Raw genomic sequence first — 55,056 nt, forward strand, 5'->3', positions numbered from 1 at the left:
CGCCCCGACAGAGCTCGTGCAGCGGGCATCGGCCATCGCCGAGGTCTGCGAGGCCCACGGCACCACCCTGCCCGCCGCCGCCATCGCCTTCCCCTCCACACACCTCTCCGTCGTCAACGTCACCCTCGGCATGCGCACCGCGGAACAGGTCCGGCGCAACGTCCAACTGCACGCCCAGCACGTCCCCGACGGCCTCTGGGACGAACTGCGTGCGCAGGGCCTGATCAGGCCTGATGTGCCCACCCCGAGCGACGAGCGGCGCCCCCTCTTTCCGTCCTCATGAAGGTGGTGACACTGCGGCTCGACGAGCCGCCGACCGTGGCGGCCGTGGGCATCGGGGTACACGGTGTCGCCACCGATCACGAAGTCTTCCGGCTGCCCGGTCTGTGGCAGCTGCACCTCTACAACTACGAGGGCACGCTGTCCCTCGGGCAGTCCGTCCACCCCATCAGGCCCGGTCATGTCAGCCTCGTGCCCCCGGACACGGAGGTTCACTTCGGCTACCGGGGCAGGTCCGAGCACCTCTACGTCCATCTGCGGCTGAGCGACACGGGAGTTGCGCGATCGGTCCCGGTGATGCAGGACGCCGGGGCCGAGAGCACGCGCCTCGCCGAGCTGCTCCGGCACGCGGTCGCGGCCATGCCGTCCTCTTCCCCGCGTGCCACCGCCGAGGTCTGGACCGCTCTGTGGCGCGTCGCCGAGTTGCCGAGGGACGAGGGAGCCGGGCGCAGCCACCCCTTCGTGGCAGCGGCGCAGGCCTACATCGAAGTGCACCTGGCGGGCCCGCTGTCCGTACCGGACGTGGCCCAGGCCGTCGGGGTCTCCCACACCCACCTGACGCGGGTGTTCCGTGCCGAGACCGGCCACACGGTGGTTTCGTACATCCGGCACCGGCGCCTTCAACGCGCCCGCCATCTCCTGCTGTCGTCCACCCTGTCCGTCACCGCCATCGCCGCGGCCGTGGGCATCGCCGACCTCCAGGCCTTCAACAAGGCCTGCCGCCGTGAACTCGGGGCGAGCCCGCGGGCCATACGCCGGTCCGGTTCCACGCCCGCGGTCGAGGGTCCGTACGGCCCCGCGGTTCCCTCACCGCAGCCGCAACCGGCCGTTGGACGCACTGACTTCGACGGCTCGCGGTAGTCGTGACCGTTGCTCGCGCCCGCCGTTCACCGCTTCGACGGCGGTGCGGGCGGGATCGTCACCTGCGCCGGGTCGGGGTCTCCGAGGGCTCCTGGCCCGAGGCACGCACCGAGGTGTGGTCCGGCTTCTTGAGGTGCCGGGGCACGACGTCCTGGGGGAAGGTCAGCTGCTGGTTCATCCACTTCAGGGTGGCCGGCATCTCCCGTACCCAGGTCGGGAAGTTGTGGCTGCCGTGGTCGGGCAGGATCGACACCACCCGCATGGGCGCCTTGACCGCCTTGATGAAGGCCAGCGTCTCGGGGTAGCCCCGCTCGCCCTGCTTGCTGTCGGCGACCAGGACGGAGACCTGCGGCACGGGAAGGTGCTTGAGCCGCCACATCAGGTCGTGCCCGTTGATCCGGTTGACGCGGCCCAGTCCGCTGCCGAAGAGGTTGCCGGTCGTGGGGTCGTCCTTGATCTTGTAGTCGGGCGAAAGGGCGCCTGCCGTCGTGTACACGTGCGGGTTGCGCATCGTCAGCTGCAGGGCGCAGGTGCCGCCGGAGGAGTAACCCATGACGCCCCAGGCGGTGGCGTCGTGGCCCACCCGGTAGGTGGACTTCAGGGCGTCCGGCAGGTCCTTCGCCAGGAAGGTCTCGGTCTGCGGTCCGCCAGGAACGTTCACGCACTCGGTGTCGCGGGGCGGGGCGATCGTCGGCCGGATCATCACCATGATGGTCGGCTGCATCTGACCGGTCTTCTGCAGCTCTCCGGCGGTCTGCGACACCCGCAGGTACTGCGCGAGGTTGAAGATGCTGCCGGGGTAGCCGCTGAGCGCGACGATCACCGGGAAGCGCTGCCGGTGGTACGCCTTCTGGAAGTACTGCGGCGGCAGGTACACGAAGGCGGGGTCGACGACGCCGGTGCGGCGGCCGATGACCTTCACGGACTCGACTCGCCCGTTCACCGCTGCGGGACCGGTGGGCAGTCCGCTGACCCGGTTCAACTGCTCGTTGCCGTTGGGCTGTATGAGGGCGCCCTTCACGGAGACACCGGTGATGGCCCCGCCGTCGTTGTTTCCCCCCGCCTGGGTGACACCCACGGGAGCGGTGTCGACGTTGCCGAAGAGCTCGCCCCACGATCCGAAGAACTGGTACGACGAGTTCAGCCAGCACGCGAAAGCCGCGAGGATCGTCACCTGGGCCACTCCGACGGCCGCCAGCCGCCCGAGTACCTGCCACACGCCCTGCTTGGCGAGCCGTGGCCACAGCCAGACCAACAGCGCCACACAAATGGCGGCCACGGCCGCCATCACGTACACAGTCGTCTCGCTGGTCAAACCCATGCCACTCAGTCCCCGGTTTCCTTGCCCGTGGTTTTTCCGTCACCCAGGAGGAGGGTTGCGGACCCTTCCGCGTTCCCCAAGAAACGCTAATGGGACAAAGCCCATACCTCTTTCTTGTTTTCCCGGAAAGGGCGTCAACGGAGGTCAGGAGCCGTCAGCCGTTCGGAGGGACCTGCGGTATGTGACGCAGTCCTCATACGCCGGGAGCAGACCCTGCGCCTCCGCCTCGGCGAGGGTCGGCGCCTGCTCGTCCTTCGGGGACAACAGCGGCTCCACACCGGCCGGCCACGCTATGGCGAGATCCGGGTCGAGCGGATGGATACCGTGCTCACGCTCGGGGGCGTAACCCTCGGAACAGAGATAAACCACGGTCGCTTCGTCCGTCAGAGCGAAGAAGGCGTGGCCGAGGCCCTCGGACAGATAGACGGCGTGATGGGTCTCGTCGTCGAGCCGGACGGCTTCCCACTGCTTGTACGTCGGCGATCCGACACGGATGTCGACGATGACGTCGAGGACCGCGCCGCGTACGCACTTGACGTACTTGGCCTGGCTCGGCGGAACGTCGGCGAAGTGGATGCCGCGCAGGGTGCCCCGTCTGGAGACGGAGCAGTTGGCCTGCGCCAGGTGGAGGTCCTGGCCGGTCGCCTCGCGGAACTCGGCGCCGCGGAACCATTCGTGGAAGCTGCCGCGGTCGTCGGGGAAGACCTTGGGCTCCAGTACCCAAGCGCCGTCAATGCCCAGTGGTCGCACGTATCGATCCTAGTTCGCGTGGTTCGGTTCGGTTACTTCTTCAGAGCCCGACGGAGCCTGCCCGCCGCGCGGCGCAGGAACGTCGGCCTCCCCGGGCGAGCGGCGGACTTGCGCCGCCCGGGCTCCCTGGCCGGGTCGGCGGCCGTGAGGGGTATGACCTCGGCTCCACCGCTCGCGGAGACCTCGAGTGCCAGCGGGAGCGCCACCGGCTTGCCGGCGCCGGCCGACGGCAGGATCAGCTCAAGCCGCCACTGGCCGCCCGCCAGCTCATCGAGCGGGAGCCCGGCGCTCAGCTCGGCCTCCCCGGTCGCACGGGCGGCCAGGGTGGCGGGGAGGTCGGCCGAACGGCTGGTCGCGCCGTCCGTCAGCTTCAGGGTCACCCCGCTCTCGCCCCGGACGTGGAGGGGCAGGGCAACGGTGAGGCGGTCGGGGCCCGTTGTCACGGTGGCGTCGGCGGCGCTGAGACCGGCGAACTCGTACGAGATCCGGTTGGTCTTCCCGCCGACGTCGAGCGAGAGGTTACCGTGCGGGTCGGTCCAGTACGGCAGGACCAGGTGGGCCGGGGAGCCGACGACGGCGCCGGCGCGTCCGCGCCCGGCCGCCTCGCTGCGTACGGAACCCAGTCGGGTCTCCTTGGTCCACCCGCAGGAATTGATGCGGATGAGGACGTCCCAGATGCCCGCATCCAGTGCGGCGCCGTTGGCAGCCGACAGCGGGTCGACCCACGAGGTGGCGTGCAGCACCTGCCGGAAATAGCCGTCCCTGCCCGCCACGGCGACCTTCTCCCGGGTGAACTCGACGGGCTGGAAGAACTCCGCGGCCGTCGCGCGCTCCCGCACGACGAGGTCCGCCTTCGACGCGCCCAGCGGGGCGGAGGTGTCGGCGCCGAGCAGGGCCAGGGCGTCCAGGGCGGCCTGAGGCAGCGGCGGAACGAGCAGATCCTTCTCGCCGTCGGCACGGAAGGCGATGGGCTCACCGCCCGACTTGTACTCGGCGGTGAAACCGATCGTCAGCCTGCCGTTCTCCCAGCCGAGGTTCTCCAGGACGCCGGAGGGCTTGATCTCCGCCTCCCACCGGGCGAACTCCTCGAGGTCGGGGAACCGGTCGGCCGCGATCAGTCCGGCCACGATCTGATGCGTGGGCGGCAGACCGGCCGCGACCGAGGGTCCGAAGCGTTCGACGACCACCTTGTGGATCTCGTCGAACAGCTCCCGGCGGTAGTCGGCGGGCAGCTTGAGCAGCCGCCGACCGCGCATCCGCTCGACCATCTCGTTGCGCAGCCAGCGGCGGAAGAGCCGGTCGCGCAGCGGACCCGGCTCGGTGAGTTCCTCGACGACGTCGAGGGCCTCACGGAGGTTCTTGAAATAGCCGACCGGGTCGAATCGCTGGAAGCCCGCGTTGGAGGCGTCCTCGCGCTTGACGTGGTAGTAGCACAGGTAGTCGCTGAGAACGGCGACGTTCTCGGCCCGCAGATAGGCCTCGGTGACGAAGACGTGGTCCTCCAGACGGCGGCGCCCCTCCAGGTAGCGGAGGTTGTGCTTGTCCAGGAACGCCTTCCGGAACATCTTGTGCGGGGTGAGACTGTCGATCAGCGGCGCATTCGCGACGTTCGCCTGCGGCAGGTTCTTGCGGAACAGCTCCCGCGGGACCGGGCGGCCCTTGCCGGCCATCTTCCCCACGATCACGTCGGCGCCGTTCTCCACGCCGTAGTTGTACATGCGCTCGAGCGCTTCGTCGCCCAGCCAGTCGTCGTTGTCCACGAACTGGATGAACTCGCCCTTGGCGGCGGCGATACCGGTGTTGCGCGGCTTGCCCGACCAGCCCGAGGGCTCCTGGTGAATGACGTGCATGTGCGGGTACTCGGCGGCGAGCCGGTCCAGGCGTTCGGGGGTGTCATCGGTGGAACCGTCGTTGACGAAGATCGCTTCGTACTCGTCGTCCGGCAGGCTCTGACGCAGAAGAGAGGCTATGCAGTCCTCGATGTAGTGGCCCGGGTTGTATACCGGGATGACCACGCTCACCTTGATGGGCATGCGCCTTCTTTCCGCCTCGGTTGCTGGGGAGTCACCGCGCCACCTCCGGCGCGCGACGCCGCCCGGTAAGCGCTCGGCGAAGAGTAGAGGTATCAGGTAAGCCTCGGTTATGAAAACTGAAAGTCCATGGTGTAAATCGATCAAAAAGGCTCCCAGAATGGCCTGAAGAACGAGGTCGGAACGTCGGTATGTCGCTTAACAGGACCCCGGCTAGAATCCCGCCCATGAAGGCTCTCGTACTCTCCGGTGGCTCGGGCACCCGCCTGCGTCCGATAACCCACACATCGGCGAAGCAGCTGGTACCCGTCGCCAACAAGCCCGTGCTCTTCTACGGGCTCGAGGCGATCGCCGACGCCGGTATCACGGATGTCGGAATCATCGTCGGCGACACCGCCGAGGAGATCCGGGAAGCCGTGGGTGACGGCTCCAAGCTGGGGATCGACGTCACCTATATTCCGCAGGAAAAGCCGCTCGGTCTCGCGCACGCGGTGCTCATCGCGCGCGACTTCCTGGGCGACGACGACTTCGTCATGTACCTCGGTGACAATTTCATCGTCGGCGGCATCACCGGCCTCGTCGACGAGTTCCGTACGGAACACCCCGACGCCCAGATCCTGCTGACCCGGGTGCCCAACCCCACGTCGTTCGGTGTCGCCGAGCTCGACGAGAGCGGCCGGGTCAAGGGACTGGAGGAGAAGCCGAAGCAGCCCAAGAGCGACCTCGCGCTGGTCGGCGTGTATCTCTTCACCCCCGCGGTCCACGAGGCCGTCCGCAGCATCGAGCCCTCCTGGCGCGGCGAGCTGGAGATCACCCACGCCATCCAGTGGCTGATCGACCAGCGCAAGGACGTCCGCTCGACGACCATCTCCGGCTACTGGAAGGACACCGGGAACGTCGCCGACATGCTGGAGGTCAACCGCTCCGTCCTGGAGACGCTCGAGCCCCGCGTCCACGGCGACGTCGACGACTCCAGCGAGATCATCGGCCGCGTGCAGATCGACGCCGGTGCCGAGGTCCGCGGATCGCGCATCGTCGGCCCCGCCGTCATCGGCCCCGGTTCGGTGATCAGCGACTCGTACATCGGCCCCTTCACCTCCATCTCCGAGGACTGCCGGATCGACGACAGCGAGATCGAGTACTCCATCGTCCTGCGCGACTCGTCCATCACCGGCGTACGGCGGATCGAGACCTCGCTCATCGGCCGGAACGTCCAGGTCACCCCCGCGCCCCGCAATCCCGCAGCCCACCGACTCGTCCTCGGCGACCACAGCAAGGTACAGATTTCCTCATGACTACGAGAATCCTGGTGACCGGCGGCGCCGGTTTCATCGGCTCCCACTACGTCCGTACGCTGCTCGGCCCCGCGGGGCCGGGGGACGTGGCGATAACCGTCCTGGACAAGCTCACCTACGCGGGAAACCCGGCCAATCTCGACGAGGTGCGCGCCCACCCCGGCTTCACCTTCGTGCAGGGCGACATCTGCGACCCGGACCTGGTCGGCAAACTGATGGCCGAACACGACCAGGTGGTGCACTTCGCCGCCGAGTCGCACGTGGACCGCTCCATCGACGGCGGCGCGGAGTTCGTCCGCACCAACGTCGTCGGCACGCACACCCTGATCGACGCCGCGCACCGGGCCGGCATCAAGACCTTCGTGCACATCTCCACCGACGAGGTCTACGGCTCCATCGACGAGGGCTCCTGGCCCGAGACCCACCCGCTGCAGCCCAACTCGCCGTATTCCTCGGCCAAGGCGTCCAGCGACCTGATCGCCCTGTCGTACCACCGCACCCACGGCCTCGACGTCCGCGTCACCCGCTGCTCCAACAACTACGGGCACCACCACTTCCCCGAGAAGGTCATCCCGCTCTTCATCACCAACCTCCTCGACGGCAAGAAGGTCCCGCTGTACGGCGACGGCGGCAACGTCCGCGACTGGCTGCACATCGACGACCATGTCCAGGGCATCGAGCTGGTGCGCACCAAGGGCCGCCCGGGCGAGGTCTACAACATCGGCGGTGGCACCGAACTCTCCAACAAGGAGCTCACCGGGCTGCTGCTGGAGGCCTGCGGCGCCGGCTGGGACACCAGCGTCGAGTACGTCGCCGACCGCAAGGGCCACGACCGCCGCTACTCCGTCGACTGCACGAAGATCCGCGAGGAGCTCGGCTACGAACCCCGCAAGGACTTCGCCACCGGCCTCGCGGAGACCGTCGCCTGGTACCGCGACAACCGCGCCTGGTGGGAGCCCCTGAAGGAGCGGGCGGCGCTGTGACCTCCACCTGGCTGATCACCGGCGCGGGCGGAATGCTCGGCAAGGACCTGCTGGCCCGCCTCGCGGCCGACGGCGTGCGGAGCGTCGGCCTGGCCCGGGGGGACCTCGACATCACGGACCCGGAGGCGGTGCACGGCGCCGTCGCCGAACACCAGCCCGACGTGGTGGTCAACTGCGCCGCCTGGACGGCCGTCGACGACGCGGAGACCCGGGAGGCCGAGGCGCTGCGGATCAACGGCGACGGTCCCCGCAACCTGGCCGCGGCCTGCGCCAAGACCGGCGCCAGGCTGCTCCAGGTCTCCACGGACTACGTCTTCGCGGGCGACGGCGCCTCTCCGTACGCGGAGGACGCCCCGACGGCCCCGCGCAGCGCCTACGGCCGCACCAAGCTGGCCGGTGAGCAGGCGGTGCTGACCGCACTCCCGGACGCGGGCTACGTGGTGCGCACGGCATGGCTGTACGGGGCGGGCGGCGGCAATTTCGTCCGCACGATGATCAAGCTGGAGGGCGTCAAGGACACCCTCGACGTGGTCGACGACCAGCGCGGCCAGCCCACTTGGACCGTCGACCTCGCCGACCGGCTGGTCCGCCTCGGGCACTCGGCGCTGGCGGGTACCGCTCCGGCGGGTATCTACCACGGCACCAGCGGCGGCGAGACCACCTGGTTCGGCCTCACCCGGGAGATCTTCCGGCTGCTCGGCGCGGACCCCGAGCGGGTCCGCCCCACCACCAGCGCCGCCTACGTCCGCCCGGCCCCCCGACCGGCCTACAGCGTCCTCGGTCACGACCGCTGGGCAGCCGCCGGGATCGAGCCGATCCGCGAGTGGCGCGAGGCCCTGCAGGAGGCGTTTCCTGCGCTGCTGGCGGCCGAGCGGCCGTAAGCCGACGTCCCACTCCCCTTGAACGAGCGGGGTGGCCGGATCCTTCGCTGATCCCGGCCACCCCGCTCGTGTGCAGCTCCACGGCGGCGGGTTGCCGTCCGTTCTCACCGTGAATTTCGCTGATTCTCACGAAGTAAGAGATTTCTGATCAATGGAACCCGGCGTCCGGTCGCTCCCTCATGCAGGGCAGCGAAGGAGGTCGAAAAATGGGCGACAGCCCCATGCGGACGAGCACCACGCTCATGCGGCGGTTCGCGCCGAGACTCGATCCACCCCCTCAGCAGCAGCCGTGGCGTGTGGAGTTGGGAAGGGCACTGCCGGCACTGACGTTGTTCGTCTCCGTGCGGCTGGCCGGGGTGATCATGGCAACCTTGTGGTCGCTCCACCTCGGCAGACACCCGCGAAGCGTGGCCGGCCTGGAGTGGGACGGCCACTGGTACTGGCACATCTCCCAGTACGGCTACGGCCTGATCGTCCACCCCAAGGGCGGCCACGCCGTCTGGAACGACCTGGCGTTCTTCCCGCTCTTCCCGGGTCTGATCCGCGCAGTGGACACAGTGCTGCCGATCGGCCCGGTCAACGTGGCGCTGCTCATCGCATGGACCGCCGCCCTGGCGGCGGCCTGGGGCGTGTACGCGGTCGGTGAGCTGCTGCACGGACGACGCGTCGGGATCCTCCTCGTGGCGCTGTGGGCGCTGCTGCCGCACGCGATCATCCTGACGATGGCGTACACCGAGCCCGTCATGACCGCCTTCGCGGCCTGGGCGCTCTACGCGGTGCTGACCCGCCGCTGGCTGACCGCGGGCACGCTGGCGGTGCTGGCCGGACTGTGCCGTCCCAACGGCCTTGCCGTGGCGGCCGCCGTGGTCACCGGCGCCGTCGTGCATCTCTGGCAGCTGCGCCGCACCGGTGCGCCCACCGCGCCACGCGCCTGGGCGGCCGCCGCCGTGGCTCCCCTCGGATGGCTGGGCTACATCGGCTGGGTGGGGCTGCGGACCCACGACCCCGTCGGCTACTTCCACGTACAGAGCCTGTGGGGTTCGCGGTTCGACTACGGTCTCTACACCGCCCGCACGTTCAAGCACCTGATAGTCGGGCACGACGTCCTCGCCGTCTATGCCACCGCCGCGATCGTCCTCGGGTTTCTGCTGCTGTTCGTCTTCTGCGTCCTGAACAGGATGCCCCTGGCCCTGGTCGCATACTGCGCGGTCCTCATCGTGATGGCGGTCGGCGGCACCCACTTCTTCAGCAGCAAGCCGAGGTTCCTGCTGCCGGCCTTCCCGCTGCTGCTCCCGCTCGCCCGGCATCTGGCGCGCAGCAGCCTGCGCACCCTGGTCATCCTGCTCTCCGCCCTGGCCGTCGTCTCCCTCTTCTACGGCACCTACCTGCTCACCGTCTCCCATCGGGCTCTGTGACGGGAGGACCGTTACCTCAGAGGTCGTTCGGGGTGCCCAAACCCGTGAGGGCACCCACCGGGTCGAGGTCCGGGGTGCCGCGGGGCCACCAGTCGTCGTGGCCCGGCTCCGACTCGTAGGCGTACCACAGGCCGTCGCGGCCGAGGCGGAGCTGGACGTGGCCGCGGGGGTGGGTGAGGTGGTTGCGCCAGGGTCTGAAGGCGGGGAGGTCGGCGGCGAGGAGGAGGGGGCGGGCGCGGTCGAATCGTCCGGCGGGCGGGTCCCAGGGTTCGTCCAGGACGGCGAGGCCTTCGAGGCCGCCCTGCCGCCAGGCGGCGACCGCTCGGGCCAGCTCGGCGGGGGTGCGGCCGGCGGCCGAGGCGAGCGAGGCGTAGAGGGCGCGGGTGCCGGCGGTGAGGCCGGAGCCGGGGCGGGCGGCGGCGAGCCGGACGGCGTCCTGCCACAGCGTCAGCTCCGCCACCGGGTCGCGGCCGGTGCTGAGCAGTGCGTGGGCACGGGCGGCGGCGTCGGTCGCCAGCTGGTCCAGCGCGAAGGGGTCGGGGCCGCCCGGGGCCGCCGGGTAGACCGGCGGCTGCTCGGGGTGCGGTGGGACGGGCAACGGGGCCGGGAGCGGCGGTAGTCGGCGGGGCGTGAGGGCTTCCGTCGCGCGGACGCCGGGAAGCGGGGCCGGTTCCTGCTCCTGGGCGGCGCGGGCCGCGCGCGTGGCGCTCAGTCGGGAGAGCGCGTCGAGCAGCTCGCGTTCCCCGCGACCGCGCAGCAGGAGCAGTACGAAGGGGTCGGCGTCGAGGAGGCGTGCCGTCTGGTAGCAGAGGGCGGCGGCGTGTTTGCAGGGGTGGCCGCGATCGGGGCAGCTGCAGTGCGGGTCGAGGTCGCGCGGGCCCGGCAGCAACGGCACTCCGCAGTCGGCGAGCCCCTGGGGCAGCTCCTTGTCGAGCAGCGCCGCGATGTGCCCGGGCCGCTCGGCGGCGGCGTCCAGGAACCGCGCCCAGTCGGCGTCCTCCAGCGTCCGCAGCCGCACTTGGACGCGGTACGGGCGCGGGCGGCTGCCCTGCACATACGCGAGCACGAGTCCGGGCGTCACCGTGATGGCGTCCACATGGCCCTGCTCGGCGTAACTCCGGCCACGCGCCAGCCGCTTGGCGTCCAGCGCACCCTCCTCCAAGGCCGTGACCCAGGCATTGCCCCACCATGTTTCGGCGAAGGAGGCGTCGGCCGGGGAGCGGGAGGTACGGGACCGGAACGCGGGGAAGGTGCGGCGCAGCTCGCCGTCGCGGGAGGGGGCGGCCATGGAGTGTGGGGGGAGGGAGGCCGGGGTGGGGGTGGAGGGCGCGGTGCCGGTCGGGGGCCGGTCGGCGCGCGGCTGATCCATGCGGGTATCTGTCTGTACGGCTGCCTCCGGGTCGGACTCCGGCGTGGCTGCGCGCGGCCCCGAACTCCCCTTCTTCGTGGCCTCGTTGTCGTCGAGCACCGTTTCCGGCTCGTTCGCCGAGCCGGGCATGCGGAAGCTGTCGGCGAGCAGGTCTCTCAAGTCTCGCGCCCGCACGCCGGCGGCACGGCGGGGCGCATCGCCGCGGGTGCGGTCGCTCGGCGGCGCGGGGCGGCGCGACCGCCGACCGGCTTCGGCTTCCGTCCGCTCGGCGACCGTCCGTGCCTGCCGGGACTCCGCTCTGGCAGCGCGCAAGGCCTCACGGGCGACATCAGCGGGGCGAGTCGCTGAGGTGTCCGGTACCGCCGGGGGGCCGACTGGCCCCTCACCGGAGTCGTGCGTGTCCTCCGCCGCATCGCGGTCGCTCCCCGACGTCGGGGACGCGGCACTGTCGGAACCGTCGTCCGGTCCAGGAACCGAGGGCATCGCGTCGGTGTGCGGGTCGCCAACGCCCACACCGCCGCCGCGCCTGGCCGAAACAGCCCGGCGCAACGCCGCACGGGCGGCATCACCTGGCCTGGCTGCGGCATCGCCGGGTCCCTCGGGCCCCTGCGTCGATGCCTGGGGCTCCTCGGCGTCCGGCTGCTGCGCAACCCCCGCTCCCGGGGGCTCTCTCCGCACCGCGCCGGCAGGTTCTTCCGCTGCCGACCCCCGCGCCTGCCGCAGCGCCCGGCGGGCCTCGTCGGCCGGGCCCGGGGTCATGTCGGCCTCCGGAGCGTGACCAGGTCGGTGAGTTCGCGGTCGGTCAGTTCGGTGAGGGCCGACTCGCCGGAGCCGAGGATGGCGTCGGCCAACGCCCGCTTGGACTCCAGCATTTCGGCGATGCGGTCCTCGACCGTGCCCTCGGTGATGAGGCGGTGGACCTGGACCGGCTGGGTCTGCCCGATGCGATAGGCGCGGTCGGTGGCCTGTTCCTCGACCGCCGGGTTCCACCAGCGGTCGAAGTGGATGACATGGCCCGCGCGGGTCAGGTTCAGGCCAGTGCCGGCCGCCTTCAACGACAGCACCAGTACGGGGGTCGCGCCGCTCTGGAAGCGGTCCACCATCCGTTCGCGCTCCGGTACCGGTGTGCCGCCGTGGAGCAGGTCCACCGGGACCGCCCGGGAGGCCAGATGCGCGGTGATCAGGCGGGCCATCCCCACGTACTGGGTGAAGACGAGTGCCGAGCCGTCCTCCGCCAACAGGGTGTCCAACAGCTCGTCCAGGAGGGCGAGTTTGCCGGAACGCGCGAGCAGCCGTTCGTCCTGGGCGGCCTCCTCCTTGAGATACAGCGCGGGGTGGTCGCAGATCTGCTTCAGCGCGCCGAGCAGCTTGAGCACCAGGCCCCGGCGTGCGATGCCGTCCGAGGTCTCGATGGCCAGCATGGACTCCCGCACCACCGCCTCGTAAAGGGCCGCCTGTTCGCGGGTGAGCGGCACCGGATGGTCCGTCTCCGTCTTGGGCGGCAGCTCCGGGACGATGCCGGGGTCGGACTTCTTGCGGCGCAGGAGGAAGGGGCGGACCAGACGGGCCAGGCGGGTCACCGCCTCCTCGTCCTCGCCGTTCTCCACGGCGCGGGCGTGCCGGGCGCGGAAGGCCTTCAGGGGGCCGAGGAGTCCCGGTGTCGTCCAGTCGAGCAGGGCCCAGAGTTCGGAGAGGTTGTTCTCCACGGGGGTGCCGGTGAGGGCCACGCGCGCCGGGGACGGGATGGTGCGCAGGGCCTTCGCCGTCGCCGAGTACGGGTTCTTGACGTGCTGCGCCTCGTCCGCGACGACCATGCCCCAGCGCTGCTCGGCGAGGCGCGGTGCCGTCGTCCGCATCGTGCCGTAGGTGGTGAGGACGAAGCCGTCGGTCAGGTCGTCCAGGGTGCGGTCCGGGCCGTGGAAGCGGCGGACGGGGACGCCGGGCGCGAACCGGGTGATCTCCCGCTGCCAGTTGCCGAGCAGGGAGGCCGGGCAGACGACCAGGGTCGGCTCGCTGCGGGCGCGCTTGAGGTGCAGCGCGATGAGCGTGATCGTCTTGCCGAGTCCCATGTCGTCGGCGAGACAGCCGCCGAGGCCGAGGGAGGTCATGAGGTCCAGCCAGGCCAGGCCCCGGAGTTGGTAGTCGCGGAGGGTGGCGTGCAGCTCCGGGGGCGGTTCGGCGGGACGTACCCCGGCCGTCAGACGGTCACGCAGGGCCGCCAGGGCGCCGACCGGTACCGCCTCGACCGTCTCGCCGTCCACCTCCGCACTGCCGCTGAGCGCGACCGAGAGTGCGTCCACCGGGTCGAGCAGGCCCAGTTCGCGCTTGCGGGCCTTGCGGACCAGGGCGGGGTCGACCAGGACCCAGCGGTCCCGCAGCCGCACCACCGGACGGTGGGCCTCGGCCAGCGCGTCCATCTCGGCCTCGCTGAGCGGGTCGCCGCCGAGCGCCAGCTGCCAGCGGAACTGGAGGAGTTCCTCGCTCTCGAAGAAGCCGGTGCCGTCGGTCGCGGAGCCCGGTGCGGGCCGGACCACCGCGGCCGCGCTCAGGTCCTGGGCCAGGTCCCGGGGCCAGTGCACGGCGACCCCGGCGGCCGCGAGCCGGGTCGCCGCCACGCCGAGCAGTTCGCCCAGCTCCTCGTCGTACAGCGGCAGGACGTCGGGCACGTCCTGCTCGGAGAGCCGGTCCAGCGGCGGCCAGATCCTCGCGGCGCGCCGCACGGCGAGGGCCGCGTCCACGCGGGCGCGCGGGCCGAACGCCGCGTCCGCCTCGCCCGCCCACAGGGCCGCCGCGTCGGTGATCAGCGTGGGGTCGGCGAGGCTGTGCACCTGGACGATCGCGGCGCCCGCGGTGCGCACCGCCTCGTCCCGGTCGAACAGCTCGTACGCCGACAGGTCGAGGCGGAGCGAGATCCGTACGCCCGCGTCCATGCCGGCGGCCACCTCGGCGGCCCAGTCGTGGGCGTCGGGCAGGCGCTGCGGGCGGCGGTCGGCGAAGGGCCTGCCGGAAGCGTGCGGTGCGGCGGGGGTGCGCGGGAGGGTGTCGGCGACCGCGTCCAGGAAGGAGCGCAGCAGCGCCTCCGGCTCGGGCAGCCTGAGCGGGCCCGGGCCGGGCAGCGGGACCGCGTGGCCCTCGTACGGCAGGGCCGCGGCGACCGACCGGATGTGCGCGATGTCCTCCGGGTCCAGGGGGCCGGCCCGCCAGGCGTCGTGACCGGCGGCCGTCAGGCCGGGCAGCAGGCGTCCGCGGGCGATCAGCCGCAGCGCGTGCAGTGCGGCCGCGCCCCAGCAGGCGGTGGCGGGGTGGGCGGCCGGGTCGCGGCGGGCACGGACGAGGTGGGGCAGCGCCTCGCCGACCGGGAGGGAGAGCGCGGGGGCGGTCCTGCGCCGTACTCCCGCGCCATGCGGCCGTACGACCGTGAGCTCGGTGTCCCCGGCGGTCAGTGGGCCGCCCTCGGGATCCCAGAAGGCGATCCGGCCGTCCCTGGGCAGCGGGGCGGGCAGGAAGACGGCCGCGAGCCGGACGGGCACGGACTCCCCCGCGCCCTGCTCCCCCGCACGCGCGGCCACCGCAGCGGTGTCGCTCATACGACCTGTCACCTCCCGTCCCGTGAGTCGGATCAGACGTCTTCGACTCTACGGGCGGGGTCTGACAATCGGCTCCGGCGGCCGTGCCGAGGCCGGCCGCGTCAGGGAACCGTACGGGAGACGACGTAGAAGAACGGGTTGTTCCTGTTCCCCAGGCTCATCATGACGTACTGGGTGGGCTTGGGTGCCTTCTGGTGGTGGACCAGGCCGTACCAGGGGCCCGGGCTGGTGAAGTCCCAGCCGGTGATCTTCTGGTCGCGTGCGCTGATCGTGATGTCGCCCCGCTTCAGATCGGCGCGGGTGACGCCCATGTCGTGCAGGAAGACGTCGAGGTTGCGCAGGGGGGTCTGGAACTGGACGTAGAGACGGCTGGTCTTCCAGTTGTTCGTCTCGTAGCTCGCGACCTTGCCCGAGGGGTGCGGCATCGGCACCTGGTAGAGGCGGCGCTGCACCTTCGACGGCCAGCCCTTGGTCAGACCGGTCGCCGCGTACTTGGCCTCCTTGTCCTTGCCGCTGTCGCGGCTCTGGTTGGCGGAGATCACCAGGTAGCCGGCCGGGACGCCGATGAGCAGCACGATGATGAGCAGGGTGAGCGCCCTGCGGCGGATCTTGTGCCGGCGGTCCTCGGCCGGCTTCTGCGGCTCGTCCGGGGGCAGGGCCTGGCGCGGCAGCGAGGCGGTCATGCGGTGTCCCGGGTGGAGCGGCGGGTCTCCAGGTACCGCCCGTAGCGCTCGTGCCGCTCGACCCGGCGCCGGTTGGCGCGGCGGAAGCGGCGGGCGACCAGGCGGGCGAGGTCGGCGGCGCCGACCATGCCGGCCTCGGGGCCGAGCTGGGCGCGCGCGATACGGGCCTCGGGGCGGTAGCCGCGGCCGGTGAGCTGACGCTTGAAGGCGTCCCGCGCGGGGCCGATCAGCAGGTCGTCGGCGGCCGAGACGCCGCCGCCGATCACGAAGCAGGACGGGTCCAGCGCGGCCGCCAGGTTCGCGATGCCGACGCCGAGCCACTGCCCGATGTCCTGGAGCAGCTCGATGCACATCGCGTCGCCCTCGCGGGCCAGCTCGGTGATCATCGGGCCGGTGATGTCGGCGATGTTGCCCTTGACGTGCTCGATGATCCCGTACGCCACCGGGGAGTCGGCAGCGGCCAGTTCCTTGGCCTCGCGGACCAGCGCGTTGCCGGAGCTGTACTGCTCCCAGCAGCCGCGGTTGCCGCACGGGCAGCGGTGGCCGCCGGGCACGACCTGCATATGGCCGAACTCACCCGCGACGCCGTACTTGCCCCGCTTGACCTGGCCGTCCTCCAGAATCGCGCCGCCGATGCCGGTACCGAGCGTGATCATGACGAGGTGGTCCTCGCCGCGGCCGGCGCCGAAGCGCCACTCGGCCCAGGCGGCGGTGTTGGCGTCGTTGTCCACCAGGACCGGGACCGCGAGGCGGCCCGCGATCCGGTCCCGCAGGGGCTCGTTGCGCCAGGACAGGTGGGGGGCGAACAGGACGCGGTTGCGGTCGGCGTCGACCCAGCCGGCCGCGCCGATGCCGACCGCGTGCACGTCGTGCCGGTCGGAGAGGTCCAGGACCAGTTCGACGATGGTGTCCTCGACGACCTTGGGGCTCTTGGACTTGTCCGGGGTCTCCGTGCGGAGCTTCTCCAGGATGTTGCCGTCGGCGTCGACGACGCCCGCCATCACTTTTGTGCCGCCGATGTCGATGCCGACCGTGGGCACGCGGGGTGCGGTCAGGTGCGAGCGGCGCTCCCGGGTGCCGACGGTACGGAGCGCGGGGGCACGCCTGGACCCTATGGGGGCGGTGAAGTTGCCGTAGGTGCTCATCAAGGCCCGATTCTGCCTCACCGTGGGTAAGGGTGCTGTGCGGGGGAGCACAGGGGGGCGCGATGTGTGGCGAAGGCCGCAGACCCAATCGGTTTGTCCTGACATTGCGACGAACCGGGGCCGGCTCCCGACCCCCGGCCCCTCAGGACCGTACGAGCAGCTGGAACTCGAACGAGTAGCGCGTCGGGCGGTACGTGTGGGTGCCGTACTCGACCGCGCGGCCCGTGTCGTCGAAGGTGACGCGCTGCATGGTGAGCAGGGGGGCGCCCTCGCTCTCGGCGAGGCGGTCGGCCTCGGCGGCGGTGGCGGCGCGGGCGCCGATCGTCTGGCGGGCGCTGTGCAGGGTGATCCCGGCGGCGCGCATCATGCGGTACAGGCCGGTGGCCTCCAGCTGGGCGGTGTCCAGGTCGAGCAGGCCCGGCGGGATGAAGTTGCACAGGTGGGCCATCGGCTCACCGTGCGCCAGCCGCAGGCGCTCCACTCGGTGGACGTCGCTGTCCTCCGCCACGTTGAGGGCCGCGGCGACCTCGGCGGTCGCGGGGACGACCTTGTTGACGAGCACCTTGGTGGCGGGGCGCTGGCCGGCCGCCTCCAGGTCGTCGTAGAGGCTGGAGAGCTCGAGGGGGCGCTTGACCTGGCTGTGGACGACCTGTGTGCCCACGCCGCGGCGGCGCACCAGGAGGCCCTTCTCGACGAGGGACTGGATGGCCTGGCGGACCGTGGGCCGGGACAGGCCGAGCCGCGCGGCCAGCTCGATCTCGTTGCCCAGCAGGCTGCCGGGGGTGAGCGCTCCGTGCTCGATCGCCGCTTCGAGCTGCTGGGACAGCTGGAAGTACAACGGCACCGGAGAGCTCCGGTCCACACGGAGCTCGAGCGATGCGGTCGGGTCCACTTCTGGTTTCGGCACGGGGCGAGCGTAGCTCCACGAGTTGTTGACGGGAAGTTGTGTAGTTCGATTGTCCGGACATATGCATTGACAGCGTACGCACTGAACCCTCACTTTGTTTTCATGCGCATCGGGGTCATCGGTACGGGCCGGATCGGCACCATCCATGCGAACACGCTCAGCCGCAACCGTGACGTGGGGTCGCTGATCCTCACGGATGTGGATCCGGCGCGGGCCCAGGAACTCGCGCTCCGCCTCGGGGAGACGGCCGCGCCGGGGGTCGACGAGATCTTCAAGTGGGGCGTGGACGCCGTGGTGATCACGACGGCGACGTCGGCCCACGCCGAACTGATCGGTCGGGCAGCACGCTCGGGGCTCCCGGTGTTCTGCGAGAAGCCCATAGCACTGGATCTGCCCGGCACCCTGCATGCCATCAGCGAGGTCGAGGCGGCCGGGACGATTCTGCAGATGGGGTTCCAGCGCCGCTTCGACGCGGGCTACACGGGCGCGCGCGACGCGGTGCTCGCGGGCCGGCTCGGGCGGCTGCACACCGTACGGGCGGTGACGTCCGACCAGGTTCCTCCCGCGCCGGGGTGGCTGCGGCTGTCCGGCGGGCTGTACCGGGACGCGTTGATCCACGACTTCGACGCGCTGCGCTGGGTGACGGGACACGAGGTCGTCGAGGTGTACGCGGCCGGGTCCGACGCCGGGCCGCCGATGTTCCGGGAGGCGGGTGACGTGGACACGGGGGCCGCGCTGCTCACACTCGACGACGGCACCCTCGCCACGGCCACGGCGACGCGGCTGAACGGCGCCGGCTACGACGTCCGCATGGAGCTGGCCGGGGAGCTCGACCAGATCGTCGTCGGCCTGGACGACCGCACGCCGATCGCGTCCACGGAGCCGACCGGGCCCCCGGCGGCGGACAAGCCGTGGTCCGGCTTCCTCGAGCGCTTCGGACCCGCCTACGAGGCCGAGCTGGCCGCGTTCGTCGAGGTCGTCCTCGGCCAGCGCCCCAACCCCTGCGACGGCCGCGAGGCCCTCCAGGCGCTGCGCATCGCCGAGGCCTGCGAGGTCTCACGACGGGAACGCAGACAGGTGGCACTCGCGGAGATCCCGGGCCGGGCCGAGTCCGCGTTCAGGTGAGCAGGCGTATCGCGGGTGCCGTGGCGTCCGTGGCCATGAGTGACTCGCAGTGGGCGCAGCGCAGTTCGTACGGCCGGACCACGTTGGTCTGGATGCTGTTCGTGCCGGACTCCTTGGTCTTCGGGCAGTAGTACCCGAGGTGCAGCCGCACCCAGGGATGGCTGGTCGGCGCCTCGCCCCGCCGGCCGTCCTTCGCGTCCTCGAAGGGCGACCACCAGAAGTCGACCAGGGCCCGCAGTGCCAGCCGCTCCTTGCCGGACGTGGTGTCGTACGCGGCGATCCGGCCCGCCGCGTAGTGGCGCCGGAAGCCGCTGCGGCTGCCCGAGCACAGCGCCCGCTCCGCGCCACGCTCGTAGACCGTGGTACGGCCGGTCCGCTCACAGATGAAGCAGTCCACGCTGAACTCGAGTTTTGAACGCCAGTGCAGATTGTGGAAGTTGTCGCCGCCGAGCTGTCCGGTCAGCTCGGCGGTGATCTCCGCGGTGCGCAGCACGCATGCCCCCTGGGTCCTTCTGGATCACGGTGTTCTACCAGCTCACCGGCAGGCTGCGCACCCCGCGCATCAGCATGCCGGGGAGCCATTCGCCGGGTGGGCCGTCGAGGGCCAGGCCGGGGGCCCGCTCCAGGAGGGTGCGGATCGCCGTACGGGCTTCGAGTCGGGCCAAAGGGGCGCCGAGGCAGTAGTGGATGCCGTGGCCGAAGGCCAGGTGGCCGCGGGTGTCGCGGTGGATGTCGAAGCGGTCCGGGGCGGGGTAGCGCAGTCCGTCGCGGTCGGCCGCGGTGAGGCCGACCATCACGAAGTCGCCCTTCTCCACCTGTGTGCCGCCGATCTCCAGGGGTTCGGCGGCGAACCGGAACGTGGCGTTCTCCACCGGCCCTTCGTAGCGCAGCGTCTCCTCGACCACCCCGTCGACGAGGCTCAAGTCGGCGCGCACTGCGGCGAGTTGGTCCGGGTGCGTGAGCAGGGCGTGGACGGCGTTGCCGATCAGGTTGACCGTTGTCTCGTGCCCGGCGATGAGCAGAATGAAGGCCATACCGCGCAGTTCGCCCGGGGAGAGCCGGTCGCCGTCCTCGGCGGTGGTGCGGATCAGATCGCTGAGCAGGTCGCCGCTCGGTCCGGCGCACCGCTTGTCCTCGATGAGCTCGGTGAGGTACTCGGCGAGCCGCGTGAACGCTTTGTGTTCGAGGTTCGCGTCGGTCGGCGCGACCGCCTCCGACGACAACTTGCGGAACTCGCCGCGGTCCAGCTCGGGTACGCCGAGCAGCTCGCAGATGACGGTGATCGGCAGCGGATACGCCAGGGAGTCCACGAGGTCGGCGCGGCCGAGCGGCAGCATCGCGTCGAGCAGCCCGTCGGTGATCTCCTGGATCCTGGGCCGCAGTTCCTCCACGCGGCGCATGGTGAAGGCCCGTGAGACCAGGCCACGCAGGCGTGTGTGCTGGGGCGGGTCGGAAGCCAGCAGATGCTTCCCGATCAGCTCCTCGTCGAGGAAGACCATGCCGATCCTGCTGCTGTCCTTGGCCAGCCGCGGATCGGCGAGCGCCGTGCGCGCCTCCTCGTGGCCGACGACGAGCCAGGTCACGTGGTGCTGGTCGGGCACGGGCAGCCGCACCCGGTGCACCGGCCCGCGCTCGCGCAGTCGCGCGTACACGGAATGCGGGTCCTCGCGGAATCCGTCGCCGAAGTCCCCCAGGTCGATCAAGTCCGCCATGCTCTCCCCGTCCCGCCCCGTCCCCCGCCCGGTTCTCCCCCGGTGCACCGACAACGCACGGCGGGCCGCGTCAGTGCCCGTCCGCCGGACGGATCCTGCGCGGTCGCGCGACGTCCGCAGCCGTCCGACCGCGCCCTGAAATTGCGCGGGGCCCCGCCGCGGCAGCGGCTCATCTCACAGCCGATGTGCGCCGCCGCGGGGCGCGACAGGCCACGACGACGCCGCGGACGACCGGCCGGCGCATCCCGCGGAGCGCTCAGTGCCCGTTCCCCTCCGGCTCCTCCAGAAGGCCCGCGTCGTACGCCAACAGGGCGATCTGCACACGGTTGTTGAGGTCCAGCTTGGCCAGGACGCGGGAGACATGGGTCTTCACGGTGGCGACGCTCATGAAGAGCGTGGCGGCGATCTCGGCATTGGACAGGCCGCGGCCGACCGCGACGGCGACCTCGCGTTCGCGGTCGTTGAGGGCGTCGATGCGCACGCGCGCGTGCGTGCGCCGGGTGTCGGCCCCGGAGCCCGCGGCGTGCTCCATCAACTGCCGTGTGACGGTGGGCGACAGCACGGGGTCGCCCGCCGCGACGCGGCGCACGGCGTCGACGATCTCGGCGGGCGGGGTGTCCTTCAGGACGAACCCGGCGGCACCCGCGCGCAGGGCGCGCAGCACCTGTTCGTCGGCGTGGAAGGTGGTGAGGACCACGACCTGCGGCGCGTCCTTGCGCTCCCGCAGCCGCTCGGTGGCCGTCAGGCCGTCGACCGACGGCATCCGGATGTCCATGAGGACCACGTCGGGGCGGGTGCGGTCGACGAGTTCCTCGACCTCGGCGCCGTCGGCGGCCTCGCCGACGATCTCGATGTCCTCGGCGCCGCCCATCATCAGGGACAACCCGGCCCGCACCAGGGGATCGTCGTCCACGAGGAGCAGTCTGATCGCAGTCATGGGCCTTACGTAATCACGGCGGGCGGGACCGCCGCGCCCGGGTCGTCTCATCCCCAGGGCAGCCAGGCCCGCACCCGGAACCCGCCGTCCGGCTCCGGCCCGTGCTCCAGCCGGCCACCGGTCAGGGTGGCCCGTTCCGTCAGCCCGATCAGCCCCTGCCCGGAGCCGGGCACCGCGGGCACCTCCCCCTCCGGGGCGGGATTGCGTACGTCCACGACGAGGCCCTCACCCGGGGCGCCCGTGACGTACACGGTGACCTCGGTGCCGGGGGCGTGTTTGCGGGCGTTGGTCAGGGCCTCCTGGGCGATGCGGTACGCGGTGCGGCCGACGGAGGACGGGACGGCGGCGGGGTCGGTGACGCGGCTTGCGAGGGTGACCTTCATGCCGGCCTCGCGGCACTCGGCGACCAGCCCGTCCAGCGCGGCGAGCGTCGGCTGCGGGCGGCCCGCGTCGTCGGGCTCGCCCGCCCGCAGGACGCCGATGATCTCCCGCAGGTCCTGAAGGGCCTCGTGCGCGCTCTCCCGGATGACGCCGGCGGCCCGCGCGACCTCCTCCCGGGGCGCGTCGGGCCGGAACTCCAGGGCACCCGCGTGCACGCTCAGCAGGGTCAGCCGGTGTGCGAGGACGTCGTGCATCTCCCGGGCGATGGCCTCGCGGGCGAGCCGCTGCGCCTGCTCGGCGCGCAGCTGCGCCTCCGTCTCGGCACGCCGGGCGCGGTCGCGCAGGCTCACCATGAGCTGGCGCTTGGACCGTACGAACATGCCCCAGCCGATGACGGCGAGGGTGAACAGCTCCGTGAACGCGACCGCGCCCGCGTACGGCAGGTCGGGGTCCGGGCGCATCCAGAAGAACAGCGGGATCAGCGCGAGGGAGATGCCGCCGATCCAGGCGACGTACCGGAAGGGCCGGTGCACGGCGAGCGTGAAGACGGCGACCATCCCGGCGCCGCCCGCCGTGTTCGACAGGAGGCCGACGGGGATCATCGCGACGGCCAGCCCGAGCGGCCACCGGCGGCGCGCCCACACCGCGGCGCAGGACAGCGCACCGAGCAGCTGGTCGACCACGGCGAGGGCGTGCGGGGTGTGCGTGTCGTGGTGCAGGGTGTCCGCGGCCGCCAGACCGATGGCCACGGCGAGCAGGAAGCAGGTGAAGTCGACGACCCAGTCCCGCGCGGTGCGCCGGGGCCGCCCGGACCGGCCGGTGTCGGGGTCGATCTCGTGCAGTACGGCCGACGGGAACAGCCATCTGCGGCCTATGACCCCCGCGTCCGGTGTCGGCTTGTCATCCCTCACGGTCGACAAATCTACGCAGTGCGGCGCGCCGTCACCCCTCCACACGGAGGATTCACGACCAAAGTCGCACCCTTGGAGACTTTCGGTGCACGGCGCCGCCGGACGGTGGACTTCCGTCGGGCACGACTCGCCCCGCGGCCGATGTCTGTGGGGGGTCCGCGGGGCGAGGGTCGGGGCATGAAGCAGCTGCTGGAGCTCCTGGGATTCATCGCCCTGGTGCAGGGCGTGCTGGGCCTGGTGCACGAGTTCACCCACTGGCATGTGGGCCTCGTGCAACGGCTCGGCTTCCTGGACGGCTACGGGGTCTATGCGAGCGTCGCCCTGGTGGTGCTGGCGCTCGCGCTGTTCGCCGCCGCGGAGAGCCGGAAGTCCGGATGAGCGCCGACCGGACTTCCGGCGCACCGTTCCCTCGGAGCGACTGAGCGGGGGAAGTCGCTCAGCAGCCGAAGTCGATCAGGTTGAACGTGGCGTAGTGGTCCGAGGTGTAGTAGTCCTCCTGGGTCTCCTCACCGGTCACGATGCGGCGGGCACCGCGCGTGGAGGAGCCGGGGGTGATGACCGTGTACTCGTGGTAGTACCCGGACGGCTGGCTGGGCAGGACACGCTCACGGTTCGAGAAGACGGTGCCGTCCTGCGAATACGGGTACGGCCCGCCCTGCTCGATCAGGTCGAGGGTGTCGTACGCCTGGGAGGGCAGGGCGCTGTAGCAGATGCTGCCGACGGCGGCGGACGCCGGGGTGGCGGTGACGGCGCCGCCCACGAGGAGGGCGGACAGCAGGGCGGCTGCGGCACCGATGCGAGTGGTGCGTGTGGGGGATGTCATGCCGTCATGATGACGCGCGTAGACAGTGGCATGTCAATGTCAAGTCGGGAGAATTTCCCGTCAAGTCCGATGAGTTTTCCGCACGTTAACCTGCGGCCCTGCGTCCCCACGCGGTCCCCACAAGCACCAGCGCACCGCCCGTCAGACCAAGAACTCCGAGCCGTTCGCCGCCGAGCGCGATACCGGCCGCTGCGGCCCACAGGGGCTCGGTGCCGAGCAGCAGGCTGACCCGCGAGGGGGACGTCCGGCGCACGGCCCACATCTGCACGAAGAACGCGAACAGCGTGCAGCACACGGACAGGAACAGCAGCCCGGCCCACTCGTGCACCCCGAAGCCGGCCGCCGTGCCCCACGGCGTGGTGTCGGCGCCCGCGGACAGGACCGCGAACACGACGACGGCGGCGGCGAGTTGGACGGTGGTGAGCGGCAGGGCATCCGCGCCCCGGACGGCCCTGATGCGGGACATCGCGAGGACGTGCACGGTGCGGGCGAGGGCGGCGAGCAGCATCAGCAGATCGCCGAGGGAGGGGCGGGTGAAGCCGCCGCCCTGGGTGAGCAGGACGACGCCGAGGACGGAGAGGCCAGCCGCGGCGAGGAACGCCCGCGGCGGCCGGACACGGGCGACGGCGGCCTCGGCGAGCGGAGTGAAGATCATGGTGAGGCTGATGATGAGGCCGGCGTTGGTCGCCGAGGTGTGGACGACGCCGTACGTCTCCAGCAGGAAGATCCCGCCGAGGATCAGCCCGAGCAGGGCGGCGCCGCGCCACTGGGCGACGGTGAGGGCACGCAGCGAGCGCCACGCGACGACGGCGAGCACGGGCAGGACCACGGCGAAGCGCAGCACCAGCACGGCGAGCACCGTCCGGGCGGTGGTGATGTCCTTGGCGGCGAGATAGCTGGCGCCCCACACGACCGCGACGAGCAGCACCGGCAGATCGGTGAGCCAGGCCCGGCGGGGCGCGAGCGTGCGCGGTACGGCGATCGACGACATGGGGGCGGCTCTCCCGGTCTCCGGCGGGCGTGCGGAGACGTCGGCGGCTCCCACGGGAGCGATCACCGTACCGGTACGGTGGATCTTCGGCTAGGCGTTTTCCGGGAGCTCGTACGAGCCGTAGTCGGGCCGTCCGGCCACGTCGTACGTCTGGATGGAGACCCCGGCGGGGGTGGTACGGCCGCCGGTGTGGCGGAACTTGGTCGGGACGGCGCCCTCCCTGAAGAGCCGGAGGCCGGTGCCGAGCACCACCGGGAACGTCACCAGGTGGAGGGTGTCGACGAGGCCGAGGTCCAGCAGGGACTGGACGAGGGCGCCGCTGCCGTGCACCTGGAGCTCGCCGTCGGTGCGCTCCTTGAGGGCGGTGACCTCCTTGGCGAGGTCACCGCTGATCACCGTCGTGCCGGCCCAGGCGGGGTCGCCGAGGGTGGACGACGGTACGTACTTCGGCAGCGCGTTCAGTTGGGCGGCGATGCGGTTGGCGGGGTCGGTCACCTTCGGCCAGTACGCGGCGAAGATGTCGTACGTGCGGCGGCCGAGGAGGAACGCGGCGGGGCGTTCGAAGACCTCGCCGACGAACCGGCCGAAGTCCTCGTCGCCGTACACGAAACTCCAGCCGCCGTGCTCGAAGCCGCCCCGGGTGTCCTCCTGGGGGCCGCCGGGGGCCTGGTAGACGCCGTCGAGGGTGACGAAGATCGTGGAGACCAGCTTTCCCATGGCGGGTGCCTGCTTCCTGGTGTGGGGTCTGTTGTCATCACCTCAGACCCCACCGGCGCCCGCAACTCATCGGTCGGTCGTCACCGATCGGCCGGGGGTAGGGCACCTCACCCGGCGTGCGTGGAGAACAGTCCGCCCGTCGGGCCCTGCTTGTCGCCGCCCTGGGCCTTCTTCAGGGCGTTCGCCAGGCTCTCGATGGTGAGGGACTGCAGGATCACCCGGCCGTTGCCCTCCAAAGTCGCCAGGGACAGGCCCTCGCCGCCGAAGACGGCGTTCATGATGCCCTGGCGGTTGAGTCCGCCGACGCGCTGGACGCCGTACTGGATGCCTTCCTCGAAGGCGACGACGCAGCCCGTGTCGACCTCGATGCGGCCGCCGAAGTCCGCCGGGTTGAGGTCGATGAAGTTGCCCGCGCCCGCGATGATCACCGTGCCGTACCCGGTGAACTTCTCCAGGACGAAGCCCTCGCCGCCGCTCATGCCGGTGCGGCCGCCCTGGAAGGCGATGCCGAAGTCGACGGTGGACTCGGCGGCCACGAAGGCGTCCTTCTCGGCGAACCACGCGCGTGTGCCGTCGAGTTCCAGGGCGCGCATCTCGCCCGGGAGCACGCCCGCGAAGCCGACGGTGCCCTCGCCGCCCTGTGCGCTGAAGTACTGGAACGCGATCGACTCGCCCGCGAGCATCCGCTGGCCGACCTGCATGGCCGTACCCATGGCCTGGCGCAGCATGCCGCCCATGCCGCCGCCTCCGCCGCCCTGGGGCTGCCCGCCGTTGTTCGACGGACCGGAGAGGCGAGTCTCCATGGTCACGTTCGTGGTCTTGAACAGGAACTTTCCGGCCTCGCAGTAGACGGTCTGGCCGGGGCTCAGGTTGACGACCGCCATCTGCATGGCGTTGCCGACGATCTCTTGCTGAAGTGTCACGTGGGGAGAACGCGGGAGGTGGAGGAAAGAGTTCCGGCCTGGTCCGGAGAGGTTTTCGCCCCCGCCGCCCCTTCCCGTCCCGTACCTGGGGGCTGCCGCCCCCCAGACGCCCGCTTCGGCCTGAACGGCCTCGTCCTCAAACGCCGGACGGGCTGAAAAACCAAACCCCGGCCGGCGAAAAACCAGCCCCTCCGGCGTTTGAGGAGGTGGCGAGGGCGAGGAAGGAACTGCGTCAGCCGCCCAGTTCCTGGTGCCGGGCCGTCAGGCCCGTTGCGCCGGCCTCCGTCAGGGAGCCGTACAGCCGCAGCCGCGAGATCCCCCCGTCCGGGAAGATGTCCACGCGCGCGTGGGTGCCGACCGCCGGGGCCGGCAGGACGAAGCGGTGGTTGGTGTCGGGCTGCAGCCGGGTGCGCGGCAGGATCTCGCGCCAGTCGCCGTCCTCACCGTCCTTGACCGACACCGAGGCCCAGCCCGCGCTGTTGCCCTTCAGATACGCCGTGTCGATCTCGATCGCGCGGATCTGGGACTGGGCCGCCAGGCGGTAGCGGATCCAGTCGTTGCCCTGGTCGCGGCGGCGGCGCGTCTCCCAGCCGTCGTCCATCTTGCGGGAGCGGCCCGGCTGGATGGTGTTCGTGGCCGGGGAGTAGAAGAGGTTGGAGGCGTCCTCGGCCTGACCGCCGTTCTCCAGGGCGACGACGTCGAAGGTGCCCAGGGTCGCCAGCCACTCGGGGTCCGGGACGACCTCGCCGTACACGCGCAGGCGCGCGATGCCGCCGTCGGGGTGCTGGTTGACCCGCAGGTGGGTGAAGCGCTGCTCGACGGAGACGGAGAAACCGTTCGCCGCGTGGCCGCCCACCGGGGTGCGCGGTACGAGGGTCGTCCACTTCACGTCGTCGCCCAGCAGCTCCTCCGGGGAGGGTGAGCCGGGTACCGAGGTGGCCTCGACCGACACCGCCTGCGGATAGTTGCCGCGGAAGTGGGCCGTGTCGACGACGATCCCCCGTACGACACCCGGCGCTCCCAGCCGGACCAGCGCCCAGTCGTGGTCCTCGGCCGTGGGCCACGGGTGGTCGGCGGAGGCGCCACGGCGGCGGCGCGTCTCCCAGCCGTCCATGATCTTGCCCTTGTGCCCGAAGTGCTCGGGGTCGAACTCGGCCCGCTCGGGCACCAGCAGGTTCTCGCGCTGGGCGAAGAACTCGTCGTTGGCGGCGATGACGCCGGCCCCGAGGCGCCGGTCGGCGAGGTTGGCGTACTGGGTGAAGGGGAAGTCGGCGGTGCGGTAGTCGGCGTACGGGTCACCGCCTCCGTACGGGTTCGCGTCGCCGGTGAAACTCGCCGAACGGGATTGATGCTGCGCCGTCACGATGATCAGATCTTCCTTTTGGGGTCGGCCGCTGCGGGGCGGGAGGGTCGGTCAGTGGTCGCGGGTGAGCAGCTGCCCCTTCGGCCCGGTGAACTCGCCGTCCGCGACGATCCGTTCACCGCGCAGCCAGGTCGACTTCACGACGCCGTACAGGGTCTTGCCCGCGTACGCCGTCACGCGGTTGCGGTGCTGGAGGGCCGCCGGGTCCACGGTGAACGTCTCGTCGGGTGCGAGGACCGCGAAGTCGGCGTCGCGGCCGGCCTCGATGGCGCCCTTGCGGGTGTCCAGGCCCACCAGTTCCGCCGTGCGCGTGGACATCCAGCGGACCACGTCCTCCAGGCCGTGCCCGCGCCGGCGCGCCTCGGTCCACACCGCGGCCAGGCTCAGCTGGAGGCCGGAGATGCCGCCCCAGGCGGTCGCGAAGTCGTCCGTCTTGAGGTCGGCCGTGGACGGGGAGTGGTCGGTGACCACGCAGTCGATGGTGCCGTCCGCCAGCGCCTGCCAGAGCAGGTCCTGGTTGGCGGCCTCGCGGATGGGCGGGCAGCACTTGAACTCGCTCGCGCCGTCCGGGACTTCCTCGGCCGTCAGGGTCAGATAGTGGGGGCAGGTCTCGACCGTGACCCGCACGCCTTCCGCCTTCGCCTCGGCGATCAGCGGGAGTGCGTCGCTCGACGACAGGTGCAGGACGTGCACGCGCGCGCCCAGTCGTTTCGCCTGGCCGATGAGCTGGGCGATCGCCGTGTCCTCGGCGTCGCGCGGGCGGGAGGCGAGGAAGTCGGCGTACTTGGGGCCGCCGTGCTGCGGGGCCGCATCGAGGTGGTGCGGGTCCTCGGCGTGCACGATCAGCAGGCCGCCGAAGGAGGCGATCTCGGCCAGGGACTGGGCGAGTTGGTCATGGTCGAGGTGCGGGAACTCGTCCACCCCGGACGGCGACAGGAACGCCTTGAAGCCGAAGACGCCGGCCTCGTGCAGCGGGCGCAGGTCCTTGACGTTGTCGGGCAGGGCGCCGCCCCAGAAGCCGACGTCGATGTGCGCCTTGTCGGCGGCGACCGCCTGCTTCGTACGGAGGTTGTCGACCGTCGTGGTCGGCGGGAGGGAGTTGAGCGGCATGTCGACGAGGGTGGTGATGCCGCCGGCCGCCGCCGCGCGGGTGGCGGTCCAGAAGCCCTCCCACTCGGTGCGGCCGGGGTCGTTGACGTGCACGTGCGTGTCGACCAGGCCCGGCAGCAGGACGTCGTCGCCGAAGTCCTCCAGGCGGGCGTCCGCGGGTACGGCGGCGTCGTACGGGAGCACGCCGGTGATCCTTCCGCCCGCGACCGTGACCGTGGCGGGACGCGTTCCCTCGGGTGTGATGACGCGCGTCGAGCGCAGCACCAGCTCTGTGTCGGACACCCGGACCCCTCTCAGCCGCCGCGATGTACTTCCACGCGTTTTACTTCCGCGTAACGGAATTCAACTTTCTGTTGAAGGAGTCTTCACTCCCGATTCCGCGCCGTCAAGGGCACACTTCTCCACAGTGCACCCCCTGCGACCACTCTGGACGTTTCCACAAAGCGGAATTACAATTCCAGCAAGCAGAACGTAGTGATGCACAAGCAGGGAGTCAACCGACCGGCGGGTAGGCTTCTGCCCTTCCCGCCAGTCCCGAAAGGAACGCCGTGCCGACGTCCAGCGCCAGCGACGCCCCCGCAGTAGACGCCGCCGCCAAGTCCAACGGCGGTGGCGTCCAGTCCCTCGAGCGCGCCTTCGATCTGCTGGAACGCATGGCGGACGCGGGCGGCGAGGTGGGGCTCAGCGAGCTCTCCGCGAGCAGCGGGCTGCCGCTGCCCACCATCCACCGACTGATGCGCACCCTCGTGGCCTGCGGATACGTCCGCCAGCAGGCCAACCGCCGGTATGCGCTCGGCCCGCGTCTGATCCGTCTCGGCGAGTCCGCCGCCCGGCTGCTCGGCACCTGGGCGCGCCCCTATCTGGCCCGCCTGGTGGAGGAGACCGGCGAGACGGCGAACATGGCGCTGCTCGACGGCGACGAGATCGTCTACGTGGCCCAGGTGCCGTCCAAGCACTCGATGCGGATGTTCACCGAGGTGGGCCGCCGGGTGCTCCCGCACTCCACGGGCGTCGGCAAGGCGCTGCTCGCGAACACCCCGGACGACGAGGTGCGCGCCCTGCTCTCCCGTACCGGCATGCCCGCCGCGACGGACAGGACGATCACCACGCCGGAGGGTTTCCTGGCCGCCCTCGAGGAGGTGCGCCGGGACGGCTACGCGGTCGACGACAACGAGCAGGAGATGGGGGTGCGCTGCCTCGCCGTCTCCGTGCCCAACTCCCCCACCGCCGCCGCCATTTCGATCTCGGGCCCGGCCGGCCGGGTCACGGAGGCGGCGACGGACAAGATCGTGCCGGTGCTGCAGCAGGTGGCGGTGGAGCTGTCGGAGGCACTCGCAAGCTCGGGGCCGGCGGCCTAGCCTGGAAACCGGGGGGACCGGCAGTCCGGCAGCGGAACGAGGTGTCCACCATGCTGCAGGAGAACAAGCACTGGTCCTCGGGGAAGTGGCAGGTCAAAGAGGGTAACGCCGACGAGTTCATCGAACGCTGGCGGGAGTTTTTGACCTGGACCAAGGAGGCGAACGAGGGGTTCCTCGGAGCTCGTCTGGTCCGCGACGTCCGTAACCCGAACTCCTTCGTGTCCTTCGCCAGCTGGCAGGACCTCGACGCGATGCGCGCCTGGCAGGGCTCCCCCGAGTTCAAGGAGCGCTTCGACGCCGCCTACGTCCTGTGCGAGGACATGCAGAGCAGCGGCTACGAACTGGTCGTCGAGATCTGAGCGGGTCCCGAAAAGGCGACTCAGCGGCGCGGTGGTTCCCCGAAAAGGTCCACCGCGTTGCGCACCTCCGACAAGCCCCTGGCCAGCGCGCTCACGGACCCGATCGCCCCGGCGATCAGCAGCAGCGAGCGGCGCAGGCGGGGGATTTCGGGGGCGCCGTCGATCGTCATCGCGGCGAGGGCGGCCAGTTCGTCCTCGGCTATGCCGCGGTCGGGGAACTCGGCGGGGTGCGCGGCGAGTTCGCGGCGCAGCCGCGACACCGCGGTCCGCAGTTCCGCCACTCTCGGGTCCTCGTCGCTGCCGGTCACTGGCCTCTGCCCCAAGCTCCGCAACACAGCTCTCCCCCTCGCACGCCCTCGTGCGCAGTTTCCTCGTACTCCCGCAGTGCGCCCCCGTGGCGGTGGTCGGGCGCCGGGGGACGCGGGTCAGTAAACGCCACCCGATGCCCGGTGCGCCACTGTGCGGACCGAAATTCAGCCCCAGGAAACCGGGCACTCGCCCGGGCGTCAGGTATGCAGGACCCATGACGGAGAACGAACAGCGGGTGGCCGGACTGGTCCTCGCCGCCGGCGGCGGCCGGCGGCTCGGCGGGCGCCCCAAGGCGCTGCTCCAGCACCATGGACGGCCGCTCGTCGAGCACGCGGTCGGCGTGCTGCGCGCGGCCGGCTGCACCCGCGTCCACGTGGTCCTGGGGGCGCGGGCCGACGCCGTACGGGAGCGGGCCGAGCTGGAGGGGTGCGTGCTGGTGGAGAACCCTGAGTGGGAGCAGGGCATGGGCACCTCACTGCGGGCCGGGCTGGACTCACTGGCCGGTACGGGTGCGCGGGCCGCGCTCGTCTCGCTCGTCGACCAGCCGGGGATCGGCCCGGAGGCGGCGGGGCGGGTGCTGGCCGCCTACCGGGACGAGCGCTCCCTGGTCTCGGCCGCCTACGACGGCGTACGCGATCACCCCGTTCTGTTCGGCAGCGCGCACTGGGCGGGCATCGCCGAGACCGCCACCGGGGACCGCGGGGCCCGCGCCTACCTCAAGGCGCACGAGCCGGCGGTCACGCTCGTCGAGTGCGGGGACGTGGCACAGCCGTACGACATCGACACGGAAGCCGATCTGGTCCACCTCGAGTGAGCCTTGGACTTTGAGTGACCGGGGTGGCACCGAGCGCCACCTTCCCTCGACCCGGAGAATCTCGATATCAACAAACCATTGAACTTCCACAATGAGGAAACTAGTATCCACTGTTCAGAAGCGCCCTACCGCTCCAAGGGCGTCGCTCGCCGTACCCGGTTCGACTGGCACCCGGTGCCACCGCTGAAGGAAGTGACAGCTCATGTCCGCACCAGCGCCGTCCCCGCTGGCCATCGTCGACGCCGAGCCGCTGCCGCGGCAGGAGGAGGTCCTCACGGAGGCGGCCCTGGCCTTCGTGGCCGAGCTGCACCGGCGGTTCACGCCCCGGCGTGACGAACTCCTCGCCCGCCGCGCGGAGCGCCGCGCCGAGATCGCCCGCACCTCCACACTCGACTTCCTGCCGGAGACGGCCGCGATCCGCGCGGACGACTCCTGGAAGGTGGCCCCCTCCCCCGCCGCCCTGAACGACCGCCGGGTGGAGATCACCGGCCCCACCGACCGCAAGATGACCATCAACGCCCTCAACTCGGGCGCCAAGGTCTGGCTCGCGGACTTCGAGGACGCCTCCGCGCCGACCTGGGAGAACGTGGTCCTCGGCCAGATCAACCTGGCTGACGCCTACACCCGCACCATCGACTTCACCGACCCGGCGAGCGGCAAGTCGTACGCGCTGCGCCCGAACGAGGAGCTGGCGACGGTCGTCATGCGCCCGCGCGGCTGGCATCTGAACGAGCGCCACCTCGTCGACGCCGACGGCACCCCCGTCCCGGGCGCCTTCGTCGACTTCGGCCTGTACTTCTTCCACAACGCCCAGCGCCTGCTCGACCTCGGCAAGGGCCCGTACTTCTACCTGCCGAAGACCGAGTCGCACCTCGAAGCGCGTCTCTGGAACGACGTGTTCGTCTTCGCGCAGGACTACGTCGGCATCCCGCAGGGCACCATCCGCGCCACCGTCCTGATCGAGACGATCACGGCCGCGTACGAGATGGAGGAGATCCTCTACGAACTCCGCGACCACGCCTCGGGGTTGAACGCGGGCCGCTGGGACTACCTGTTCTCCATCGTCAAGAACTTCCGGGACGGCGGAGCCAAGTTCGTCCTGCCGGACCGCAACGCGGTCACGATGACGGCCCCGTTCATGCGCGCGTACACCGAACTCCTCGTCCGCACCTGCCACAAGCGCGGCGCGCACGCGATCGGCGGCATGGCGGCGTTCATCCCCTCCCGCCGGGACGCCGAGGTCAACAAGGTGGCCTTCGAGAAGGTCCGCGCCGACAAGGACCGCGAGGCGAACGACGGCTTCGACGGCTCCTGGGTCGCCCACCCCGACCTGGTCCCGATCGCCATGGAGTCCTTCGACAAGGTCCTCGGCGACAAGCCCAACCAGAAGGACCGGCTGCGCGAGGACGTCCACGTCGAGGCCGCCGACCTGATCGCCGTCGACTCCCTGGACGCCAAGCCGACGTACAACGGCCTGGTCAACGCCGTCCAGGTCGGCATCCGTTACATCGAGGCCTGGCTGCGCGGGCTCGGCGCGGTCGCCATCTTCAACCTGATGGAGGACGCGGCCACCGCGGAGATCTCCCGCTCGCAGATCTGGCAGTGGATCAACGCGGGCGTCGAGTTCGAGAACGGCGAGAAGGCCACCCCGGAGCTGGCCCGCAAGGTCGCCGCCGAGGAACTGTCCAACATCCGCCAGGAGATCGGCGAGGAGGCCTTCGCGGCCGGTCACTGGCAGCAGGCCCACGACCTGCTGCTCCAGGTCTCGCTCGACGAGAACTACGCGGACTTCCTCACGCTGCCCGCGTACGAGCAGCTCAAGGGCTGACCTACTGGCGAGCTAGTCCTGCGACGCCTTGTCGGAGTGGCCCAGGGACCTTCCCGGGGCCACTCGGTCGCGTACGGCCTGCTTCACGGCCGTCGGCTCCGGGAAGCCCTGTTCGCGGCGGTCCCAGACCACCTCGTCGTCGACCCGGACGACGAAGACGCCACCGGTTCCGGGCTTGAGCGACAGTTCGGTCAGCTCCGCCTCGAAGGTGGTGAGCAACTCCTGTGCCAGCCAGGCCGCGCGGGGCAGCCAGCGGCACTGGGTGCAGTACTCGATCTGTACGACGGGACTCATCCGAGGTGCACCGACCAATCCTGTTCCGCCGCCGGTTTGCCGTGCAGGTCGGGGACCCGCTTCAGCCAGTTCGGGCGGCCTTGCTGGGTACGCGCCGTCCGGAGGGCCTCCTCGGCGGCGAGTTCCTCCCGGGTGGGGAAGTCGGTGGGGAGCCAGTCCGCGGAGGCCTGCACGCGCGCGTGGAGGTAGTCCACGTAGGCGGCCCGGATGTCGTCCGGGGTCGCGAAGCCCTCCTCTCCGGCCAGCCAGGCGTCGGGGACCTCCGCGGCGATGTCCCGCAGCAGCTCCCGCGTCACCTTCGGCGCCAGCTCCGCGTCGGCCGCCCGTACGTCGGGCGCGTAGTGGCCGAGGGCGTGATGCCGGAAGTCGTACGCCTTGGTGGGGTCCGAGCTGTCCCAGCGGTGGTGGAAGACGAGGGCCGCCCCGTGGTCGATCAGCCACAGGCGCGGGGGCACGATCCCGAGGGTCGGCCAGACCATCAGGTTCGAGCTGTGGACCGTGCGGTCCACGTTCACGGTCAGCGCGTCGAGCCAGACGATCCGGCCCGCCTCCAGCGCGTCGACCCGGAAGGACTTCGCGACCTCAGGGGTGAAGTCCCGCGCCCCCGGCAGGTAGTCCATGCCGAGGTTGATCCCCGCGCTGGCGCTGTGGAGCTCCCGCACCTCCTGGTGGGGCTCGCCGTCGGCGATCGCCGGGTCGAAGTGCACCAGCACCAGCTCGGGGAAGCGCAGTCCGAGCGCCCGGGCCAGCTCACCGACGATCACTTCGGCGACCAGCGCCTTGTGTCCCTGCGCGGAGCCGGTGAACTTCACCACGTAGGTGCCCAGGTCGTCGGCCTCGACGACGCCGGGGACGGAGCCGCCGGATCGAAGGGGTGCGACGTAGCGGGTCGCGGTGACCTCTCTCATCATCCTCAAAGCCCCCGCGTCTCGTTTTGCCTCAGGCTACGCCACCGAGAATTTCCCTGCCCGCAGCCCGAAATGTTCCTGTGCGAACCGTCGCGATCCCCGTGTGCAGCGGCCTCGACGCCGGGACCCCCGCCGACGGCGTACGGCTGCTGGGTTCGGGCTCGCGTTGCGGCGACACCGTGCCGGACTCCGCCAGGCCGCGGGCCGTGTTCGCCGCCGCGGGTGACGTGCTCGCGCGCGGTCGCCTCGACGGGTTCTACGAGCGCGTCCGACCCGCGGCCAGCGGGTTCGGCAGCGGCAGATAGCGGGCGTCCGCGCCGTCCGCGCCCGTCCAGCGCAGCAGCAGGTTCGTCTTGCCGGGGAGGGTCGGTGCGGTGAGCAGGGCCGCGGTCTCGGGCAGGTCGTGGCGGGCGAGTTCGCGGCGTACGGCCGGCCAGGGGTCGAGGCCGGGCCGGCGTTCGGCCAGAGCGGCGGCGACCTCCGTGAGGTGGTTGACGACCAGGCAGTAGACCAGCCGTTCCCAGCCGGCCGCGCGTGAGACGTCCGGCAGCAGCTTCACGCCCTCGGCGTCCCGGAACAGCGCCTGCACCGGGGTGCCGTCCTGGTCGACGGCGACCAGCGTGTTCTGCAGATGTGCCTCGAGTACGACACCGTGGTCGGCGAAGGCCGCCAGGGCCGGGGGCACGACAGCCCTCAGATACGCCTCCCACCAGGCCTCCGGGTCGCGGGCCCCGTCGAGCGGGCTGCCCGCGAAGCCCTCCACCAGCCCCGCGGCGAGCAGCGGGGTCGCGCCGGGCAGCAGAGGGCCGTGCAGTCCGTCGCGGACCAGGACGGCGAGTTCCTCGAAGGCGAAGCCGACGGTGCGGTAGCCGCGGTCGCCGAGCCAGGCCGCCGGGCCGTCCATCGCGGCGAAGGCGGTGGCCGCCGCCTCGTCCGTCCGGCGGAGCTTCACCAGGTCGTGGCGCCACAGCCGCCGGATGTCGTTGGTGATGCGGACGTCGAGGCTGAACTTCAGGAAGAGGTCGCGCCCGGGGACGTAGAGGGTGCGGATCGCGGCCGTGGGCCAGGTCTCGAAGCCGGTCGTGCCCAGCCGGACCAGGCGGCGGTCGGCAAAGGCGGGCGCGAGGTCCACGAGGTCGAGCTGCCAGGGGTGGGCCGGCAGCAGCCGGTACCCGGGCGGGGCCTCACCGAGGGCGTCCAGCGCCGAGGTGTCGCCCTCCTCGACGACCAGGTCCTCGCGCACGCCGAGCAGCACCAGCGGGAAGCGGGCGTGGGCCTCGGGGGCGTACGGCAGCCAGCCGGCGACCGGGCCGCCGCCGCGTGCCTTGGGGGCCGGGTGGTAGGGGTGTCCGGTGATCAGGGACTGCTCGGAGCGCTGGTAAGGGTCCTCGGGCGCCGTCGTCCGGGCGCGGGCGGTGAGCAGTGCGGCCACGGCATCCCGGCTGTCGATCATCTCGGCGGGGAGTTCGTGGTTGGACAGCCCCGTGTCGCGGCGCAGCTCCTCGGCGACCAGCTTGACGAGTTCGGTGTGCCCGATGTGGTGCCAGTGGCCCGCCGCGTACACCTCGGGTTCGGCGGGCCGCCGCTCGCCGCGGACCCGCAGCAGCCGGTCGACACCCGGCAGCCGGTAGGTGAGCCGCTCACCGGCCCGCCCGACCGGCTCGGCCACCTCGCGCAGCAGACAGTTCAGGAGCGGTGCGGCCGCGTACGCGTCGGCACGGCCGACGGGGTCGTCACCGGTGTGCGGGGGGATGAGATCCACGCGATCCACTCGTTCTCCGAGGTCCGTTCGGGCGGAGACGATCAGTATGTATGCCGTGACCTCCGTCCGTGACGCCCTACCCGTACCCGAGGAGCCCGCCCGTGCACCGTCCCCACCCCGCGGAGACCGAGGTCGCCGACGAGCTGGCCGCCGTACGCCCCGCGCTCGTGTCACGGTACGCGGCCGAGCTGCCGGGCGCCCGGGCGGCCGTGCTGACCCGGCTGTGGCGGGCGCTCGCCCATGAGCCGCTGCCGTGGATCACCGGCCGGGACCCGGCCCGGGACGGTCTGACCCTGCGCCTTCGCGACGGGCGCCGGCTGCACGGGCCGGCCGCGGATCCGTACGCCACCGCGGCCTACGTCACCGCCGTGCATCTGGACAGCGTGGCCTACGACCATCCGGCGCGGCTGATGACCGGCCTGGCGGTGCCGCACTGCGTCGACTTCGCGGCCGAACTGGGGCACAGCGTGGCCTCGTTGGCACTGTCGCGGGCCGATCAGCAGCGCCACCCGGACGAGTGGCCCGCGCAGGACTGGGAGTGGGAGCAGCGGGTGGTCGACGGGCATCCCTTCCATCCGGGCTGCCGTTCCCGGCCCGGTTTCTCGGTGGCCGAGCAGCTGGCCTACGGGCCCGAGCACCGGCCGCGGGTCGAACTGGGAATGCTGCCGGTCCGGGCCGACGAGTGCCTGGTGACCGGGGTGTGGCCGGACGACATGCGGAACGGGGAACGGCTGTTGCTGCCGGTGCACCCGTGGCAGGCGGCGCATGTGCTCAAGCGGACCTGCGACGAGCAGCTCACCGCGCACCCGCTGATGTCCCTGCGGACGCTCGCGCTGCCCGGCGGGCCGCATGTCAAGACCGCGCTGAGCGCCCGGCTGACGTCCTCGGTGCGGGACATCTCGCTCTACTCCATCGCGCTGTCGGCGACGTTGTCGGCGTTCGCGGAGTCACTGGCGGCGCGCGCCGACGGCCTGCTGCACGTCACGCGCACACTGGGTGCGGCCGCGGCCGGGTCCGCGGACCTCGCCGCCGTGCTGCGGGAGTCGCCGCAGACGTACGCCTCGACGGCCCGCGGCGAGCGGGTCGTGCCGGTGGCCGCGCTCGCCACCACCGTGCTGCCCGAATCCCCCGCCTGGCTCGCCGACTTCACCCGCCTCACCCTCACCGTCGGCCTGCGCCTGCTGGAGCTGGGAGTGGCCCTTGAGGCGCATGGCCAGAACCTGTTGGTCGTGCTCTCGGCGACGGGTGCCCCGCTGCGGCTGGTCTACCGCGACCTCGCCGACATCCGCGTCAGCCCGGCGCGGCTGGCCCGGCACGGCATCCCGGTGCCGGAGCTGTCCGGACGGATCGTCACCGACGACGTGGCGGCGCTGCGGCGCAAGCTGTTCGGGTCGCTGGTGGCGGGCGCCCTCGCCGGTACGGCGGGTTCGGCGCAGGCGCTCGGGAGGGCCCTGGAGACGGCCGTACGGGATCTGCCGCGCAGCCCCGACCTGCTCGCGCTGCTGGAAGAGCCGCTGCCCGCCAAGGCGCTGACGCTGATGCGGATGTCACCGGGGACGCCCGGTGACCAGTGGGCCGAGCTGCCCAATCCCCGGCACCGCGAGGCCCGCTGACGCTCGTTTTGGAACCCGGCACATCTGATCAATAAGATCCGCCGATGATCAGAAGACAACGGCTGGCGGCTGGGGTGTGCGCCCTGCTCGCCGCCCTGGCGGCCGGGATCGCGTTCCCGGCCGCGGCGAGCGCCGGCGAACCCACGGGCGAGGCCACCGCGAAGGTCGATCTCGTCCTCGACGTCAGTGGTTCCATGCGGACCCGGGACATCGACGGCGGGACCCGGATGGCCGCGGCGAAGCAGGCGTTCAACGAGGTGCTCGACGCGACGCCCGAGGAGGTCCAGCTCGGCATCCGCACGCTCGGTGCCAACTACCCGGGCAACGACCGCAGGACCGGCTGCAAGGACACCGCGCAGCTCTACCCGGTCAGCACCCTGGACCGCACCGAGGCGAAGACGGCCGTCGCGACCCTCTCGCCCACCGGCTGGACCCCGATCGGCCCGGCGCTGCTCAAGGCGGCCGAGGATCTGCGGGGCGGCGACGGCTCCAAGCGGATCGTGCTGATCACCGACGGCGAGGACACCTGCGCCCCGCTCGACCCGTGCGAGGTGGCCCGCGAGATCGCCGCCAAGGGCATCGGCATGACCATCGACACCCTCGGCCTGGTTCCCGACACCAAGCTGAACAAGCAGCTCAGCTGTATCGCCGAGGCGACCGGCGGCACCTACACCTCGGTCGAGCACACCGACGAACTCACCGACAAGGTGAACCAGTTGGTGGACCGGGCGGCAAACCCCGTGGTGACTCCGGTCGCCACCGAGGGCGCCGCGCAGTGCACGGACGCGCCGGTCCTGAAGTCGGGTCTGTACACGGACCGCGAGGAGTTCGGGCAGCAGCGCTGGTACCGCGTGGAGGTCATGGCGGGACAGGAGCTGCGCGCCTCGGTGAGCGTGGCGGCCGACCGGGCCGTCGGTCCCGACTACGGGGCACTGCTGCGGGCCGTCACGGTGCACGGCCGCGAGATCGTGCGCGGGGAGGCCGCGGGCAACGGTCGTACGGACGTCATCTCCACCGGCCTGCGCTACCCCAAGCCCGAACGGGACGACGACGACAGCGACAAGCCCGCCGCGGAGACGGTCTGCCTTCAGGTCACCCACTCCTTCTCGGCGGCCTCCGGTGTGAAGACCACGCCCGGTCTGCCGCTGGAGCTGACCGTGGACGTGGTCGACGGCCCTTCCCACTCCGGCGACGTGGCCTCCTTCGGTCTCGGCCGCGGCTGGTGGCTGCTCGGAGTACTGGTGCTGGTCGGCTTCCTGGCCGGTCTGATCTGGGGCTGGCTGTCACGCTGGCGGCTCGCGGTCTGGAGGACCAACTGATGCGGATCACACATGTGTTGAGCGCGGCTCTGCTGACGCTGGGCCTGGCGGCCGCTCCCGCGGCGGCCGACTCGTCCCCGTCGCCCAGCGCCTCCGACAGCAGCTCGGCGCCGACCTCGGCGGGTACGTCCTTCCGTACGGCGACGGAGTTCGAGCAGGGGCAGCAGGCCACGGCGGTCGGCTCCACGGGCGACTACCTGTACTGGTCGTTCCCCGCGGACGCCGGTCAGCGCCCCACCGTCGAAGCCACCGTGAAGCTGCCGGACACGCATGCCGCGCAGACCTGGCAGATCGACGTCTACGACGGGCTGCGGCGCCGCCAGGCCTGCCAGTACGGGGCGCAGACGCGCACCGCGGCCCAGGGCGCGGCCAGGGTCGACCTGGCCTGCACCCTGCGTACCGTGCGCGCCTGGTCGGAGCCGTGGGCCGATGACCCGCTGCCGGGGACGTACTACATACGGCTGACCGCGGTGAACCTGGCGACGGCCGACCTCGGCCAGCCGATCCGCGCCTCGGTCCGGGCCGGCTCCAAGGACATCGGCGGCTCGGCGGCGGTGGACGGCTCGCTGGCGCAGCCGCTGGTGCCGGGCATCGCCGTGACCTCCAAGTCCGAGACGGGCGACGGGGATTCGTCGAAGCCGGCCGTGCTGTCGAGCATCGAGCCGGAGGACGGCTGGGCGTCCGGCTGGTGGTCGGACCGCTGGGTGTGGACGGCGATCGGCGGCGCGCTGGCCGCGCTCGCGGGCGTCGCCGGATACGCCCTGACACGCGGCTCGGGCCGCCCCTCACGGGTACCCCCGGGCACCTGACACCCCCGCAGAAGGCCCGCCCCCGGCGGGCCTTCTGCCGTCTCACGCCTCGCGCAGCGCCTTTGCCAGGGTGCCCTCGCCGGTGACGGTGACCCGTCCGGTGCGCACCGCGTCGGTCAGGCTCAACTCCCCTCGTGCGAGGGCCGCGCCCGTCCCGGCGTCCAGGACCAGCCGCGCGTCGGGCTCCTCCGGAGCGGGTCCGTCGCCGTACAACGGGCCGTCCTCGGCGCCGACGTGCAGATGGAAGTCCCCCTCCTCCAGCCGGACCTCGACGAGCCCCTCCCCCTCCAGCGAGCGCAGCAGGGGCAGTGCGAACCAGTGGGCGCGCAGGGCGTCCGTGGGCCGCCGCTCCCCCAGCTCGTCCTGGCCCCACACACTCAGCGCCTGCAGCACCGGCAGCAACTCCCGTCCCCTTGGCGTGAGTTCGTAGACGTAGGCCGCGCCAGGCGGCGGCAGCCGGCGGCGCGTGCTGAGCCCGTCGCGTTCCATGTCCTTCAGCCGAGAGGCGAGTACGTCCGTGCTCACGCCGGGCAGGTCCGCGTGCAGGTCCGTGTAACGGCGAGGCCCGGCCAGCAGCTCCCGGACGATCAGCAGGGTCCAGCGGTCGCCGACGAGGTCGAGGGCGCGGGCGGCGGAACAGTACTGGTCGTAGCTTCGGCGTCGTGACATGCGACGCAGTCTAGACATGTTGTTGGACTTTCCAAGCTCGAACTTGGTAAAACCAAGCAACACACGAAAGCGGAGGGGCGAGCGAGCATGGAGTTCCGGCAGTCGAACAAGCTCAGCGAGGTCTGTTACGAGATCCGCGGCCCGGTGATCGAGCACGCCAACGCGCTGGAGGAGGCGGGCCACAGTGTGCTGCGCCTGAACACCGGCAACCCCGCCGTGTTCGGCTTCGAGGCGCCGGAGGAGATCCTCCAGGACATGATCCGGATGCTCCCGCAGGCGCACGGCTACACGGACTCGCGCGGCATCCTCTCCGCCCGCCGCGCGGTCGCCCAGCGCTACCAGACCCTCGGCCTGGAGGTCGACGTCGACGACGTCTTCCTCGGCAACGGCGTCTCCGAGCTGGTCTCGATGGCCGTACAGGCGCTGGTCGAGGACGGCGACGAGATCCTGATCCCCGCCCCGGACTTCCCCCTCTGGACGGCGGTGACGACCCTCGCGGGCGGCAAGGCCGTCCACTACCTCTGCGACGAACAGGCCGACTGGTACCCGGACCTGGACGACATGGCCTCGAAGATCACCGACCGCACCAAGGCCGTCGTCATCATCAACCCGAACAACCCCACCGGCGCGGTCTACCCCAAGGAGATCATCGAGGGCATCCTCGACCTCGCCCGCCGCCACGGTCTGATGGTCTTCGCCGACGAGATCTACGACCAGATCCTCTACGACGACGCCGTGCACCACTCGGCCGCAGCGCTCGCCCCCGACCTGGTGGTCCTCACCTTCTGCGGGCTCTCCAAGACCTACCGGGTGGCCGGCTTCCGCTCGGGCTGGCTGGTGGTGACCGGCCCGAAGCAGCATGCGAAGAACTACCTGGAGGGCCTGACGATGCTGGCCTCCATGCGGTTGTGCGCCAACGCGCCCGCCCAGTACGCCATCCAGGCCGCGCTCGGCGGCCGCCAGTCGATCCGCGAGCTGACCGCGCCGGGCGGCCGCCTGCACGAACAGCGCAACGTCGCCTGGGAGAAGCTCAACGAGATCCCGGGCGTGTCCTGCGTCAAGCCAAAGGGCGCGCTGTACGCGTTCCCGCGCATCGACCCCAAGGTGCACCGGATCCACGACGACGAGAAGTTCGTCCTGGACCTGCTGCTGCGGGAGAAGATCCAGGTGGTGCAGGGCACCGGCTTCAACTGGCCGACACCGGACCACTTCCGGATCCTGACGCTGCCGTACGCGGACGATCTGGAGGCGGCGATCGGCCGGATCGGACGGTTCCTGAGCGGGTACCGGCAGTAGCGGGAGTGCCTCGCCCGGCCCCGCCCCGGTGACCGGCGGCGACGACCCCTTCGCGGTGGGCTTCGAGTACCTGGCCGACCGCGGTCCGCTCCTCGGCGAGGACTCCTTCGGCCACAGCGGCGCGACGGGCTCGCTCGCCTTCGCCGACCCGGCGAGCGGTGTGGCCCACGCCGAGAACGGCCGTCTGGCCCATGCCGTGCTGCGGGCGGCCTCGGCCTCGTGACACGGTGGGGGCAAGGCCTGTACGGCCATTTCCGGCGGGGCCCGACGGGAAGGGTGCGCGGCATGGGCGACGTGTTCCTCGTCCGGCACGGTGAGACCGAGTGGTCGCGGTCCGGGCGGCACACCGGCTGGACGGACGTGCCGCTGACCGAGCGCGGCCGCGCGGAGGCCCGGCAGCTGGAGCCGCTGATCCGCTCGCACCGGGTCGGTGTCGCGTTCGTCAGTCCGTTGCAGCGGGCGCGGGAGACGGCGGAGCTGATCGGGCTGCAGGACGTGCGGATCGACCCGGATCTGCGGGAGTGGGACTACGGCGGCTACGAGGGGATCACGACCGTCGACATCCAGCGCACCCGGCCGGACTGGTTCCTGTTCCGGGACGGGGTGGAGCCCGGGCCTCCGGACCACCCCGGGGAGACCCCCGAGCAGGTCGGCGAACGCGCGGACCGCATGCTGGCCAAGGTCGACGCGGCCCTCGCCGACACCGAGGGCTGCGCGGTCCTGGTGGCCCACGGCCACTTCCTACGGGTACTCACGGCCCGACGGCTGGGCCTGCCACCGTCGGGCGGGGCCCTGTTCCAGCTGGCCACCGGGACGGTATGCCGGCTGGGGACCGAGCACGGACGGCCAGTGATCGCGGGGTGGAACGTGCGGCCCGGGGCGTGAACGCCCTTCACCGGCCGCCGTCAGACCCTCGCCACAGCCCCTGAGAAGGCGGGAGAGGCAGCCCGGGGGCTGGGGCTCCGCCCTCGGGCGGGGCCCTGTTCCCGCTCGCCACCGGGAGGGTGTGCCGGCTGGGGACCGAGCACGGGCGGTCCGGGATCGCGGGGTGGAACGTGCGGCCCGGGGCGTGAACGCCCTTCACCGGCCGCCGTCAGACCCTCGCCGCAGCCCCGGAGAAGGCGGGAGAGGCAGCCCGGCGGCTGGGGCTGCCGCCCTCGGGCGGGGCACTGTTCCAGCTCGCCACCGGGACGGTATGCCGGCTGGGGACCGAGCACGGACGGCCAGTGATCGCGGGGTGGAACGTGCGGCCCGGGGGGGTGAGCGCCGGGTGCCGGGCGTTGTCAGACTCTCGTCGTAGCCTCTCAGGAGGTGGGAGAGGGGGCCCGGCGACGGGAAGGAGCATGCCGTGACACGACCGCCGACCGCCGCTCAGCGGCGTGTGATCGATGCCGCCGATCCGGTGACCGGGCGGCTGCGGGGTACGGAGGCGCAGCTGGCGGCGCTGGTGAAATGGGGGTTCGCCTTCCGGCATCCGCGGCCGCCGCACGACCACTTCCTGACGCCGGCCGGACATCGCATACGGGAGGCCGGGGAGCCGGAGACGCCCGCACCCGAGGCCGACCGGGGGGCGACCACCGTCGGCGGTGTGTTCGCCGCGCGGGTCGGCGGTGAGGAGGAGCCGCCGGAGGCCGGTCCCGCCCGCGGGCGCGAGGTGCGCAGCGCCTGGGAGGGCTTGCTGGAGCTGCGGCGCATGACCAATCCGGACGGGGCCATGGACCGGCCGTGCGGCTGGGAGCGTACGCATCTGGTGCAGGCCGCCGCGCTCGCCCTGGAGGCGGCCGGTCACCGCCCCGCCGGTGCGGACCTGGCGGGCTACCGGGTACGGGCCACCCCGCAGCCGGAGGCCGTCGCGGTGCACGAGCCGGATCCGGCGGCGCTGCGGGCCTGCGCGGCGACGCTGGAGGAGGCGGGATGGCAGGTCGGCGAGCACAACGACCCACGTTCCAGGGCGCGTTATCTGCTGGCCTCGCCCCGCCGCGCATAGCGAGGCATGTCAAGATCGGTCGGTCGCATCGTCCATCAGTACGAGCCGTACTGCGAGCTGTACGAGGAGAGAAAGCAGTGACCGAACCGTTTTCCGTCCCGGTGACCGTGCGCGGGTACGAGACCGATGTGCTGGGGCACCTCAACCAGGCCGTCTACCTCAACTACGCGGAGCACGCCCGCTGGTCCTTACTGCAGGCGGCCGGGATCACCCAGGCGACCCTCGTGGCCAAGGGCATGGGCCCGGCGGCCCTGGAGACCACGCTGCGCTTCAGGCGTGAGCTGGTCGCCGGCGACGAGGTCGAGGTGACCTGCGCCTTCGACTGGGGCGGCGGCAAGACCTTCCACATCGAGCAGACGATACGCAAGGCCGACGGCACGGTGGCGGCGGAGGTCACCGCGGTCGTCGGCCTGATGGACCTGAAACAACGACGGCTGGTCCCCAACCCCTCGGAGTTCTTCAAGGAACTGTCCACGGACCCGGCGCTGTTCGGGCTGTGACGTCCCGCGCGGCCTATGCGTCCGCCGGCTCCGTGCTGTGCTCGCCGTCGTAGGCCGCGCGGGACTCCGCGATGTAGACGCGGTTGCGCTCCGCCCAGTCGGTCAGGCGCTGCAGCGTCTCGTGCAACTCACGTGCCACCGGCGTCAGTTCGTACTCGACCTTCGGCGGGACCGTCGGGTGGACGGTGCGGGTGACGAGGCCGTCGCGCTCCAGGTTGCGCAGGGTGAGGGTCAGCATGCGGCGGCTGATGCCCTCGATGCTGCGTTCCAACTCGGTGAAGCGGATGGGGCCGTGCGCGGCGGCGACGAGGATCTGCACGCTCCACTTCCCGGAGACCCTGTCAAGAACTTCGCGGACCGGGCACGCGTGCGCGTTCACGACCTGGACGGTAACACCGGTGTTCCTCTGGGACATCGGACTGCCTCCTTACGGCGTCCTCCATGGTCACTCACGATGTACTCCGTTACAAGTCGTGCACCTATGGTTCCCATGGAGAATGCGGAGGCCACACCGCCATGACGGCCCTCATCGAGTCACCCACGAGCACCTCGCCCCGAACGTACTCCCGCTGGGCGTCCCTCGTCGTGCTGTGCGCCGGGGCACTGATGACGATTCTGGACGGCTCCATCGTCACCGTGGCGATGCCGGCCATCCAGAGCGACCTCGGCTTCAGCCCGGCCGGACTGGCCTGGGTCGTCAACGCCTACCTGATCCCGTTCGGTGGGCTGCTCCTGCTGATCGGGCGGCTGGGCGATCTGCTGGGCCGCAAACGGATGTTCACGGCCGGGCTCGCCGTCTTCACCGTGGCGTCCGTGCTGTGCGGGACGGCGAGCAGCCAGGGCCTGCTGATCGCGGCACGGGCCGTGCAGGGCGTCGGCGGGGCCATGGCCTCGGCGGTGGTGCTCGGCATGCTGGTGGCCTTGTTCCCCGAGCCGCGCGAACAGGCCCGCGCCATTGCCGTGTTCAGCGCGGTCGGCTCGGTGGGAGCGACGTTGGGCACGTTCCTCGGCGGGGCGCTCACCCAGGCCCTGAGCTGGCACTGGATCTTCCTGATCAATCTGCCGATCGGCATTGTCGCCTGGCTGGCGGCGGTCCGGGGGCTGGCTCCGGAGCGCGGCGCCGGCCTCGGCAGCGGGGCCGACTACCCCGGAGCGGCGCTGGTCACCGCCGCGCTGATGCTCACGGTGTACGCCATCGTCGGCTCGGGTGGCCGCGGCCCGGCCGCGACGCTGCTCCTGGCCGCGCTCGCCCTCGCCCTGTTCGCGGCGTTCGCCGTCCGCCAGGTCCGAACCGCCCGCCCGCTGCTGCGGCCCGGGCTGCTGCGCTCCCGGCTGCTGACCGGGGCGAACACCGTGCAGATCCTGATGATCGCGACGATGTACGGATTCCAGTTCATCGGCGCCCTCTACATCCAACGCGTCCTGCTTTTCGGCGAGTTGGCCACCGGCTTCGCCTTCCTGCCCGCTCCCGTCGCGATCGGCGTGCTGATGATGACCCTGTCCGCGCGGGCGATCGGCCGTTTCGGGGCGTACCGGGTGCTGCTCGCCGGGCTGGCGCTGATCACTGGCGGGATGGCGCTGCTGAGCCGGGCCCCCGTGCACGGCTCGTACGTCGCCGACGTACTGCCCGCGATGCTCCTGCTGGCCGCCGGGTTCGCCGCCGCGATGCCCCCGCTGACCGGGCTCGCCATGTCGGGGGCGCGGGAGGAGGACGCGGGCCTGGCGTCCGGGTTGTTCAACACCACGCAGGTGGTGGGCGGTTCACTGGGCCTGGCCACGCTGTCGACACTGGCGGCGAGCCACACCGAGGGGCTGCTCGGCCGGGGTGCGCGGCTGGTGCCGGCCACGGCGGAGGGATATCAGCTGGCGTTCCGGGTGGCGGCGCTGGTCGCGGCGGCGGCGCTGGTGCTGGCGGCGGCCGTGCTCAGGACCCGTACCGAGGCGACACGGGACTGACCACGGGCGCCGCCACGTCTCAGTCGGCCGGTGCGAAGGCGTCCCGGTGGTCCCCGGCCCACTCCCGGTACGTCCGCGCCGGCCGGCCCAGCACCTCCGGCACGTCCTCGGTGACGACGTCGTTGCCGCCCTCCTGGATGAACCGGGCGGCGGCCATGAGGCTGTCCGCATACGTCTCGCCCAGGCCGGCCGCCAGGAGCTGTTCGCGGCGTTCCTCCGACGAGAAGTCGTGGAGCGGCACCGGACGGCCGAGAACCTCGGCGAGCACGGCCGCCTGCTCGTGGGCGCTCAGGGTCTCGGGACCGGTCAGGATGTATGTGCGGCCCGCGTGCCCGGGGTCGAGCAGCGCGGCCACGGCGATCTCGGCCACGTCCCGCGGGTCCACGACACCCTGCCTGCCGTCGCCCATCATGTTCGGCGCGGGAGTGCCTTCGCGGACGGCCGCCGCCCAGGCCAGGGTGTTGGAGGCGAAGGAGGAGGGGCGCAGCACCGTCCACTCCAGGCCGCTGTCCCGCGCGGCCTGCTCGCCGGGCATGTGCCAGGTCGCGAATACGCCCAGGTCGGGGTCGCCGGTGCCGATCGAGGAGAGCTTCACGATCCGCCGTACGCCCGCGGCCTGCGCAGCCTCCACCAGTCCGCGGTCGTGCTCGGCGTCGTCCGGCCCGAACACACCCACCAGGAAGGCGGCCTCCGCGCCCGCCATCGCAGCCTCGACCGAGGCCCGGTCGCGGTGGTGGCCCGGCACCGTCTCCACCCCGGACGGCACCCGCGCCCTCGCCGGATCCCGGCTCAGCGCGCGGACCTTCTCACCGCGCGCCGCAAGTTGGCGTACGACGTCACTGCCGATGGTGCCCGTGGCACCCGTCACAAGGATCATGTCCACCACGGTGGACTGCGGACGGCTCGGAACTCTTGGAAATTCCGGCACGGTTGCGGAGCCCGGGCGGCCGTCCGGCGCGCTTACGGTGGAGGGGTGACGAACATCGTGTCCCGAGAGGTCCTGCCCACGCCCGAGGTGCTGCGCCCGTGGATCGCGGGCATCGGGTCCGTGTGGGTCGGTGACGTACCGACCGAGCCCTTCGTCCATCTCCCGGAGGCGACCACCAAGGTGGTCGTGCGCACCGGGGAACACGGCGTCCGCAGTGCCCTGGTCGTGGGCCCGCGTGCCCGTGCCTCCTACCACCGGGGCAAGCGTCGCGCGTCCTGCGTGGAGCTGCGGCTCGCGCCGGGCACCCTCCGCCCGCTGCTCGGCATCCCGGCCGTGGACCTCGTCGGCCGTGCGGTGCGGTTGGACGAGGTTCCGGGTCCGAGAGCCCGCCAACTGGACGACGTCTTGCGACGGTTGGAGCCCGAGGACGCCGTGGAACGTCTCGCGGAAGTGCTCCCCGAGTGGCTTGCGGCCGCCGCGAACCGTTCCCGCACCGAGCTGGTGCGCGCGGGCGTCGACGCCATGTCGGTCCGCACCGGCCGCACCCCCGCCCAGGTGGGCGACGTGGCGCGCGAACTCGCGGTCAGCGAACGGCAGTTGCGCAACCTGTTCGCCGAGGGCGTCGGCCTCTCCCCCAAGCACTACGCCCGGATCAACCGCGTGCGCACGGTACTGGACCACGCCGCGACGCGCCCCTGGGCCGACCTGGCCGCCTCGACCGGCTACTACGACCAGTCCCACATGACGACCGACTTCCGCACCCTGATGGGCGTACCGCCCCGCTCGTACTTCACCGGCCGGCTGCCGGACGCGACGCCCTGCCAGGCGATCCGCCGGGGCTGAACGGCCTGAACGGGACGGAAACCGGGGTGCGGGCGACCCCGCCCGCCTGCGATGCTCCACCCTCATGGCCGCACGACGTATCAGACCCAGCCGCTACATCTCCCTCGACATCGAGGCCGACGGCCCCATCCCCGGCCCGTACTCCATGCTGAGCTTCGGCGCCGCGGTCGCCGGGACACAGGACTCCGACGGGTTCACCGCCGCCGACCCCGAGCAGCAGACCTTCTACCGCGAACTGCGCCCGATCAGCGAGGAGTTCGTCCCGGAGGCACTCGCGGTGAGCGGGCTCGACCGGGAGGCTCTGAAGAGCGAGGGCGCCGAACCCGCCGTCGCGCTGGGCGAGTTCAGCGACTGGGTGCGCGAGGTGAGCGCGGGCGCCCAGCCCGTGATGTGCGGTTACCCGGCTTCCTACGACTGGACGTTCCTGTACTGGTACCTGATCCGCTTCACCGGGGCGAGCCCCTTCGGCCACTCCGGCTGCCTGGACATGAAGACGCTGTACGCGACGAAGGCGGGGCTGCCACTGCGGGCGGTCGCCAAGGGCACCATGCCGCGCCACCTGCTGTCCCGGCGGCGGCATACGCACCATGCACTGGATGACGCGATCGAGCAGGCCGAACTGCTGGCCAACCTCATGAACTGGCCGGGGCCTCACGCGTCGGCACCGGTACCTGATTGAACGCGTAGTACAGGGCGATCAGGCCGTGGGCCGCCAGGGTCAGCGGGGCCGAGACGAAGGCGAGGCCCACCGTCACCGGGTAGGCCAGGGAGCCCAGCGCGAAACGTGCGCGGGTCGCCCGCGCCGCCGGGACGTCGACACGGGAGTCGAAGAGGTGGCCGGTGCGGGTCAGATGCCACCACAGGGCCTGGAAGGTGAGCGCCATCACGACCATGACCAGGCTGTAGACGGCCGCCGCCACATGGGAGGCGGCGTCCTCGCGCAGATACTCCGCGAGCATCGCGGTCGGCCACGGCACCGCGGCCACCACCATCAGCACCAGCAGGTTCAGGAACATCAGCGTGCGGTCGACGCGGGCGACGTAGCTGAACAGCTGGTGGTGGTTGATCCACATGATGCCGATGACCAGGAAGCTCACGACATAGGCGGCGTACGAGGGCCACTGGGCGCCCAGCGCGTGCCACAGGCCGCCGTGTTCACCGACCTCTGGGACCTTGATCTCCAGGATGAGCAGGGTGATGGCGATGGCGAACACGCCGTCGCTGAAGGCCTCGACGCGGCCGGACTCATTCATGGGAGACAGACTGCCTCATCGCCGGTGCGGGGCACGGCCATTGCCGTGCCCCGCACCGGTGGATCAGTGGGCGGCGGCGATCTGCTCGCCGGCCTCCATGGGATGGGTGACGTCCTGGTCGTCACGGTTCCTGCCGAGGTGGTTGAAGACCAGGTTCAGCAGGACCGCCGCCACACAGCCCGTGGAGATGCCCGAGTCGAGGACGATCTTCGCGGTCTGCGGGAAGGCGTGGTAGAAGTCCGGCGCGGTGATCGGGATCATGCCGACGGCCAGCGACACGGCGACGATCAGGACGTTGTTGTCCTTGTCCAGTCCGGCCTTGACGAGGGTCTGGATACCGCTGGCCGCGACCGAGCCGAACAGGACCACGCCCGCGCCGCCGAGCACCGGGCGCGGTACGACGGCGATGAGTGAGGCGGCCATCGGGCACAGGCCCATCAGGACCAGGAAGCCGCCGCCGGTGGCGACGACGTAGCGGCTGCGGATCCTCGTCATCGCGACCAGGCCGATGTTCTGGGCGAAGGCGCTGCACATGAAGCCGTTGAACAGGGGGCTCAGCGCCGAGCCGAGGGTGTCGGCGCGCAGGCCCGCGGCGATGGTCCTCTCGTCCGCCGGGCGTTCGACGATCTCGCCGAGGGCCAGCATGTCCGCGGTGGATTCGGTCATCGAGACCACCATCACCACGCACAGCGAGAGGATCGCGGCGAGCTGGAACTGAGGCGCCCCGAAGTGGAACGGGGTGGGGAAGCCGATGACGGCCGCGTCCGTGACGGGTCCGAAGTCCGTCGCGCCGAAGGGGATCGCGAGGAGTGTGCCGGCGACCAGGCCGAGCAGCACGGCGATCTGTTTGACGAAGCCGCGGGTGAAGCGGCGAAGGACCAGCACGATCAGGAGCGTTGCGGCTGCCAGGCCGAGGTTGGTCGTGGAGCCGTTGTCGTGGGCGGTGGGACTGGGTCCCTGCGCCCAGCCGAAGGCGACCGGCAGCAGGGACACGCCTATGAGGGTGATGACGGTGCCGGTGACGACCGGTGGGAAGAAGCGGACCGCCTTGCTGAAGAACGGGGCGGCGATGAAGCCGAGCAGGCCCGCGACGATGACCGCGCCGAAGATGATCGGCAGGGCGTCGGACTTGTCCTTGGTGGAGGCGACCACCGCGGTCATGGGGGCGACGCCGGCGAAGGTGACGCCGTTGACGAAGGGCAGCCGGGCGCCGATCTTCCAGATGCCGAGGGTTTGGAGGAAGGTGGCGAGGCCGGCGGTGAAGAGGCAGGCGCCGGTGAGGAAGGTGAGTTCGGTGCCGGTCAGGCCGATGGCCGCGCCGACGATCAGGGGCGGGGCGACGACCCCCGCATACATGGCGGCCACGTGTTGCAGGCCGGTGGTGGCCATTTTGAGTGCGGGGAGTTTTTCGTCGACGGGGTGGGCGGTCACGGCGGTTCCTCCGGGTCAGCTAACACGTCGGCTCTGACGTGGGTTTCTTGGAGGTGGTGCGCGGTCGTGCGGGACCGGGGATGCCTGTAAGGAAGTGACGGTGACCGTTCCGGGGCGCGCACGTCCATGCGCGCCCCGGAGACGGCCGCCGTGGAACCACTGGGGTCCACGGCTACCGGTCGAGGGCCGTCCCCCTCGACCGGAGATCTTCGACCGCTCAGGCCTGTGCGGTGATCTGCGCCAGGCGCTGGGCCTCGGCCCGTGTGGAGCGGGCGATGGCGTCCTCGTCGACGTGCAGCAGGCGGCCCGTCTCCACGATCTGCCGGCCGTTCACGAAGGAGGCGGTGACCGGGGCGGCCGCACCGAAGACCAGCGCGGTGACCGGGTCGGCGATGGAGGCGTGGGCGAGGGTGTCCAGCTTCCACAGCACGAGGTCGGCCAGCTTGCCCGGCTCCAGGGAGCCGATCTCGGCGCTGCGGCCGAGGACCTGGGCGCCGCCGTAGGTGCCGAGGCGCAGCGCCTGGCGGGCGTTCAGGGCGGCCTCGCGGTGGGCGCCGAGACGGTTGATGAGCAGGGCGTTGCGCAGCTCGGTGTGCAGCTCCCCGGACTCGTTGGACGCCGTACCGTCGACGCCGAGGCCGACCGGGACGCCGGCCGCCAGCATGTCGGGGACGCGGGCGATACCGGCCGCGAGACGGGCGTTGGAGGACGGGCAGTGGGCGACACCGGTCTTGGTACGGGCGAAGGCGGCGATGTCGGAGTCGTTCATGTGGACGCAGTGCGCCATCCACACGTCCTCGCCGAGCCAGCCGGTGGACTCGAAGTAGTCGGTCGGGCCCATGCCGAACAGTTCCTTGCAGAACTGCTCCTCCTCGACGGTCTCCGAGCCGTGGGTGTGCAGGCGCACGCCGAGGCGGCGGGCCAACTGGGCGCCCTCACGAAGGAGTTCGGTGGAGACGGAGAAGGGCGAGCAGGGCGCGACGGCCACCTGGGTCATCGCGTCGAAGGAGGCGTCGTGGTGCTCCTTGACGGTGGCCTCGGTCGCGGCGAGGGCGCCTTCGAGGGTCTCGACGGCGAAGTCCGGGGGCAGGCCGCCGTCCTTCTCGCTGCGGTCCATGGAGCCGCGGGCGAGGGTGAAGCGGACGCCCATCTCGCGGGCGGCGCGGATGATGGCGCCGGACAGGTCGCCGGAGTCCTTCGGGAAGACGTAGTGGTGGTCCATGGCGGTGGTCACGCCACCGCGGGCCATCATCGCGAGGGAGCCCTGGGCGGCCGCGTACACCATCGGCTCGTCGATGCGCGCCCAGGTCGGATACAGCGCGACCAGCCAGTTGAACAGGTTGTGGTCGGTGGCCAGGCCCCGGGTGATCCACTGGTAGAAGTGGTGGTGGGTGTTGACCAGGCCGGGGGTCACCAGGTGACCGGAGGCGTCGATACGGCGTACGACGTTCTCCAGGCCCTCGGGGGCCCTGCCCGCGCCGAGCGCCTCGATGCGGTTGCCGGCGATGACGACGTACCCGTCGGCGTACTCGGTGTCGTCGGCGTCGACCGTGGCGATCGAACAGTTCTCGATGACGATGCGCTGGGCTGCTGCCATGATTCGTCCTTTTCGCTCAGTGGACTTTTGCGGAGAGGGCACGGCAGGACCCTAGGAGTTTTGAGTGCCGTGACCGGGGACGCGGGGAGGCGGGTTCCCCCGGTCACGGGTGCCGATTATCGAGCTGCCCGGAAGGCGCTCAGAGGTTGGTGAGGTCCACCGGGATCTTCGGCTCGCAGCCGTCCCGCAGGATCGTCGCCTCGATCAGGCCGTAGGGGCGGTCGGCGGCGAAGTACACCTCGTTGTCGTTCTTCAGCCCGAAGGGCTCCAGGTCGACGAGGAAGTGGTGCTTGTTCGGCAGCGAGAAGCGGACCTCGTCGATCTCGCTGCGGTTGTTGATGATCCGCGAACCCATTTGGTACAGGGTCTGCTGGAGGGAGAGCGAGTACGTCTCGGCGAAGGCCTGGAGCATGTGCTTCTTCGTCTGCTCGTAGGACTTCTCCCAGTTGGGCATCCGCTGCTCGTCGTCGGTCCAGTTGAACCGCCAGCGGGCCGAGACCGACGTGGCCAGGATGCGGTCGTACGCCTCCTGCAGCGTCGTGTACTTGTCCTTGACGTAGCCCCAGAACTCGGAGTTGGTCGAGTTCATCACCGTCAGGTCCTTGAGTCCGGAGACGACCTCCCACGACGAGCCGTCGTAGGTGATCTGGGTCAGCCGGGTCTCCTGGCCCTTGCGGACGAAGGAGTGCTTGACCTCGTCCGCGCCGATGAACTGGGAGTTCGCGTCGGACGCGGCGATCCGCTCCCAGGCGTACTCCTCGATACGGATCCGGGCGGTCTTGATCGGCTCCTGGCTGGTGACGAAGTGCCTGGCCAGGTGGATGCCGAACTGCTCGGCCGACTCGATGCCGTGCTCCTTGGCGAACGCGTACACCGTGTTCTTGGTGGTGTCGGTGGGCAGCACGTTGGCGTTGGAGCCGGAGTAGTGGACCTCGTCCATGTCGCCGCTCAGCGCGACGGACACGTTCAGGTCCTTGATGTGGTGGGTGGCGCCGTCCCGCGTGATCTTTACGACTCGGTTCTCGGCCTTGCCGTACTGGTTCTGTCCCAGGATGACAGGGCGGGCAGGGCGGGAATTGTCAGTCATTTAGCTAGCTCCCTCGGTAAACGGAGTAGCCGAACGGGTTGAGCAGCAGCGGTACGTGGTAATGCTCCCCGGGCTTGACGGCGAAGGTGATCGCCACCTCGGGAAAGAACACGGCACCGCTGTCCCGATTCGCGGGGGCGTCCTGCTGCGCATCGGCTTGCTTCTTCTCGAAGTACGGTTCGACGGCGAAGTCGAGCCGTACATGGGTCGTCCCTTCCGGCAGGGCCGGCAGGTCCTTGCACCGTCCGTCCGCGTCGGTCGCGGAGCCGCCGAGCGTCTGCCACGCGGCGTCCCGGCCGCTACGGGCAAAGAGCTCGATGGCGACGCCCTCGGCGGGGCGGCCGATGCTGGTGTCCAGGATGTGCGTGGACACGGAGGCGGTGGTGCTGGTGCTCATGGTGTCAGGCTTCCTCTTCGACGAGTCGGGCCAGTCGGATGCGGTTGATCTTGCCCAGCTCGGCGCGGACGATCTCCCGCTCCTGCTCCGGCGAGTTGCCGATCCGCTCCTTGACCGCGTCCCGCATCTGCTCGCCGGTCCGGCCGGTGGCGCAGATGAGGAAGACATGGCCGAACCGCTCCTGGTAGGCCAGGTTCAGTTCGAGCATCTCCGACTTCAGTTCCTCGGAGGCGCCGGCCATGCCGCGCTGTTCCCTGGCCGAGGTGGGGTCCCCCGGCTTGGGGCGGCCGATCGGCGGGTGCCCGGCCATCGCCTCGGCCAGGTCCTCGGCGCTCAGCTCGGCCATGGCGGCGTCACTGGCGGCGAAGAGGTCCTCCGCGGTGGCGTAGGGGCGGGCGGCGAGCAGCCGGCGCGCCCAGGTGGTGGAGGCACACGCCTCGTGGAGGGCGGCGAGGGCCGCGTGCTCCTCCAGTACGTTGAACCGGGCCAGGCCCGGGGGCGTGGAAGTCGACGTCACGGGTGCCTCCGTGGCCGTGAGAACGGCCTTCGTGCTGAACTGGCTGCGGTTAGCTAACGCCCCCACGCAACGCCACGTCAACACTTTGTTGAAAATTCGGGGTAACAAACCCGGCCGGACGGCGACCCCGGGCCCTCAGCCCTCCTTCTCACGGTTCAGGTAGTTGTAGACCGTGAACCGGCTGACGCCGAGCGCGCCCGCGACGGTCTCCACGCCGTGCCGTACGGAGAAGGCGCCGCGCGCCTCGAGTATCCGTACGACCTCCTGCTTGGCCTTGCGGTCCAGGTCGGCCAGGGGCTTGCCCTGCTTGCGCTCCATCGCGGCGAGGATGTGGTCGAGGGAGTCGGCGAGCTGGGGCAGGCGCACGGCGACCACATCGGCACCCTCCCAGGCGAGCACGACGTCGTCGGGGCCGGCCTCGTCGGGTGGGAGCAGCTCGCCGCCCATGGCGTCGACCAGTGGTTTCACGGCCGTGATGAACGGCTCGTCCCCGGTGCCGGTCACTCGGCGCCCTCCCCGACCGCGCCCACCACGTTGACCTGCAGCGAGACCCGGGTGGCGCCGGCCTGGAGCGTCCGGCGGAGCAGCGCGTCCACGGCACTCAGCACGGCGTCCGCGGCGCCCTCCGCCGTGTTGCCGAACGGGCCGACGTCCACCGCGTCCAGCTCGGCAGCCTCGATGACCTGGCGGGCGACCACCGCGTGCGCGGGCGCCTCGTCGAGA

At 71.3% G+C, this 55,056-nt stretch carries 55 protein-coding genes and 2 pseudogenes (1 of these 57 only partly in view); 24 read left to right on the plus strand and 33 right to left on the minus strand.

Going from position 1 to position 55,056, the window contains the following annotated elements; genetic code table 11:
* Positions 1–283 (plus strand): annotated as a pseudogene (locus ABT254_RS11245) (aldo/keto reductase); the annotation flags it as partial.
* Positions 280–1,140, plus strand: a complete 861-nt coding sequence (locus tag ABT254_RS11250; RefSeq protein ID WP_351466922.1) for an AraC family transcriptional regulator — start codon at positions 280–282, stop codon at positions 1,138–1,140. The pseudogene ABT254_RS11245 and the gene ABT254_RS11250, both read left to right, overlap by 4 nt.
* A gap of 58 nt (positions 1,141–1,198) precedes the next feature.
* On the opposite strand, the gene ABT254_RS11255 is transcribed toward ABT254_RS11250, so the two are convergent.
* From ABT254_RS11255 to ABT254_RS11265, 3 genes are all read right to left on the minus strand, one after another.
* Entirely contained in the window at positions 1,199–2,461 is a 1,263-nt protein-coding gene (locus ABT254_RS11255) for an alpha/beta hydrolase (RefSeq protein ID WP_351466925.1), read from the minus strand.
* A gap of 144 nt (positions 2,462–2,605) precedes the next feature.
* Positions 2,606–3,211, minus strand: coding sequence for a dTDP-4-dehydrorhamnose 3,5-epimerase (gene rfbC, locus ABT254_RS11260; RefSeq protein WP_351466927.1), 606 nt, complete (start codon positions 3,209–3,211; stop codon positions 2,606–2,608).
* A gap of 32 nt (positions 3,212–3,243) precedes the next feature.
* Positions 3,244–5,244, minus strand: a complete 2,001-nt coding sequence (locus ABT254_RS11265; RefSeq protein WP_351466929.1) for a glycosyltransferase family 2 protein — start codon at positions 5,242–5,244, stop codon at positions 3,244–3,246.
* Positions 5,245–5,468: 224 nt separating this feature from the next.
* Here ABT254_RS11265 and ABT254_RS11270 point away from each other — a divergent pair, with 224 nt between their 5' ends.
* The 4 genes from ABT254_RS11270 to ABT254_RS11285 all read left to right on the plus strand — a co-directional run bounded on the left by ABT254_RS11270 (position 5,469) and on the right by ABT254_RS11285 (position 9,815).
* Positions 5,469–6,536 (plus strand): glucose-1-phosphate thymidylyltransferase, encoded by a 1,068-nt coding sequence (locus ABT254_RS11270; protein WP_351466930.1) that lies wholly within the window; start codon positions 5,469–5,471, stop codon positions 6,534–6,536.
* Positions 6,533–7,519 carry a dTDP-glucose 4,6-dehydratase gene (rfbB, locus tag ABT254_RS11275; protein WP_351466932.1) on the plus strand — a complete coding sequence of 329 codons (987 nt, stop codon included), beginning with the start codon at positions 6,533–6,535 and terminating at the stop codon, positions 7,517–7,519. The genes ABT254_RS11270 and rfbB overlap by 4 nt, the downstream gene beginning before the upstream one ends.
* A gap of 32 nt (positions 7,520–7,551) precedes the next feature.
* Positions 7,552–8,400 (plus strand): dTDP-4-dehydrorhamnose reductase, encoded by an 849-nt coding sequence (rfbD, locus tag ABT254_RS11280; protein WP_502971971.1) that lies wholly within the window; start codon positions 7,552–7,554, stop codon positions 8,398–8,400.
* A 206-nt stretch (positions 8,401–8,606) separates the two neighbouring features.
* Entirely contained in the window at positions 8,607–9,815 is a 1,209-nt protein-coding gene (locus tag ABT254_RS11285; protein ID WP_351466936.1) for a hypothetical protein, read from the plus strand.
* A 16-nt stretch (positions 9,816–9,831) separates the two neighbouring features.
* On the opposite strand, the gene ABT254_RS11290 is transcribed toward ABT254_RS11285, so the two are convergent.
* From ABT254_RS11290 to ABT254_RS11310, 5 genes are all read right to left on the minus strand, one after another.
* Positions 9,832–11,943 carry an SWIM zinc finger family protein gene (locus ABT254_RS11290; RefSeq protein WP_351466938.1) on the minus strand — a complete coding sequence of 704 codons (2,112 nt, stop codon included), beginning with the start codon at positions 11,941–11,943 and terminating at the stop codon, positions 9,832–9,834.
* Entirely contained in the window at positions 11,940–14,771 is a 2,832-nt protein-coding gene (locus ABT254_RS11295) for an SCO1167/SCO6262 family helicase (protein ID WP_351466940.1), read from the minus strand. The genes ABT254_RS11290 and ABT254_RS11295 overlap by 4 nt, the downstream gene beginning before the upstream one ends.
* 101 nt (positions 14,772–14,872) lie before the next feature.
* Entirely contained in the window at positions 14,873–15,454 is a 582-nt protein-coding gene (locus tag ABT254_RS11300) for a sugar kinase (RefSeq protein ID WP_351466942.1), read from the minus strand.
* The gene (locus ABT254_RS11305) at positions 15,451–16,599 is read right to left on the minus strand and encodes an ROK family glucokinase (RefSeq protein ID WP_351468048.1); all 1,149 of its coding nucleotides are present in this window, start codon (positions 16,597–16,599) and stop codon (positions 15,451–15,453) included. Before ABT254_RS11305 ends, ABT254_RS11300 begins: the two co-directional genes overlap by 4 nt.
* 142 nt (positions 16,600–16,741) lie before the next feature.
* Positions 16,742–17,491 (minus strand): GntR family transcriptional regulator, encoded by a 750-nt coding sequence (locus ABT254_RS11310; protein WP_351468051.1) that lies wholly within the window; start codon positions 17,489–17,491, stop codon positions 16,742–16,744.
* Between the two features lie 117 nt (positions 17,492–17,608).
* Between ABT254_RS11310 and ABT254_RS11315 the strand changes: the two genes are divergently transcribed.
* Positions 17,609–18,631 (plus strand): Gfo/Idh/MocA family protein, encoded by a 1,023-nt coding sequence (locus tag ABT254_RS11315; RefSeq protein WP_351466944.1) that lies wholly within the window; start codon positions 17,609–17,611, stop codon positions 18,629–18,631.
* Here the strand turns inward: ABT254_RS11315 and ABT254_RS11320 are convergent.
* The 4 genes from ABT254_RS11320 to ABT254_RS11335 form a co-directional block, all read right to left on the minus strand.
* Positions 18,624–19,124, minus strand: coding sequence for a hypothetical protein (locus tag ABT254_RS11320; protein ID WP_351466946.1), 501 nt, complete (start codon positions 19,122–19,124; stop codon positions 18,624–18,626). The genes ABT254_RS11315 and ABT254_RS11320 overlap by 8 nt on opposite strands.
* A 34-nt stretch (positions 19,125–19,158) precedes the next feature.
* The gene (locus ABT254_RS11325) at positions 19,159–20,343 is read right to left on the minus strand and encodes a cytochrome P450 family protein (protein WP_351466949.1); all 1,185 of its coding nucleotides are present in this window, start codon (positions 20,341–20,343) and stop codon (positions 19,159–19,161) included.
* Between the two features lie 256 nt (positions 20,344–20,599).
* Positions 20,600–21,280 carry a response regulator transcription factor gene (locus ABT254_RS11330; protein WP_351466952.1) on the minus strand — a complete coding sequence of 227 codons (681 nt, stop codon included), beginning with the start codon at positions 21,278–21,280 and terminating at the stop codon, positions 20,600–20,602.
* Positions 21,281–21,327: 47 nt separating this feature from the next.
* Positions 21,328–22,581, minus strand: coding sequence for a sensor histidine kinase (locus ABT254_RS11335; protein ID WP_351466955.1), 1,254 nt, complete (start codon positions 22,579–22,581; stop codon positions 21,328–21,330).
* 168 nt (positions 22,582–22,749) lie between these two features.
* Here ABT254_RS11335 and ABT254_RS11340 point away from each other — a divergent pair, with 168 nt between their 5' ends.
* Complete coding sequence (locus ABT254_RS11340) at positions 22,750–22,950, plus strand: hypothetical protein (protein WP_344397942.1); 201 nt, start codon at positions 22,750–22,752, stop codon at positions 22,948–22,950.
* Positions 22,951–23,008: 58 nt separating this feature from the next.
* Here the strand turns inward: ABT254_RS11340 and ABT254_RS11345 are convergent, their stop codons facing one another.
* The 6 genes from ABT254_RS11345 to allB all read right to left on the minus strand — a co-directional run bounded on the left by ABT254_RS11345 (position 23,009) and on the right by allB (position 28,781).
* Positions 23,009–23,395: a guanyl-specific ribonuclease gene (locus ABT254_RS11345; RefSeq protein ID WP_351466958.1), complete on the minus strand. Its 387-nt coding sequence runs from the start codon at positions 23,393–23,395 to the stop codon at positions 23,009–23,011.
* A gap of 85 nt (positions 23,396–23,480) precedes the next feature.
* Complete coding sequence (locus ABT254_RS11350) at positions 23,481–24,386, minus strand: DMT family transporter (protein ID WP_351468054.1); 906 nt, start codon at positions 24,384–24,386, stop codon at positions 23,481–23,483.
* Between the two features lie 90 nt (positions 24,387–24,476).
* Positions 24,477–25,103 (minus strand): dihydrofolate reductase family protein, encoded by a 627-nt coding sequence (locus ABT254_RS11355; protein ID WP_351466961.1) that lies wholly within the window; start codon positions 25,101–25,103, stop codon positions 24,477–24,479.
* A gap of 107 nt (positions 25,104–25,210) precedes the next feature.
* Positions 25,211–26,026 (minus strand): AIM24 family protein, encoded by an 816-nt coding sequence (locus ABT254_RS11360; protein ID WP_351466964.1) that lies wholly within the window; start codon positions 26,024–26,026, stop codon positions 25,211–25,213.
* 232 nt (positions 26,027–26,258) lie between these two features.
* Entirely contained in the window at positions 26,259–27,389 is a 1,131-nt protein-coding gene (gene alc, locus ABT254_RS11365; protein ID WP_351466967.1) for an allantoicase, read from the minus strand.
* 51 nt (positions 27,390–27,440) lie between these two features.
* Positions 27,441–28,781, minus strand: a complete 1,341-nt coding sequence (gene allB, locus ABT254_RS11370; protein WP_351466969.1) for an allantoinase AllB — start codon at positions 28,779–28,781, stop codon at positions 27,441–27,443.
* A 266-nt stretch (positions 28,782–29,047) separates the two neighbouring features.
* Here allB and ABT254_RS11375 point away from each other — a divergent pair, with 266 nt between their 5' ends.
* Positions 29,048–29,857 carry an IclR family transcriptional regulator gene (locus tag ABT254_RS11375; RefSeq protein ID WP_351466972.1) on the plus strand — a complete coding sequence of 270 codons (810 nt, stop codon included), beginning with the start codon at positions 29,048–29,050 and terminating at the stop codon, positions 29,855–29,857.
* A 50-nt stretch (positions 29,858–29,907) separates the two neighbouring features.
* On the plus strand, positions 29,908–30,216 hold the full coding sequence (locus ABT254_RS11380; protein WP_351466975.1) for an antibiotic biosynthesis monooxygenase family protein: 309 nt from the start codon (positions 29,908–29,910) through the stop codon (positions 30,214–30,216).
* 20 nt (positions 30,217–30,236) lie between these two features.
* On the opposite strand, the gene ABT254_RS11385 is transcribed toward ABT254_RS11380, so the two are convergent.
* Positions 30,237–30,524: a DUF5955 family protein gene (locus ABT254_RS11385; protein ID WP_344397933.1), complete on the minus strand. Its 288-nt coding sequence runs from the start codon at positions 30,522–30,524 to the stop codon at positions 30,237–30,239.
* A gap of 215 nt (positions 30,525–30,739) precedes the next feature.
* Here ABT254_RS11385 and ABT254_RS11390 point away from each other — a divergent pair, with 215 nt between their 5' ends.
* Entirely contained in the window at positions 30,740–31,339 is a 600-nt protein-coding gene (locus ABT254_RS11390; protein WP_351466977.1) for a nucleotidyltransferase family protein, read from the plus strand.
* A gap of 202 nt (positions 31,340–31,541) precedes the next feature.
* Positions 31,542–33,167 carry a malate synthase A gene (gene aceB, locus ABT254_RS11395; protein WP_351466980.1) on the plus strand — a complete coding sequence of 542 codons (1,626 nt, stop codon included), beginning with the start codon at positions 31,542–31,544 and terminating at the stop codon, positions 33,165–33,167.
* Positions 33,168–33,179: 12 nt separating this feature from the next.
* Here the strand turns inward: aceB and ABT254_RS11400 are convergent, their stop codons facing one another.
* From ABT254_RS11400 to ABT254_RS11410, 3 genes are all read right to left on the minus strand, one after another.
* Positions 33,180–33,461, minus strand: a complete 282-nt coding sequence (locus tag ABT254_RS11400; protein WP_115910050.1) for an Rdx family protein — start codon at positions 33,459–33,461, stop codon at positions 33,180–33,182.
* On the minus strand, positions 33,458–34,372 hold the full coding sequence (locus tag ABT254_RS11405) for a HipA family kinase (protein WP_351466983.1): 915 nt from the start codon (positions 34,370–34,372) through the stop codon (positions 33,458–33,460). Before ABT254_RS11405 ends, ABT254_RS11400 begins: the two co-directional genes overlap by 4 nt.
* A 253-nt stretch (positions 34,373–34,625) precedes the next feature.
* A complete protein-coding gene (locus ABT254_RS11410) occupies positions 34,626–36,140 on the minus strand; it encodes an IucA/IucC family protein (protein WP_351466986.1) in 1,515 nt (504 codons plus the stop codon).
* Positions 36,141–36,232: 92 nt separating this feature from the next.
* On the opposite strand from ABT254_RS11410, the gene ABT254_RS11415 reads away from it, so the two are divergent.
* Genes ABT254_RS11415 through ABT254_RS11425 form a run of 3 tightly spaced genes read left to right on the plus strand, consistent with a single transcriptional unit; the run spans position 36,233 to position 39,872 of the window.
* Positions 36,233–37,744, plus strand: coding sequence for an IucA/IucC family protein (locus ABT254_RS11415; protein ID WP_351466988.1), 1,512 nt, complete (start codon positions 36,233–36,235; stop codon positions 37,742–37,744).
* A gap of 44 nt (positions 37,745–37,788) precedes the next feature.
* Positions 37,789–39,063 carry a VWA domain-containing protein gene (locus ABT254_RS11420; RefSeq protein WP_351466991.1) on the plus strand — a complete coding sequence of 425 codons (1,275 nt, stop codon included), beginning with the start codon at positions 37,789–37,791 and terminating at the stop codon, positions 39,061–39,063.
* A complete protein-coding gene (locus ABT254_RS11425) occupies positions 39,063–39,872 on the plus strand; it encodes a hypothetical protein (protein WP_351466994.1) in 810 nt (269 codons plus the stop codon). Before ABT254_RS11420 ends, ABT254_RS11425 begins: the two co-directional genes overlap by 1 nt.
* A gap of 42 nt (positions 39,873–39,914) precedes the next feature.
* Here ABT254_RS11425 and ABT254_RS11430 read toward each other — a convergent pair whose 3' ends face one another.
* Positions 39,915–40,541, minus strand: a complete 627-nt coding sequence (locus ABT254_RS11430) for a winged helix-turn-helix transcriptional regulator (protein ID WP_351466997.1) — start codon at positions 40,539–40,541, stop codon at positions 39,915–39,917.
* An 87-nt stretch (positions 40,542–40,628) separates the two neighbouring features.
* Between ABT254_RS11430 and ABT254_RS11435 the strand changes: the two genes are divergently transcribed.
* The 6 genes and pseudogenes from ABT254_RS11435 to ABT254_RS11465 all read left to right on the plus strand — a co-directional run bounded on the left by ABT254_RS11435 (position 40,629) and on the right by ABT254_RS11465 (position 44,324).
* Complete coding sequence (locus tag ABT254_RS11435) at positions 40,629–41,837, plus strand: pyridoxal phosphate-dependent aminotransferase (RefSeq protein ID WP_344397913.1); 1,209 nt, start codon at positions 40,629–40,631, stop codon at positions 41,835–41,837.
* A 28-nt stretch (positions 41,838–41,865) separates the two neighbouring features.
* Positions 41,866–42,060, plus strand: coding sequence for a hypothetical protein (locus tag ABT254_RS11440; RefSeq protein ID WP_351467001.1), 195 nt, complete (start codon positions 41,866–41,868; stop codon positions 42,058–42,060).
* Positions 42,061–42,122: 62 nt separating this feature from the next.
* On the plus strand, positions 42,123–42,722 hold the full coding sequence (locus tag ABT254_RS11445) for a histidine phosphatase family protein (RefSeq protein ID WP_351467004.1): 600 nt from the start codon (positions 42,123–42,125) through the stop codon (positions 42,720–42,722).
* A gap of 248 nt (positions 42,723–42,970) precedes the next feature.
* Positions 42,971–43,189, plus strand: a pseudogene (locus ABT254_RS11455) (hypothetical protein); the annotation flags it as partial.
* The gene (locus ABT254_RS11460; RefSeq protein WP_351467007.1) at positions 43,186–43,824 is read left to right on the plus strand and encodes a hypothetical protein; all 639 of its coding nucleotides are present in this window, start codon (positions 43,186–43,188) and stop codon (positions 43,822–43,824) included. The pseudogene ABT254_RS11455 and the gene ABT254_RS11460, both read left to right, overlap by 4 nt.
* A 77-nt stretch (positions 43,825–43,901) precedes the next feature.
* Positions 43,902–44,324 (plus strand): acyl-CoA thioesterase, encoded by a 423-nt coding sequence (locus ABT254_RS11465; protein ID WP_351467010.1) that lies wholly within the window; start codon positions 43,902–43,904, stop codon positions 44,322–44,324.
* 13 nt (positions 44,325–44,337) lie between these two features.
* On the opposite strand, the gene ABT254_RS11470 is transcribed toward ABT254_RS11465, so the two are convergent.
* Positions 44,338–44,739 (minus strand): winged helix-turn-helix transcriptional regulator, encoded by a 402-nt coding sequence (locus ABT254_RS11470; RefSeq protein ID WP_351467013.1) that lies wholly within the window; start codon positions 44,737–44,739, stop codon positions 44,338–44,340.
* A gap of 101 nt (positions 44,740–44,840) precedes the next feature.
* Between ABT254_RS11470 and ABT254_RS11475 the strand changes: the two genes are divergently transcribed.
* Positions 44,841–46,280: an MFS transporter gene (locus ABT254_RS11475; protein WP_351467016.1), complete on the plus strand. Its 1,440-nt coding sequence runs from the start codon at positions 44,841–44,843 to the stop codon at positions 46,278–46,280.
* Between the two features lie 19 nt (positions 46,281–46,299).
* On the opposite strand, the gene ABT254_RS11480 is transcribed toward ABT254_RS11475, so the two are convergent.
* The gene (locus ABT254_RS11480; RefSeq protein ID WP_351467019.1) at positions 46,300–47,157 is read right to left on the minus strand and encodes an NAD(P)H-binding protein; all 858 of its coding nucleotides are present in this window, start codon (positions 47,155–47,157) and stop codon (positions 46,300–46,302) included.
* 96 nt (positions 47,158–47,253) lie between these two features.
* On the opposite strand from ABT254_RS11480, the gene ABT254_RS11485 reads away from it, so the two are divergent.
* The gene (locus tag ABT254_RS11485; RefSeq protein WP_351467022.1) at positions 47,254–48,051 is read left to right on the plus strand and encodes a helix-turn-helix domain-containing protein; all 798 of its coding nucleotides are present in this window, start codon (positions 47,254–47,256) and stop codon (positions 48,049–48,051) included.
* A 64-nt stretch (positions 48,052–48,115) separates the two neighbouring features.
* Entirely contained in the window at positions 48,116–48,730 is a 615-nt protein-coding gene (locus ABT254_RS11490; RefSeq protein ID WP_351467025.1) for a 3'-5' exonuclease, read from the plus strand.
* Here the strand turns inward: ABT254_RS11490 and ABT254_RS11495 are convergent.
* The 8 genes from ABT254_RS11495 to ABT254_RS11530 form a co-directional block, all read right to left on the minus strand.
* Positions 48,684–49,304, minus strand: coding sequence for a TMEM175 family protein (locus ABT254_RS11495; protein WP_351467028.1), 621 nt, complete (start codon positions 49,302–49,304; stop codon positions 48,684–48,686). The genes ABT254_RS11490 and ABT254_RS11495 overlap by 47 nt on opposite strands.
* Before the next feature lie 63 nt (positions 49,305–49,367).
* Positions 49,368–50,735, minus strand: a complete 1,368-nt coding sequence (locus tag ABT254_RS11500; protein ID WP_351467031.1) for a nucleobase:cation symporter-2 family protein — start codon at positions 50,733–50,735, stop codon at positions 49,368–49,370.
* 217 nt (positions 50,736–50,952) lie between these two features.
* Positions 50,953–52,332 carry an 8-oxoguanine deaminase gene (locus tag ABT254_RS11505; RefSeq protein ID WP_351467034.1) on the minus strand — a complete coding sequence of 460 codons (1,380 nt, stop codon included), beginning with the start codon at positions 52,330–52,332 and terminating at the stop codon, positions 50,953–50,955.
* 139 nt (positions 52,333–52,471) lie between these two features.
* Positions 52,472–53,419: a factor-independent urate hydroxylase gene (gene pucL, locus ABT254_RS11510; protein WP_351467037.1), complete on the minus strand. Its 948-nt coding sequence runs from the start codon at positions 53,417–53,419 to the stop codon at positions 52,472–52,474.
* A gap of 4 nt (positions 53,420–53,423) precedes the next feature.
* Complete coding sequence (gene uraH, locus ABT254_RS11515; protein WP_351467040.1) at positions 53,424–53,816, minus strand: hydroxyisourate hydrolase; 393 nt, start codon at positions 53,814–53,816, stop codon at positions 53,424–53,426.
* 4 nt (positions 53,817–53,820) lie between these two features.
* On the minus strand, positions 53,821–54,333 hold the full coding sequence (gene uraD, locus ABT254_RS11520; RefSeq protein WP_351467043.1) for a 2-oxo-4-hydroxy-4-carboxy-5-ureidoimidazoline decarboxylase: 513 nt from the start codon (positions 54,331–54,333) through the stop codon (positions 53,821–53,823).
* A 135-nt stretch (positions 54,334–54,468) separates the two neighbouring features.
* Positions 54,469–54,837 (minus strand): helix-turn-helix domain-containing protein, encoded by a 369-nt coding sequence (locus tag ABT254_RS11525; protein ID WP_030940519.1) that lies wholly within the window; start codon positions 54,835–54,837, stop codon positions 54,469–54,471.
* Positions 54,834–55,056, minus strand: partial view of a YkoF family thiamine-binding protein gene (locus ABT254_RS11530; RefSeq protein WP_351467047.1) — the 3' portion only. It continues 38 nt past the right edge of the window; the window shows 223 of its 261 coding nt (coding positions 39–261); its start codon lies off the right edge, out of view; it ends in the stop codon at positions 54,834–54,836. Before ABT254_RS11530 ends, ABT254_RS11525 begins: the two co-directional genes overlap by 4 nt.

It is taken from the genome of Streptomyces sp. NPDC001137, from assembly GCF_040298885.1.
In the GTDB taxonomy this organism is placed as follows: domain Bacteria; phylum Actinomycetota; class Actinomycetes; order Streptomycetales; family Streptomycetaceae; genus Streptomyces.

Excerpts from the sequence above, each read along its gene's own strand:
- ABT254_RS11250 (WP_351466922.1), top strand. The coding sequence starts at position 280 with ATGAAGGTGGTGACACTGCGGCTCGACGAGCCGCCGACCGTGGCGGCC.
- ABT254_RS11255 (WP_351466925.1), bottom strand. The coding sequence starts at position 2,461 with ATGGGTTTGACCAGCGAGACGACTGTGTACGTGATGGCGGCCGTGGCC.
- ABT254_RS11265 (WP_351466929.1), bottom strand. The coding sequence starts at position 5,244 with ATGCCCATCAAGGTGAGCGTGGTCATCCCGGTATACAACCCGGGCCAC.
- ABT254_RS11270 (WP_351466930.1), top strand. The coding sequence starts at position 5,469 with ATGAAGGCTCTCGTACTCTCCGGTGGCTCGGGCACCCGCCTGCGTCCG.
- rfbB (WP_351466932.1), top strand. The coding sequence starts at position 6,533 with ATGACTACGAGAATCCTGGTGACCGGCGGCGCCGGTTTCATCGGCTCC.
- rfbD (WP_502971971.1), top strand. The coding sequence starts at position 7,552 with ATGCTCGGCAAGGACCTGCTGGCCCGCCTCGCGGCCGACGGCGTGCGG.
- ABT254_RS11285 (WP_351466936.1), top strand. The coding sequence starts at position 8,607 with ATGGGCGACAGCCCCATGCGGACGAGCACCACGCTCATGCGGCGGTTC.
- ABT254_RS11290 (WP_351466938.1), bottom strand. The coding sequence starts at position 11,943 with ATGACCCCGGGCCCGGCCGACGAGGCCCGCCGGGCGCTGCGGCAGGCG.
- ABT254_RS11295 (WP_351466940.1), bottom strand. The coding sequence starts at position 14,771 with ATGAGCGACACCGCTGCGGTGGCCGCGCGTGCGGGGGAGCAGGGCGCG.
- ABT254_RS11300 (WP_351466942.1), bottom strand. The coding sequence starts at position 15,454 with ATGACCGCCTCGCTGCCGCGCCAGGCCCTGCCCCCGGACGAGCCGCAG.
- ABT254_RS11305 (WP_351468048.1), bottom strand. The coding sequence starts at position 16,599 with ATGAGCACCTACGGCAACTTCACCGCCCCCATAGGGTCCAGGCGTGCC.
- ABT254_RS11315 (WP_351466944.1), top strand. The coding sequence starts at position 17,609 with ATGCGCATCGGGGTCATCGGTACGGGCCGGATCGGCACCATCCATGCG.
- ABT254_RS11325 (WP_351466949.1), bottom strand. The coding sequence starts at position 20,343 with ATGGCGGACTTGATCGACCTGGGGGACTTCGGCGACGGATTCCGCGAG.
- ABT254_RS11330 (WP_351466952.1), bottom strand. The coding sequence starts at position 21,280 with ATGACTGCGATCAGACTGCTCCTCGTGGACGACGATCCCCTGGTGCGG.
- ABT254_RS11340 (WP_344397942.1), top strand. The coding sequence starts at position 22,750 with ATGAAGCAGCTGCTGGAGCTCCTGGGATTCATCGCCCTGGTGCAGGGC.
- ABT254_RS11345 (WP_351466958.1), bottom strand. The coding sequence starts at position 23,395 with ATGACATCCCCCACACGCACCACTCGCATCGGTGCCGCAGCCGCCCTG.
- ABT254_RS11350 (WP_351468054.1), bottom strand. The coding sequence starts at position 24,386 with ATGTCGTCGATCGCCGTACCGCGCACGCTCGCGCCCCGCCGGGCCTGG.
- ABT254_RS11355 (WP_351466961.1), bottom strand. The coding sequence starts at position 25,103 with ATGGGAAAGCTGGTCTCCACGATCTTCGTCACCCTCGACGGCGTCTAC.
- ABT254_RS11380 (WP_351466975.1), top strand. The coding sequence starts at position 29,908 with ATGCTGCAGGAGAACAAGCACTGGTCCTCGGGGAAGTGGCAGGTCAAA.
- ABT254_RS11390 (WP_351466977.1), top strand. The coding sequence starts at position 30,740 with ATGACGGAGAACGAACAGCGGGTGGCCGGACTGGTCCTCGCCGCCGGC.
- aceB (WP_351466980.1), top strand. The coding sequence starts at position 31,542 with ATGTCCGCACCAGCGCCGTCCCCGCTGGCCATCGTCGACGCCGAGCCG.
- ABT254_RS11400 (WP_115910050.1), bottom strand. The coding sequence starts at position 33,461 with ATGAGTCCCGTCGTACAGATCGAGTACTGCACCCAGTGCCGCTGGCTG.
- ABT254_RS11405 (WP_351466983.1), bottom strand. The coding sequence starts at position 34,372 with ATGATGAGAGAGGTCACCGCGACCCGCTACGTCGCACCCCTTCGATCC.
- ABT254_RS11420 (WP_351466991.1), top strand. The coding sequence starts at position 37,789 with ATGATCAGAAGACAACGGCTGGCGGCTGGGGTGTGCGCCCTGCTCGCC.
- ABT254_RS11425 (WP_351466994.1), top strand. The coding sequence starts at position 39,063 with ATGCGGATCACACATGTGTTGAGCGCGGCTCTGCTGACGCTGGGCCTG.
- ABT254_RS11430 (WP_351466997.1), bottom strand. The coding sequence starts at position 40,541 with ATGTCACGACGCCGAAGCTACGACCAGTACTGTTCCGCCGCCCGCGCC.
- ABT254_RS11435 (WP_344397913.1), top strand. The coding sequence starts at position 40,629 with ATGGAGTTCCGGCAGTCGAACAAGCTCAGCGAGGTCTGTTACGAGATC.
- ABT254_RS11445 (WP_351467004.1), top strand. The coding sequence starts at position 42,123 with ATGGGCGACGTGTTCCTCGTCCGGCACGGTGAGACCGAGTGGTCGCGG.
- ABT254_RS11470 (WP_351467013.1), bottom strand. The coding sequence starts at position 44,739 with ATGTCCCAGAGGAACACCGGTGTTACCGTCCAGGTCGTGAACGCGCAC.
- ABT254_RS11475 (WP_351467016.1), top strand. The coding sequence starts at position 44,841 with ATGACGGCCCTCATCGAGTCACCCACGAGCACCTCGCCCCGAACGTAC.
- ABT254_RS11480 (WP_351467019.1), bottom strand. The coding sequence starts at position 47,157 with ATGATCCTTGTGACGGGTGCCACGGGCACCATCGGCAGTGACGTCGTA.
- ABT254_RS11490 (WP_351467025.1), top strand. The coding sequence starts at position 48,116 with ATGGCCGCACGACGTATCAGACCCAGCCGCTACATCTCCCTCGACATC.
- ABT254_RS11495 (WP_351467028.1), bottom strand. The coding sequence starts at position 49,304 with ATGAATGAGTCCGGCCGCGTCGAGGCCTTCAGCGACGGCGTGTTCGCC.
- ABT254_RS11505 (WP_351467034.1), bottom strand. The coding sequence starts at position 52,332 with ATGGCAGCAGCCCAGCGCATCGTCATCGAGAACTGTTCGATCGCCACG.
- pucL (WP_351467037.1), bottom strand. The coding sequence starts at position 53,419 with ATGACTGACAATTCCCGCCCTGCCCGCCCTGTCATCCTGGGACAGAAC.
- uraH (WP_351467040.1), bottom strand. The coding sequence starts at position 53,816 with ATGAGCACCAGCACCACCGCCTCCGTGTCCACGCACATCCTGGACACC.